Here is a 57,671-nt window from a genome sequence, read left to right on the forward strand (position 1 = left end):
TTGCAGTTGCCAGACCGCAAGATGTTTTAACAAATCAAAAGGGGTTTTAATAACTGGCTTAAAGCTGAAAGCTTTCCGGAACCCCCAGCCTAGCTGGGGGTTTTCCATAGACAAAAAAAACCTGCGCATCCGCGCAGGTTGGTGCAAGAGACAGGTACGAAGAGCGTACCGAATAATCTCACCAATCAATACCTCTGGGATCTTGATTGTGGGCTTCGCGCGTCTGCATCGCCAGTCCGAAAACGCAAAGGAATAAACGGAAATGCAACGAGTTGTGTAAATTATCCGTTACTGTTACAGGTTCAGGCGAAACAAAAAAAACCTGCGCATCTCTACGCAGGTTGGTGTAATTCGTGTGATCAACAATGACGTTGATTCCACCTATCAATACCTCTGGGATCACCACTCTATCAACCTGACTCGCTGGCCTGCCAGCAGACAATCGCAACAGCGCTTCGCAAACTGTAACGAAAGATTTGTATTGTCACTTTACAGACGCATTTCTCCCGTGCAGGTCACATTTGTCCGACACGGCGGGGCAAGAGGCTTGAACAGACGTTCATTTTCCGTAAAACTGGCGTAATGTAAGCGTTTACCCACTATAGGTATTATCATGGCGACCATAAAAGATGTAGCCCGACTGGCCGGTGTTTCAGTCGCCACCGTTTCTCGCGTTATTAACGATTCGCCAAAAGCCAGCGAAGCGTCCCGGCTGGCGGTGACCAGCGCAATGGAGTCCCTGAGCTATCACCCTAACGCCAACGCGCGCGCGCTGGCACAGCAGGCAACGGAAACCCTCGGTCTGGTGGTCGGCGACGTTTCCGATCCTTTTTTCGGCGCGATGGTGAAAGCCGTTGAACAGGTGGCGTATCACACCGGCAATTTTTTACTGATTGGCAACGGGTATCATAACGAACAAAAAGAGCGTCAGGCTATTGAACAGTTGATTCGTCATCGTTGCGCAGCGTTAGTGGTACACGCCAAAATGATTCCGGATGCGGACCTGGCCTCATTAATGAAGCAAATCCCCGGCATGGTGCTGATTAACCGCATTTTACCGGGGTTAGAACATCGCTGTGTCGCGCTGGATGACCGTTACGGGGCATGGCTGGCGACCCGGCATCTGATCCAGCAAGGTCATACGCGTATTGGGTATATCTGTTCCAATCACACTATCTCTGATGCCGAAGATCGCCTGAGGGGCTATTACGATGCGCTGGCGGAAAGCCATATCCCGGCTAACGATCGGCTGGTGACGTTCGGCGAACCGGATGAAAGCGGCGGCGAGCAGGCGATGACTGAGTTATTAGGTCGCGGCAGACATTTTACCGCGGTGGCCTGCTATAACGACTCGATGGCGGCCGGCGCGATGGGAGTATTAAATGATAATGGCGTGGGGGTGCCGGGCGAAGTATCGCTCATCGGTTTTGATGATGTACTGGTCTCACGCTATGTGCGTCCCCGACTGACCACCATTCGGTATCCGATCGTCACCATGGCGACACAGGCGGCGGAGCTGGCCTTAGCGCTGGCAGGGAAATGCCCTACGCCAGAAGTAACTCATGTATTTAGTCCGACACTGGTACGCCGACATTCGGTGTCCACGCCGACGGATACCGGGCACCTGTCGACAACCGATTAATCAGGGTAGCATGATGGCGACAATGCTGGATGTTTCCCGCCATGCGGGCGTATCAAAGGCCACCGTCTCACGAGTGCTGAATGGGACGGGGCAGGTAAAAGAAAGCACGCGCCAGAAAGTGTTTACGGCGATGCAGGCTCTGGACTATCGCCCCAACCTGCTGGCACGCTCGCTGGCAAATCGCACCAGCAACAGCATCGGTCTGGTCGTCTCTACGTTTGACGGCTTCTATTTTGGCAGTTTGTTGCGCCGGGCGTCGCGCCAGGCGGAGTTTCATAACAAGCAGTTGATCGTCACCGATGGTCACGATACGCCGGAACGAGAGCAGAAAGCCGTACAAATGTTGGCCGACAGACAGTGCGACGCTATTATTCTTTACACTCGCTATATGGATGAGCCGACGATTTTGTCGTTGATTGACGCCACGGAAATGCCGCTGGTGATTATTAATCGCAACATCACTCAGGCCCACGATCGCGCTATTTTCTTCGAGCAGGAGACGGCGGCATTCCAGGCGGTGGAATACCTGATTACGCAGGGCCATCGCGATATCGCCTGTATTACGCTGCCTGTTCATACTCCCACCGGCACATCACGCGTAGCGGGTTATCGAAAGGCGCTGGAAAAATATGGCATTCCCTGGCAACCGGCAAAAGTGAAATACGGCGATTACACGCTGACGCGCGGCTATGACGCCTGCCGGGAATTACTGGAGGAAGGCGTCACGTTTAGCGCGCTATTCGCCTGTAATGATGACACGGCGCTGGGCGCGGCAAAAGCGCTGCGCCAGGCCGGATTACGCATCCCGCAGGATGTGTCGCTGTTTGGTTTTGACGATGCGCCGGGCGCAACCTGGCTTGAGCCGGGGCTTTCAACAGTCTATTTACCCATCGAGGATATGATAGCCACCGCAATTGATCAGGCCGTTCGTCTGGCGAACAGCGAGCCGGTCGCCCCGATCCCGCCCTTTACCGGCACGCTGATTCTGCGCGAGTCCGTCGCCGCGGGCCCGTTTTTTCAACGTCCGGTCTAATGATGCGCTTCAGAGCATCTCCAGCGCTAACAGCTCTTCAATGGTTTGACGACGGCGGATCAGCCGCGCCTGTCCATTGTCAAACAGTACTTCCGGCAGGAGCGGGCGGCTGTTGTAATTCGATGACATAGACGCGCCGTACGCGCCGGTATCGTGCAATACGAGGTAATCGCCGGGGATGACCGCAGGTAAGGCGCGTGTTTCAACCATTCCCCCTTCCTGCTGCGTAAAAACATCGCCTGATTCGCATAGCGGCCCGGCGACCACCGTCTCGACCCACGGGCCATTTTCAAGCGCGCGACCATCCGCCGCCAGCGCCGAAATACGGTGATAGCTACCGTACATCGCCGGGCGCATCAGATCGTTAAAACCAGCGTCGACCAGCACGAAATGGCGGCTTCCCATCTGTTTTACGCTACGCACCTGCGTTACCAGCACGCCCGATTGCGCCACCAGATAACGTCCGGGTTCGATCTCAAGTTTGACCGCATGTCCCAGATGGCGGGCGATTTGCTCGCGCGCCGCGTTCCACAGACCATAGTAATGGCGCGTATCAACGGGCTCTTCTCCCTCATGATAAGGTATCGAGAGTCCGCCGCCTGCCGAAATCGCCTCCACATCCTGACCACATTCCAGCACCTGGCGTACCATCGCGCCGCAAACCTGCTCCAGATGGCCATAATCGACGCCGGAACCAATGTGCATATGGATACCGACAAGTTTCAGTCGGTATTTCTGCATTACCGCCAGCGCCGCCGGAAGATCGCTATGCCAGATGCCGTGTTTGCTGTTTTCGCCCCCGGTGTTGGTTTTCTGGCTGTGGCCGTGACCAAAGCCAGGATTCACGCGCAACCAGACGCGATGCCCAGGCGAAACCTGACCAAGCTGCGTCAGCATATCTACCGAGCCGGCATTGACCGGAATATGCAGTTCACTGACGCGCGCCAGCGTGGCGGCGTCAATCACATCGGCGGTAAAAACGATATCATCAGGGCACGTTTGCGGATCGTAGCCCGCCGCCAGCGCACGTTCGATCTCCCCCAATGAAACAGAATCCACCTTGACACCCTGCGCGCGCATTAAGCGCAGGATATGAATGTTCGAACAGGCTTTTTGCGCAAAACGCACGACGTCAAACTGCTGCAGGGCGGCTATCTGACGGCGAATAATGTGCGCGTCATAGACCCAGACCGGACAGCCGAATTCAGCAGGCAATCTGAGCAAATTTTCAGCGTTAAGGTCAGTTTCAGCGTGATAATGCGGCAATGACATAACAAACTCCGGAACAGGCTTTTTAACGATTACGCCATACCTTAGAAAGAATAAAAAATATCGTTTTATTGTCAGTCTATGCAAAAATGATATGGGATAAATGATTCAGGGAAACGTATGGCTGCCGTTAATTTACGTCACATTGAAATTTTTCATGCCGTAATGACCGCCGGAAATCTCACCGAAGCGGCGCGGCTGCTGCATACCTCGCAGCCTACCGTCAGTCGCGAGCTGGCGCGTTTTGAGAAAGTGCTGGGATTAACGCTGTTTGAGCGCACACGCGGGCGCTTACATCCGACGGTGCAAGGGCTACGCCTGTTCGAAGAGGTACAACGCTCCTGGTATGGGTTGGATCGCATCGTCAGCGCGGCGGAAAGTCTGCGCGAGTTCCGTCAGGGCGAACTCTCTATCGCCTGCCTGCCGGTCTTTTCACAATCCTTTTTGCCGCCGCTACTACCGCCTTTTTTGGCGCGTTATCCGGATGTCAGCCTGAATATTGTGCCGCAGGAGTCGCCGTTGCTGGAAGAGTGGCTCTCCGCTCAGCGCCACGACTTAGGGCTGACGGAGACGCTTCATGCCCCGGCAGGAACAACCCGCACCGAGTTACTAACGCTGAATGAAGTGTGCGTACTGCCCTGCGACCATCCGCTTGCCGCCAAAACGGTACTGACGCCAGACGATTTTCAGGGGGAAAACTTTATCAGCCTCTCCCGCCTGGACAGCTATCGACAGTTGTTGGATACGTTATTTGCCGAACATCAGGTGAAGCGCAGAATGGTGGTGGAAACGCATAGCGCGGCCTCCGTCTGCGCGATGGTGCGCGCCGGGGCGGGCGTTTCGATCGTTAACCCGCTGACCGCGCTGGACTATGCCGCCAGCGGCGTCACCGTCCGCCGCTTCAGCATTGACGTGCCCTTTACCGTCAGCCTGATTCGCCCGCTACACCGCCCCGCCTCCGCGCTGGTTGACGCCTTCAGTAAGCATTTACAAACGCATCTTTCGCGCCTGGTCGAACCGCTGGAGGTTATTCTGGGGCCGATGACGAAAGCATAAAGCTCACGGCATCTGCGGCATGAATTGCCGTAGTATCGAAAACCGGTAGCGCGCTTTGCGTCTGGGGAACAAGCAAACCTATTTCAGTACAGCCAAAAATAACGCCCTGCGCGCCTTGCGCAGCCAGTTGTTCGATAACCTGTAAATAATAGTGGCGCGACGCGTCAGTGAATATCCCCTGACAGAGCTCGTCAAAAATCACCTGATTGATACGCGCCCGATCGTCCGCCTCCGGCACGATGGTCTCAATCGCAAATTGCTGTTCCAGCCGCCCGCGATAAAAATCCTGCTCCATCGTATAGCGAGTCCCTAATAGCGCCACGCGATGCAACCCCTGACGGGCGATGGCTCGCCCGGTAGCATCCGCGATGTGTAGGAAAGGCAGAGAACAACGAGATTCAATAATGTGCGCGATTTTATGCATGGTGTTGGTACACAGCACAATACCTTCTGCGCCCGCCTGCTGTAACCCCTGCGCGGCCTGCGCCAGGATATCGCCCGCTTTATCCCATTCGCCGCGGCGTTGACATACTTCAATATCGTGGAAATCTACGCTATGCAGCAGTAAGCTCGCCGAGTGCAGGCCTCCCAGCTGCTGTTTAATGCCTTCATTGATTAAACGGTAATAAGGGATAGTCGATTCCCAGCTCATCCCCCCCAACAGCCCGATCGTTTTCACTGCGCTCTCCTTTTTGTAAAGCATTATGGCAGTGAAACAAACTTACACATCCGTTTCCAGTCTATTTTTCATCATGCCGGATAACAGGCGTCATCCGGCATGGGAGGGGGGATTACACGCCAATATTTCTTAGCTTCTCGCCCGCCATTAGCTTGCGTTCGATGTGCTCCAGGGTGACATTTTTGGTTTCCGGAATCAGCCAGAAAGTGATGCCGATAAAAGCGATATTCAGCGCGGTGTAGAGCCAGAATGTACCTGCCGCGCCAATGCTGTCCAACAGTGTCAGGAATGTCGCGCCGATGATCATGTTCGATACCCAGTTTGTCGTGGTTGAACAGGTAATGCCAAAATCACGACATTTCAGCGGCTGGATTTCCGAACACAGTATCCACACCACCGGAGCGGCGCTCATCGCGTAACCGGCGATACACATCATCGTCATCCCAACGGAAAGCCAGGAGAGACCGCTTGATGCCGTACCGTTATCAAACTGCATCAGGCAGTAGCCCAACACCAATGTCCCTAACGCCATTACGCTGAAACCGATTTTTAACGCCGGTTTACGCCCGGCCTTATCGACCGTAAAGACGGCGATAAAAGTCGCGAACATAAAGGTCAGTCCGACCACCAGCGTAGCGATCATTTGCTGTTCCGTGGTGGTAAAGCCGGCCATTTTAAAAATGCGCGGCGCATAGTACATAATGATGTTCATGCCGGTGAACTGCTGCATTGCCTGTAGCAACATACCGAGGAACACGGCGCGGCGAACATTACGGTTAGCTTTAAATAATGCCCATCCGCCCTGCTTGAGTTTGAGGCTTTCCCGAATCTCATTCAGTTCATCACGGGCTTTTTCCGAGGTATCGCGCAGCATACGCAGCACCTCTTCCGCTTCGATATGGCGACCTTTTTGCGCCAGCCAGCGCGGACTATTCGGCAGGAATACCACCAGAATAATGAGCAACACCGCAGGCAGCGCCAGCACGCCCAACATCGCGCGCCAGTTGCCGCTGTAGCTGAATGCCGTATCGGATAAAAAAGCCAGCACAATGCCTAACGTCACCATCAGTTGATACATACTGATCATTTTACCGCGAACATTTTCGCTAGCCATTTCAGAGAGATAAAGCGGCGCGGTATAGGACGCAATCCCTACTGCTACGCCCAGTATCACGCGGGCGCCAATCAATACTTCCACGCTGGAAGCAAACGCCGACCCCAGCGAGCCGAGCACGAACAAAATCGCGCCAGCCATCAGGCTATACTTACGCCCCAGCCGAAATGAAAGCCAGCCGTTAAATAATGCGCCAATTGCCGCGCCAAGCATCATACTGCTGACGACCCATTCCTGCAGCCGGCTGGTCAGTACGAAATGGTCGGTAATAAAAGGCAGCGCCCCAGCGATAACGCCGATATCCAGACCAAATAACAGTCCCGCTACCGCTGCAGAAACCGAAACAAACATATTCATACGTCGTGTGTCGCGAAGCGAACGCGGCGTTAAAGCAGAGTCATTAATAGAGACCATATTTTCCTGCCACCACAGAGTAAGACATAGCCTGAAAGTACGGGATACTCTTCCTCAAGTGTCAGGCTGGAAACGGCATAAATATGGATTAAATGGCTACGCTATAGCGATATGTGATGGATATTACACTTTTTAAATTTAACGCCGTTGCCGGGTATTTTTTCAAACCACCAATATTTCAATAAGTTAAACCATTTATCATAGCTATTATTTAACAATATATGGATTAAGTTAAACCCACAATATGGACTATGCTAATGAGATCATAAAAAAACCCTGTACGAGGACAGGGCTTTATCAGTTTTTTCGGCCAAAGAGTCGATTTTCCCAGAAACGCATTTGTCAGTAGCGGATTAACGCGCCAGCCAACCGCCATCTACCGCTATGGTATAGCCGTTAATATAATCAGCGGCGCTGGATGCCAGGAAGACTACCGGCCCCATTAAATCGCCCGGTAGCCCCCAACGTCCAGCCGGAATACGGTCGAGAATTTCGGCGCTACGTTGTGCATCAGCGCGCAATTGCTGGGTATTATTCGTGGACATATAGCCCGGCGCGATGGCGTTTACATTGATATTGTGTTTCGCCCACTCGTTCGCCATCAGACGCGTTATTCCCATTACGCCGCTTTTCGACGCGGTATAAGACGGAACACGAATGCCGCCCTGGAAGGAAAGCATAGACGCGATATTAATAATTTTGCCGCCGTTGCCCTGGGCAATAAAATATTTTGCCGCCGCCTGAGACATAAAGAACACGCTCTTGATGTTCAGGTTCATGACGTCATCCCAGTCTTTTTCCGTGAAATCAATCGCATCTTCACGACGGATCAAACCCGCGTTATTCACCAGAATATCAATATGACCGTATTCCGCCACCGCCCGTTCCAGTAGCGCCGGAATACCATCGATTTGACGCAGATCGGCTGTCAGGCTTAAAAAACGTCGTCCCAGAGCGGTGACGCGCGCAATAGTTTCCGTCGGTTCAACAATGTTAATACCGACAATGTCACAGCCCGCTTCCGCCAGCCCTAACGCCATCCCCTGTCCCAATCCGGTATCGCACCCCGTCACAACCGCGACTTTACCTTCAAGAGAAAATGCATTCAAAATCATTGTTAATCCTTATTTTTGTCATGCCTGTCACACAGGCGTTATCACCGGTCGCGACTAGCGCAGATCTTGTACCGCAACGTGATCCATGTCATCGAAGACCTGATTTTCTCCCACCATGCCCCAAATAAACGTATAGGCTTTGGTGCCAACGCCGGAATGTATTGACCAGCTTGGGGAAATAACCGCCTGTTCATTACGCATCACAATATGACGGGTTTCCTGAGGCTGCCCCATCATATGGAAAACGCAACTGTCCTCTTCCATATTGAAATAGAGGTAAACTTCCATACGGCGCTCATGGGTATGGCATGGCATGGTGTTCCATAGATTGCCGGGCGCCAGTTCGGTGAGTCCCATACTGAGCTGACAGGTTTCCAGTACATCCGGTACGAAGTATTTATTGATGGTGCGACGGTTACTGGTGAGGTTATCGCCTAAGGTGACGGGCGCAACGTCGGCAGGCGACACTTTTTTCGTCGGATAAGCGGTGTGCGCTGGCGCGCAGTTGTAATAAAACTTCGCCGGTCTGCTCGCCTCATTGCTGACGAAGACCAGCTCTTTCGCCCCTTTACCAATATACAGAGCATCACGATGACCAATGTCATGGCGCTGCCCGTCAACGATAATGGCGCCCGCGCCGCCAATATTAATGACGCCCAGCTCGCGGCGGTCCAGTAATCGGGAAACGCCAAGCTGTTTACCTACTTCTCCGCCGATTTCAACGGGATGGCTGACGGGCATAATGCCGCCGACAATAATACGGTCGATATGGCTGTAGACCATCGTATATTCATCAGCGACAAAAATATTTTCTATTAAAAACTCGCGTCGCAGCGCCTGGGTGTCCAGCGTTTTAGCGTGCTCGCTATGGATACTTTGCCTTACGTCCACTTTTCCCTCCAATGATAAATCGATCGCAACGGCATAAAATCAAAACACTGTTTTGATTTATTTAACGGCATCATAGTCGCCTGGATAAAGGTTTTCAACAATAAATAAAACAACGTTTCATTTTTATGTCTGGTTATTTTTAAAACTGCTGTAGCGATCACGATCGGCGCTAAAACTTACGCATTTGTCTGATTTTCAGACATGCGCGCCAGATGCTGTATGCGGTTACCCAGATAAAAATTGGAGCTTGTTTTAGAACGAGGTCTGATGTGCGAATTGAATTAAAAGCGGTACGCGTCTGCAATGCCCGCCGCGGCAAGAAGTTCTGCGCTATAACGAAAAAGGGGGGTCTGTCACTGGCTTTGCCCTCGTGATAGAGGGCTTTTTATGACGGAATACTGAAGCAGGAAAAGGGTGGCTGGCGTAGGATCAGTCGCGTTCAATGGTTAAAGCAACGCCCTGGCCGCCACCGATACACAGCGTCGCCAGACCTTTTCGCGCGTCGCGTTTAACCATTTCGTGCACCAGTGAAACCAGAATTCGACAACCGGAAGCGCCAATGGGATGCCCCAGCGCAATCGCGCCGCCATTAACGTTTACCCGTCGCTCATCCCATTCCAGCATTTTTCCTACCGACAACGCCTGGGCGGCAAACGCTTCGTTGGCTTCGATAAGGTCGACCTCCGTCAGTTGCCAGCCGGCACGCTCCAGACAGCGCCGGGTAGCATATACCGGCGCAATCCCCATTAGCGCAGGATCGACGCCGACGCTGGCAAACGCGCGGATGCGCGCCAGCACCGGCAGCCCCAGCGCCTGGGCTTTCGTCTCGCTCATCATCATCACCGCGGCGGCGCCATCGTTGATTGAAGAGGCATTACCCGCCGTCACCGAACCTAAACTATCAAACGCCGGATGCAGCAGGGCTAACCCCTCCGCACTGGCGTCGGCCCGCGGTTGTTCATCCGTATCGACAATTGCGGTCTGCCCATTACGTTGCGTGACGATGGGGACAATCTCATCTTTAAAACGTCCGGTATCAATCGCGGCCCTGGCTTTTTGTTGCGAACTGAGCGCATAAGCATCCTGTAACTCGCGGCTGATGCCATATTCCCGCGCCAGGTTTTCTGCCGTCACGCCAATGTGATAATCGTTGAAGGCATCCCATAAGCCATCATGTACCAGACTATCCACCAGATTGTCGGCATCAGGCAACGCGCCGGTACGGCTGTCATTGAGGACATGCGGCGCACGGCTCATATTCTCCTGCCCGCCCGCAATAACAATGTCCGCTTCGCCGCACTGAATAGCCTGCGTCGCCAGGTGCAACGCTTTTAAACCGGAACCACAAACGTCATTAATGGTAATAGCGGAAACGGTAGTCGGCAGCCCTCCTTTGATGGCTGACTGGCGCGCCGGATTCTGCCCGGCGCCAGCCGTCAGTACCTGACCGAGGATGACCTCATCGATAGCATTAGCGTCCACGCCGGTGCGCTCAATTAACGCTTTTACGACCATACTCCCCAGCTCGACGGCGGAATGACGGGCCAGCGTTCCCTGAAAACAGCCGATGGGTGTCCGTAAAGCCCCCACTATCACAACCTCTTTCATTACCACCTCAGCGCAAAATGACACCGCCATAGTAGAGCATTGTTAAAATTAGTTATCTTGATTGTTTAAAAAAAGTGAGTTTTATCACAAAGGAAATGACGCTGATTTGACGGTGGCGCAGCTTATTTCTGCTGTAAATGGTAGCGAAGCCAGTTCCCCGCCGTTCCGGGCGGCGTCTTCTTGTTCCACAACAAATCAATAGCAATCGCCCTCGGCCAGCCAGGAACATCCAGCTGCGCCAGCGGTTTTTCCGCCGCAAACTCTTCCACCAGCGCGCAGGGCAATACGCACCAGCCAAATCCCTGAACCGCCATGCTCAACAGCAATAAATAGTTTGGCGCTGACCAGGCCGGGCCGCGCGTAATGTTGGCGTTAGAGTCAAGGTAGGTATTCAGACGCAGCTCGCGCCAGGTATGCAGTTGCTCCCATTGCAGGTTCGTCTGCGACGCCAACGGATGCGTGGTCGCCACATAAACCCCCATCCAGCTTTGAACAAGCAGACGCGTCGCGCCAATGTCTGTGGGATAGTTATCACGCGCTTCAATCAGGCCTATCTGGGCGCGCCCTTTTTGCAGCAGGTCGATGACATCATCATTTTCTCCGATCAAACATTCAAACTCGGTATGCGGGAATTGACGATCAAACTGCGCCATTAACTCTTCCAGACTGTCAGGGTGCAGGGTATCAGAGAGGACGAACGTGAGCCTTGTCTCCGTCTCGCCGGATAACGTCAGCGCCACCTCATCCAGACGGTCGCTCGCCGATAAAATAGCCTGAACATAGCTAAGCACCCGTTTTCCTTCTTCGGTCAGAACGGGCTGGCGCGATGATCGATCAAATAATGAAAATCCCAGATCCGCCTCCAGATGCGCAATGGCGGTACTAATGGTGGACTGGCTTTTACGCAGGCGGCGCGCCGCCGCAGAAAACGAGCCGCAAGAGACGGCCTCAACAAATGCCATTAACGCTTCAGGTGAGTAACGCATAACCTATCTACTTTATCGATGGATTTTATCTTTTAGGTATCATATTAAACGATAAAATAGCGGAAATTTCTTTAATTTGATTAAGAGTAAGGTTTTTTCATTTATGCAACATGACGCCATACAACGTCGCTCGCTGCCGGAGCGTATTTTCCATGCTGTCTGTTTTGAAGGTATTGCGACTGCGATACTGGCGCCAACGACCGCCTGGCTAATGCAGCGCTCGGTGCTGGAGATGGGCGGCCTGACGATATTGCTGGCAACGACGGCCATGATCTGGAATATCATTTATAACGCTCTGTTTGATCGACTGTGGCCTGCGCATCAGGTGAGACGAACCGCCAAAGTGCGCGCACTCCATGCGTTAGGATTTGAAAGTGGGTTTATTGTCATTGGCGTGAGTATTGTCGCCTGGGTACTGAATGTCAGCCTGCTACAAGCATTCACCCTGGAAATTGGTTTCTTCCTGTTCTTTTTGCCGTACACGATGCTGTACAACTGGGCATACGATGTTTTACGCCAACGAATAGTGACCCGCCGCCAACAGCGCGTTAGTGCATGATATTGCTCTTTTTTGCCGGGATCGCAACGCTCCCGGCCCTCCTCCTCCACGACATCCATCTGCTTAAAACGCCCCCAACTGACGCTATTTATGGTAAATTGCGCTTCTTTTTGTGTGTTTTATAGTTGATAAATTCAAATAATGTCTAAAATTTGGTCAAAAGATGAGACTCTCTGGAGTTTTGCATTATACGGAACGGCTGTAGGCGCAGGCACTCTTTTCCTTCCCATCCAGTTGGGATCGGCAGGCGCAATCGTGCTATTTATTACCGCGCTGGTCGCCTGGCCTCTAACATACTGGCCGCATAAGGCGCTGTGTCAGTTTATTCTTTCCTCAAAGACTTCTGCAGGTGAGGGAATTACTGGCGCCGTTACTCATTATTACGGCAAGAAAATCGGCAGTATTATTACCACGCTTTATTTCATTGCGTTTTTTGTCGTGGTATTAATTTATGCTGTGGCGATTACCAATTCCCTGACAGAGCAATTAGCGAAGCATATTCAGATAGATATTCGCATCCGGATGGCAGTTAGCTTCGGCGTAGTACTTATCCTGAATATGATTTTCTTAATGGGAAGACATGCCACTCTTCGCGTAATGGGCTTTTTAGTCTTTCCACTTATCGCTTACTTCTTGTTCCTTTCGCTCTACTTAACCGGAAGCTGGCAACCCTCGTTACTGACCGGGCAGATGTCTTTGGATAGTCACACGTTGCACCAGGTATGGATTTCTATTCCGGTGATGGTTTTTGCTTTTAGCCATACGCCCATTATTTCGACGTTTGCCATCGACAGACGGGAAAATTTTGGCGATCAGGCCATGGATAAATGCAAAAAGATCATGAAGGTCGCCTACCTGATTATCTGCCTGAGTGTGCTGTTCTTTGTCTTTAGCTGCCTGCTCTCCATTCCGCCGTCATACATTGAAGACGCGCGCAACGAAGGCGTTACCATCCTTTCCGCGCTCTCGATGATGCCCAATGCGCCGGCCTGGCTCTCTATTTCCGGTATTATCGTTGCCGTCGTGGCCATGTCGAAATCTTTCCTCGGCACCTATTTCGGCGTCATCGAGGGCGCAACCGAAATGGTAAGAACCACCCTACAGCAGGTTGGCGTGAAAAAAAGCCGGGCGTTCAATCGCGCGCTGTCTATCATGCTGGTTTCCGGGATTACGTTTATTATTTGCTGTATTAACCCGAATGCCATCTCTATGATTTATGCCATTAGCGGCCCGCTCATTGCGATGATTCTGTTTATTATGCCCACGTTGTCAACGTACCTGATACCGGCATTGAAACCCTACCGTTCAATAGGTAATTTCATTACGTTGGTCGTCGGTTTACTTTGCGTATCGGTGATGTTTTTCGGCTAAAGTAAAAGATAGCCGGGATATAACTCCCGGCTATTTTATATAAGAATCCAGCACCTTTAATATTACGTCCAGATCTTCTTCACGTCTGGCTTCATCACTCTGATGAACGATATGCTCGGTCAGATGCCCTTTAATCACCTCGCGCATTAAGCCATTTACCGCGCCGCGAATCGCCGCGATCTGTTGTAACACGGCCGCGCATTCATGCGGTTCATCCAGCATTTTTTTTAGCGCTATCACCTGCCCCTGAATCTTGCTGGTTCTGGCTTTAAGCTTTTGTTTGTCCCGGATGGTATGTGACATTACAACACCTCACTAACATTAACGAATACAAATTATAGCATTACGATGCTACTGGGGGGTAGTATTCCATACTGGGGGGGAGTAGAATGACGCCCACATAAAACAACTAAGAATCATTCTCATGGGTGAATTTTCGACACTTCTTCAGCAAGGAAACGGCTGGTTCTTCATTCCCAGCGCCATTTTATTAGGTATTTTGCACGGGCTTGAACCAGGGCACTCCAAAACCATGATGGCGGCTTTTATCATTGCCATTAAAGGTACGGTTAAACAGGCTGTCATGCTCGGTCTGGCAGCAACGCTTTCTCATACCGCGATCGTCTGGTTAATCGCGCTGGGTGGGATGTATCTTAGCCGGGCATTCACCGCACAATCAGTGGAACCATGGCTGCAGTTAATTTCTGCGATCATTATTCTGAGCACCGCGTGCTGGATGTTCTGGCGGACATGACGAGGCGAGCAGCAGTGGCTGGCGGGAAACCACCATCACGACCACCATCACGACCACCATTACGACCATGACCATGACCATGACCATGACCATGACCATGACCATGACCATGACCATGACCATGACCATCATGGTCACATACATCCGGAAGGCGCAACGTCAAAAGCGTATCAGGATGCCCATGAACGCGCCCATGCTGCCGATATTCAACGCCGTTTTGATGGTCAAACAGTGAATAATGGACAGATCCTGCTGTTCGGCCTGACCGGAGGGCTTATCCCCTGTCCGGCTGCGATCACCGTTTTACTGATTTGTATCCAGCTTAAAGCGTTTACGCTGGGTGCCACGATGGTGCTGAGCTTTAGTCTTGGCCTGGCATTAACGCTGGTGACGGTAGGCGTTGGCGCGGCGATAAGCGTTCAACAGGCAGCAAAGCGCTGGAGTGGTTTTTCGACGCTTGCCCGGCGGGCGCCCTATTTTTCGAGCATTCTGATTGGTCTGGTCGGCGTGTATATGGGAATTCATGGCTATACCGGGATCATGCAGTAAATATGTAACGCTTCTGCTCAGGCCGTATCATTCACTTCGGGTTTCATTCCAGAAGCGTTTTTACTTATCAAACGGTATGAAAGGCCATACATTCAGCGTCCCGCCTGAATTCTGTATTTTACTCCACTACACCACAGGCAAAACATACCCCACCGCCACCGGGTTTAGCCGGTGTGTCAGTGTTTCTGGATAGGGTCGCCGGAGGCGGGTTATTGCGGAGCGATAAACGGAGTTCGCTGCAGTGATTTACAAAACCGGGTACCAAACAGCAGTTCCCGTAATCGGTTCCGCATTCCCAGCTTCACCAGTAACCGGTATTTGTCCTGCCAGATTTGCTTCTCCTGCGTGTTCAGCCTTCCACACAGCGCTGATAACCTTCCCCGTCCACGGTAAACTTCCTGAAGCAAGCGTAACTGGGCCAGGCTCACTCCGCATGCCAGTATCTCCCGGTGCATCAACTGGTCCATATAGTTCATCAACCGCTTCGGATTGTTAAATATCGGTGGCACTTCCAGAAAGCCCGTCACCGGATCCGGAGATAACAAAAAGGCGTCCAGCCCTCCTGTCCTGCGCAGGCGTGCGCCCCCGGCCCACTGTTCATCCCGCCGCCACCGAATAAGTATCTCCGCCAGTTCCTGCTCCAGCAGCGCCGGGATGCCGCCGTATACCTTCAGTACCACCCGGTCGCTGAAAAACAGCTCATCGCTGATAATCATAACCGGGTAGTCCGGCAGTATCTGCCTCAGGGAATAGAACAAAAAGAGATGTTCACGGGGACGCAGACACAGTATCAGTATGGCCTCCGGTTTCCGACGTAATTGCTGCAACAGAACAGGCAGCCTGTATGCGGTTTCACAGTTGCAGCCCGGCAGAAATCTCCGGACCAGGTGTGCCACGGCGATCGTCACCGGCCAGCAGTCACCGTAAACGATAATCTGCCGGGCCGGTATCCGGTTATGTTCTGTCATCCTCATCCTCCCTCTTTTTCAGGATCTTTCCCGCATTTCTGTTACTGCACAGCCGGTTCCACAGTTCATTTGCCATCGACCTGTCACCATTACCGACCCGGCGTTTTGATACCGGCGGCGGTCCGGCTTTTTCACGGCGCGTGGACGGGGTGGGACTGTCAAGAACCCGGATAACATAAATCTCATAGCGTCGTGCTTTATTGGGCAGGGTCTGGTGACGGCAGATGCTGACCACCCGCGATGTTTTGCTTCGCAGATAGGCAATCAGGTAGCTGGCCCGTCTGGCCGTGATGTGAAACGCCTCTGCTATCTGGTTACGCTGAACCCAGTTCTGCTGCAACAGGCACCAGTGTGCCACGATGATATACAGGGGCTCGCCGGCATACTGGCGGACACTTACCGGAATAAAACAGGCATCATGGTTGGTCTGTCCGGGATAATGAATATCGTTACCTGGGATAAGGTACTGCTTTTTTGCGTGTGTATTATCAGGGCACATAAAACCTCTCCATAACTGGGTAAATAATTTTCCGGAGGTGAAGAACAGCTCTTAAATAGTATTTATTATTAATGTGGGTTTATTCGGGATTAGTTCCCCGATAACTCAGTCAGCTCTTTTATTTTTATTATCTGTCACCCCCGATTAGTTATAGGTAACAGTAACGAGTATTGCAGCAGAAAACTTTCCTGTCTTTACACTTCCCCCCAGGGTCGGGGTTATTACTGCAGTATATACCTTCGACACATTACCGGTGACAGTTCCTGTAATAGTAATATCCCCCAGTACTTCTTGTTTATCAAAAGTAATCTCTTTTCCTTTATCATCTTTTATTGAAAGCCGGAGTCCATTAGGCTGACCTTTGTTGGGGCCATCCAGACTGACAAGATTCAGAGTTTGCCCGGTATCCTGTGTCAGCGCACCTTTCCCGAAGGTGATGGCCAGCGGGATCGCGAATTCCTGTCCCATAGCCGGTCGTAAAACCTGCCTGGCGATCACTGTAAAATTTGCCTGTCTGGTCTGTGAAGGTTCATAAGTCGTATAAATATGCCCAAAGTTGACCTGTAATGGAACAATGTCAACTTTACCCAATCCGTTTCTGAGAATTCTCACATTAAAACCAGATAAAACAAATCCGTTTTGTCTCAAAGAATAAGGAAAAGGTACAATATTTAAAACATTACTTATCCCCGTAAAAGCTGTAACTGCACTACTCTCTGAATATGCTTTTGTATATAAGAAATCCAGTGTTATCCTTACTTTTCGCTCTGTAGTTCCAACAGGTAGTTTTGTGCCAAACTCTTTTCGTAACTCATTTCCTGACTGAGTGCTCTTTATTTCATCCCAGGAGAACGAAACAACATTTGAAACATTTTCTGTTTCTTTAACGGACATTCTGAATCCAAGTCCCATCGCATCTAGTGTCTGGGTAAATTTACTGAAGTAGCCCTGATTAAATACCAGCTGTGGAAATTGCGTGCCATATCCCATTGAACATTTGAAAACTGCATCCTGATTGATTGAATAGATAACCGAATCCGGGCCAGGTTTAAAATCATCGGTTGTCAAATTTATACTTCTTAAATTAATATTCTGACCAGAAGTGACTACACATTCATTTATACCTGGCTCAACCGCATACACTTTAGTCACACATAAAGAACACAACATCATCACCAGCACGGTCAGTTTTGTTTTCAGATTAAAAATCCATTCTGTCATGATGTCACCCCTGCGTCCTTAAACGCGCAGTTCAGGGCATCACAGGTGTAGCGGTTCATCTGCAGTCCACCATAATCATCTATATACCCCACCCACAGCGTCCGGGTTTCTGCCGGCAGAACAGCCTTTAAGGGCAGGCTCCCCAGGGGCGGCACCATCACGCCCTCGCGGAAACCGCTGAGCCTGTGGCTGCGGTCTGCTCCCAGCCACGCCACAGTGATGTAGTACGGCGTCGGGTTTCTGAGGGTCAGATGTCCCGCATTCCGCTCAGCAGTCAGCTTTCTTTCCGGCTGGTCACTGCTGCTTCTGATAATGGCTTTCGGACGGTAAAACAGTTTCAGCTGGCTCTGCATGGCCAGTTGCAGGACGTTGTCGTCTTCTGACTTCGGGGGAACGCCCCGCACGTTAAACCAGAACAGCGTTTCCCTGTCCTGAGGGAGCTTGTCTGTCAGCCCGCGAACCTGGGTGATACGGACCTGGGATTTCTGTCCGGCATCAATACGCTGCAGCGGTGGCAGCGCTATCAGCGCATCCGTTCTCACCCCGTCAGCGTCCGTCACCCAGGACTGCGCCAGGAACGGCGTGGTTTTGTCATCGTTATTCAGCGTGATGGCCACCGTTTTCTGCGGTGCATCCATGATAATACGGGTCCGGTCGACATTGACGGCTGCCGGGCTGTACTGGCTCCATGCTGCCGCCAGTGCGAGTAAAATCACACGGCTTCTTCTGCTGTTTTTCACCTGTTTTCTCCGTTAGTCCTGCTCTGTGACAGGGATATTTTTATCTGCAGGGCAGTAACAGCGGCCCCCGACTGAGTGTCACCGTTTCCGGCAGGGTGAGTCTGCACTGCACCCGGCCATCCCAGGGCACGTTCAGGGTCCGGCGGTCTTCCCCGCTGAGTCCGGTCAGGTAGGCCAGACCGTCATCCCCGACCATCCCCGCGGTTCTGCCGGTTTTTCCGGACACCACCAGGGCGCCAAACGGTGGACTGGCGCCATCAGCCAGCCGGATATGACCGAGCACCTGCTCCCCCTGGCTGGCGTCAATCTTCCGGTAGCCCACCGCGCCCTCCGTCAGCACCTGGCTGATGACGGAGCTGCTAACGTCCACGTCCTCTGGCAGGGCGGCCACATCAACCGAAATATCGCTGCGCCGATAGCTGCTGCCGGCGCTCACCACGCCCACCCCGAAGCGGTTGGTCACCCCGCTGTTGCCGTTCACCGGTACACCGGCCACGTCTCCGGTATCTATCATCATGCGAGGCTCATTCCCGGCCATCGACTGGCTGAAGGCGGCGCCGTGGGCGGTGGCGGTCACCGAGCCGTACCAGCTCAGGCCCAGGCTGCGGTACTGTCCGGGCTGCAGGGTGGCGTCCGCTGCCGCCTGGCCCCACGGCAGACGGCTCTGCACGCTGCCGCTGAAGCTGCTGTTACTGCCGGTGTCATAGCGGTTATGACCGGCGCTGATGTTCCATGTGGTGTCCGGGTTATGGAAATCGCTGTAATTCACGGTCTGCTGCAGGCCGCCCTGGTTATCCTTCTGCACGCTGTAGCTCACCTGGCGGCTGTCGCCCCACGGGATACTGATGGTGGCGTAGACCTGATTCTGGCTGCCCCCGCCGGTGTACTGGTTACGGGCAAACGACACCGAGGCCGAGAGCCCCTGAAGCTCGCCGAGACTGAACACTTTGTTGAAGCTGAGCATGTAGTTATTGTTGGACTGCGCATTCCAGTAATTGAGCCGGCTTACCGAGAGGGCCGCGCTCATGTTGAGTACCGGAACGGACTGGCTATAAGTCACGGTGTAGCTCTGTTTTTCATGCCATGCATCGCCGCCGTCGGTGGCCCGACGCTGCAGGTACTCCGGCATGGACAGAAAATGGCGGTCCGAGAAGCGGTATCCGACGAACGCCAGGGTACTGCCGGTTTTATCAAACGTTTTGGCATAGTTGATACGGTAGCTGTAACCGGACTGCTTCTGCCCGTGCGGCAACCGCGCATCTGAGCGGGTGACGTCCGCAGACAGAGCGCCCAGCAGCCCCATATTCTGGCCGATCCCGAGCGCCGCGGACTGGTAGTCGCCGGTGGAGGCAATGAGGCCGCCATACAGCGACGTGTTGTTAAATGCTCCCCAGGTGGCCTCCCCGAGCAGAAAGTCAGGGCTGGCCGTGCTGTTGTTATGCGTACCGCCGTACAGCGGACGTCCGGCGGCCACCTTATAGCGAACCTGTCCCTGGCGTGCCATAAAGGGGACGCTAGCCGTGTTGACCTGCCAGGTCCGGACGCTGCCGTCGCTTTCCCGGACGCTGACATCCAGGTTGCCGCTGATATTCTGGCTCAGGTCGGGAAGCTCAAAAGGCCCCGGTGACACCCGGGTCTGGTACAGAATGCGACCATTCTGGCTGACGGTGACCTGTGCATTACTGTTCGCAATGCCGCTAATTTTCGGGGCATACCCCTGAAGAGAGGGCGGCAGCATGCGCTCATCGCTGGCCAAAGTGAGCCCAGCAAAGCGGAAGGAGTCAAAAATAGCGGAGCTGAGGTACGTCTGTCCGAGCGTCAGTTTTGAGCGCAGTGCTGGCAGGGCACGGAACAGATACGTCTGCGGCAGATAAAAATCGGACTGTGATGCGCCCTGCCCACTGTCAAAACGGCTGTACTGGTAATCGCTCCGCAACCGCCAGGCGCCGAGATTAAACCCGGCGGTGCCGTAGAGGCTGTAGCTGGTAGAGGTTTCCCCCTGCTGCGGCATATAGCGGTTGACCATCAGGCTGTAATCAAGCAGGCCAGCGGTGACGCCGTCGCTCCAGCGTGAAGGGGGCACCCAGTCCGGGTCCTGATAACGCATCCAGGCCTGGGGAATAATGAAGGTCAGACGCTGATTTTCAGCGCTGTACCGTACCTGACTGTCAGCGGAGCGCAGCTCAAGGCATTGCCCGTCCGGGATACCGGTAACGGGTTTCAGGCCATGAATAATCTTATCCTTAAGACCCAGCATGGCCACCATGTCTGTTGTCACACAGATGACGACCGCATCGCGTCCGGCAACCGGTACAACCCTGACTGGATACTGTTCCCGTACCGGCTGGTCATTGAGCCAGATATCGAGAATATAGTTACCGGGCGCCACATACCCCTCGCGGCTGAAGGCCGTGAGGTCCACGTTAGACAGGTTCCCGCTGTCCAGCAGGCTGGCATTGAACTCCGTGGCCTGCGACTTCAGGACGGAAAATGTCAGGGTAATCAGAATGGCAAGCCGGGTAATTTTCATGGCATGGCGCTTTCGTGTTGTCGTCCGTGTAACAGACAGCCCGCAGGCATGGTCAGATATAAAAGCCGTCCGAACCCCTCCGTGGACGGCTTCTCCCTGTCGTTATTTACCGCGTAAAATCACAGGTATTTCAGAGTGTAGGTGACAGATGCGGTGAAGTCACCGGGCGTGACGCCATTATCCAGTGCTATTAGCCGGGCATAGAAGTTGAGTTCGTTGTTTCCGGCCTGCAGTTGCTGAGCGTCGTCCTCCGGCATCTGGGTGTTGGGCTCGATAATTGCGGTGTTGTCACTCTTCAGTAGCTGGACACCAACATGCTGTGCGCTGCCGCTGGTGGTGTAAGCCTTTTTCGCGACATTGGCTCCGCCAGAGAAAGAGACGGTCACTTTGGACATTTTCCCTGCGGAGCCAGCTGTGTCCGGGATATTCGGATCGAAAGCACAGTTCTGCAGATGAATGGTGAACGGTTTTGAGTCCGTGGTTGCATCGGCGGTATTCAGTTTACGGTAAGAAATCTGTCCAAATGGAACGGTGATCGCATCGTCGCCCGGTGCGATATCACAGGGGGAGTTGGTGATGGTACCAGTAAAGGTAATTTTACCTGAGCCGAACGGGCCTGCTGTTGGTGGATCGACTGCATATACAGAAGCGCCATACATCATACCGGCAGCCGCCATGGCAAGTATTATTTTATTACGCATAGATAATATGTCCTTTGGGTGAATGAGAATTATTTTGCAAAGGCTGAAAACAAATCTGAGGGTATTAATGAAAGCGTTCAGAAAAGATTCGCATGAATAATAAACGCCGGGTGTTAAACGAAGCACCTGAACTTTCCATCGAAAAATATTGATTTCAGCTAATGCCTAATCAGTTGTAAGAAAATTCTTATTCAAATTAAAACAATAAAAATAGATCGATACGATCGATGATTATGATCGTAATTTAAGAATAATCATCAAAGAAATACTTTTAAATGTAATTATAAGCGAATGAACACCTAACAGACAGATATTCTCAGCGGACATGAAATATTTTGTAATATGTTATCGGGAATGTATGTTTTGCTTTTCCATTACAATGGATATTTACAACACATAATACTAATCATATATAACAATGAAATTACTTGTAGCATAAAAAACTAGATATAGCGCAAGTAGAAGGGATTTAATTCCAAAGAATTAACTTAATAAATCATTATGAACCATCATAAGCGGAAGGGATAAAAAATAATAAATGAAATGATATTCTTCTGTATTTGTGATGGACATCACAATAGATATAAATGCAGGTACCCTGATATTCCTGAACTTCACGGATGAATTTTAAAAACAATGCCGACAGCAAAGAACAAACTGGTAATGGCTGTCAGACATAATGCTGCCTGCTGTAATATATACAGCAGGCTGGGGGATATTAATGCGCGGCGTCGTGCTGCACGGGGTGCGTGGGTGATTCCTGAACTGACTGAGAGTCTACAACTATGCCATCCTGAGCTGATTTCAGTAACAGACCTGCCTGATAGTATTTTCCTTCGTTCATCAAGGAAAGCGCTGTAGTCACATCCTTACGGGTTTGCTGAAGAGGAATGAGTTCCTGATTTTCAATAACACTGACGCCTGCTAGTTTCAGGGCCTCTATAGTCCCTTTTTTATCTCCTTCTTTCATTTTCTGGTTTGCTTTATTAATAGCATCATTTTTCTGGCCCGCAGGGAGATAATCTTCGGCTACCGTAATCGATGAATTTATCCGAATATAGTGGTCTCCTTCAACTGGGGCTTTTTTATCTGATTTGACATACAGATTCCAGTCAGTGCTGTCATCGTTCAGGAGTTTTTCTGCTTGCGCAGCCAGTTGTTCCGCCTTTTGGGTGCGACCATTAAACAACTCGAATCGCGACATTCCGATATCACGCATGGCCTGCCAGGCCTGTCCGGATATCTTGTCATTATTCAGAGTAACGTTATCAGTCATGTTTGTTGCGGCCATAAGATTTCCTGAAAACAGGATAACCATCAGCGCAACGCCTGGCATAATATGGCTTTTCATAATCCATCATCTCCACAAAGTAACATTTTTTATCGGATTATCCTATTCAGAACCGGTAACCCACGCCAAGATTAAAACCATTGCTATTAAGGCTTCCGCTGTTATGGGTAGCATCAAAATCCGCTCCCTCATAACCCAGAGTTATAGCGACATTACTGACCGGGGTATAAGCCACGCCAGCAGAATAACCATATCCGACCTTACTATCAGACTCATTTATCCCGTGATCACGCTGATGCAATAATACGGGGCCCACTTGACTATACAGACTTAACTGGTTATTTATTTTCCATGAGGGGCCTGCAAGCAGGGAGTAATAACGGGTTGTTACACGACCATTACTGCTTTCATCGGAATAGCGCTGGCTTCCATTTAGCCAGGCAAATGAGGTTGTCAGCCCCCAGTCCGGTGACATTTCATAGTTGTTTGCCAGCCGAACCCCACGCAACGTCCCGGCGTGATTAGTATGGGACTGGGCGTATCCAAGTGAAAATGTACTGGCATTATCGTCTGCCCATACCGGACTGGCTGCAGCAGACAGCAGAACAATACCGGCACTTCCGGCTAATAGCATTTTGTTCATCTTCTTCTCTCCGGTTATTTTTACCTGATGCCTTACTGGCATGTATTAAGTTAAAATCTTTCCGTGATAACAAACTATAAATAAATCTTTTAAATTATGAGCACTGTTACGCCAGCAAATACCTTTATCTCCGGCTATCGGGAGGCTATTCACGAAAATATATCCAGGCCAGAAACAGTATTTAATAATAAATAAACTGAAAAATAAAAACTGACAAAAATAGAAGTTCACTGATATATACCAAAAATAATTTGAGTTGCTGAAAGGCGGCAAGGGAGTGAGTCCCAAGGAGCATAGATAACTATGTGACTGGGGTGAGCGACAAATCTGCCGGGAGCAGATTTGAACGTCGCGTGCGACGGCCCGTCAGGGCGAGGCCCATGGATGGGCCGAGTAATCCGTAGCCAACACATAAACAACTTGAAGTATGAAGGGTATATAACGGGAAAGAAGCCATATCGGCCTGGTAAATCAACGTCTGTGATTTAAGTTGCAGGAAACGGCTATGGAGAGGGGATGCGGCAGTTATCGGGCAGTAACGGCATTGTTCAGTGAGTATCCAGGAAACAAAAAAAGAAGGGAGCGGTACTCCCTTCGTAACCATGTCAGAATACGACATTTTGGTACTCTTTTATTTATTATCTGGCCGTAAAAGTTATGCTGTTGGCAGATATCTCCAGTCAACATAAAAAAATACCACCAGCTAAAAATGTGATGCAAACCACCATTAAGCAGGTAACCAAATTGACTGTGCCACTACAATCCGGAAAAGAGTTTGAATCCGGGGATAACATCTGATGCAGAAATTAGCACCAGTCTTCGATTCGGATACCCGGAATGCGTTCAAACTCGCGGAGATTGTTTGTGACGACGACCAGTCCGCGGCTACGGGCATGGCCAGCAATCATCTGGTCATAAGACCCGACAGGTGTTCCCTTGCGGGCCAGTTCGGTACGGATTTGACCGGTATGTATCGCTGCCTGTGTATCGTAATCCAGAACCTCAAGGCGGGAGATAAATCCCTCCACGACTGCAAAATTACGCTCCGGTGCCAGGCTTTTTTCAGCACCGTAAATCAGCTCCATTAAGGTGATGGAGCTGATACACATTCGGGATGTATTGAGGTTGAAGCGTTCTCTGATGTGTTCGGGCTTATTTTTGATGGTGAAAATACAAGTATTGGTATCAAGCATGAATTTCAGCATCAGAATCCTTCCCGTTCCTGTACTGCGGGTTGTTCTCTGGTGCTCATAAAATCAGTACTGGCGCCTTCGCCATCGAACCAGCTGTCCCAGGATTCTCCGACTGGAGTAATGATTCTGCTTCTACCAACCGCAATGATTTCGACATGTTTCACATCCTCCGGAAAGGATATCGATTTAGGCAATCTGACTGCCTGGGTCCGGTTACTAAAAAAAAGTGTTGTGTGCATAACTGCCCCCTTTCTGGATATACAACGCGTATATCCATTATGAGTAGAGGCGATGTATATGTCAAAGAGATATACAGGAAAAAATAATCCAGTCACATGACGCGCACTCCGCAGGGCATCCTTGTCCGACTCCGGCATTTCTGAATACATCCAATGAAGGAAATACCATGCAAACAATGCATAAAAAACATATGTGCCCATGGCTTCTGCCCGGTTTGCTCGGTCTGGCTCGGTGTGCGCCAGTACCGCATACTTACGCAGCCATCATTGAGGCAGGATTTTATCCGGAAGGTACAGATCTCCAGCTTGTTCTTAAGATAATTGAGACCGCGCGACAGGAAATCCGTCTGATGGACTATTCCTTCACCTCTTGGGAGGTGGTCCGGTTCGAACATTCAGTGAGTACAAAATTCTCCATGTCAAAGTGATCGTCAGCGACGACCGCCACACCGAGGTGGACGCGTCAGAATCGCTGATCGGACACGTCGCAATCTACACTCTGACTTATAAGCCAGCCTGAAGGGGCATGTTGGCTTTGACGATCAGGCAAAAAACAACGGCGAATAAAGTCGTATGATGATCTTCACATTTATCATCATCAGCGTTCATATTACTCAACCTGTAATCAACCTCTGGCGTTTTTCTGTATCCATCACAACCATTTCCGGTAAAGGTAAAAAAGGGATTTGAACCTTTCCGGAGATGATAATGAAGGTAAATGCATGGACAATTTTGCTTATGTCGGCGCATCTGACGGCCTGTGCCGTCCCTGGCACAGAAAAATATCAGACCAGCATGGACAGCGTTACGGCAGAAAAAATAAGCCGGATTATCCAGTCGGATGTCATTCCTTATAAAGGCGAAAACCATGGAGAAGTTATCAGCCGCGTATCGTCTGCTTTTCTCGGAACACCTTATCAGGCGGATACGCTCATCGGTGGGCCCGGCATCCCCGAAGTCCTTGTAGCGAATTTCAACGGCGTGGACTGCTTTACCCTGGCTGATTACGTTGAAGCCCTGGCCCGCAGCGATAATCAGAAATCGTTTCTGCATAATCTTGCCAGGACTCGCTACGCCGCGGGCAAAGTTGCTTATCTCAGCCGCCGGCACTTCTTCTCTGACTGGTTCGCCGCAGCACCGCGTAATGCACGGGATGTAACGCCGGATATCAGCCCTGATTATGTCGTTGTTGACAAGCAGCTTAACCATAAACCTGATGGCGGCGAGTACATTCCTGGTCTGGGCATCCATCCTCGTAAAATAAATTACATTCCCGGAAGAGCCATCAACCAGCAGGTCATGAACCACCTAAAAAACGGGGATTATATCGGTGTCTACTCCCCGCTTGACGGGCTGGACGTTTCACATGTGGGTATCGTAGTTCGCCATGATGAACAGGTGTGGTTCAGGAACGCCTCCTCATTGGCCGCAAACAGAAAAGTGGTGGACACACCGTTTATGGAATACATGCATTCCAGACTGGGCATCGTTGTGCTGCGGGCTGAATGATAAAGTCATTACCGGAGTCGCCAGCTGATAATAGCCGTCCGACATAGGTATTGAAACCCTGTGTACTGTGGGGCCGACACGGAAAATTGCTGTAAATTCGTGGATTTAGTAAATACTAGAAGATATTTGTCTGGAGCGGGCGAAGGGAATCGAGGTATCGAAGATAATCAGCCGCTAACCATTTGCTTCCTAAAGGATGATGAATCCTTGTGGTTACAGTTATGGTTACACATTAATTTATCTCTGGTCAAGTCCTCTCGTGACTCTGGTCAAGTCCTCTCGTGACTCTGGAACGAGTAACCGAAGTCCTAACTTTAAGACAGTGGCCCCAATCGTCCAGACTTGAAAGGGGCCAAGGGGGGAGAGGCACCGACCTTTGTCTATTAGATACCTACAGAGATTTTTGTGAGATTTTTTAATACAAGGTCATAACCTACCGCCACCAGCCCCCACCGACCGCAAAGTGAAGACCTGTAAGCACCAGAGCAATAGCTATTGCGGGCATACTGCTGATTGTTATTATCTATCACTCCCTGTAGAGCATCTGGCAGACCAAGTGGACACAGAGGACGAGCTCAAACAACTCCTGTAAGCTCATGGATGTACTCCTTATGTTCACTCAGGGTTTATAGTTACTCTGGGGTAGTAAACCGAATAACATGTATCAACGGGAAAGAGGCGTCTTTCTCAACGTCAAACTCACCTGCTTTCACCTTAACGGAACCAGTAGCCAACACATCGACCACACTGATTAACTCAAGGTCATACCCAGCAGTGTTACTATTTCGGGTCACTTTGACATCTACCGTCTTAGCGTCTTTAGTTGACCTGAAAGAGATAGAAGCGAACCGCTTAGGCAGGAGATAGACACCTGTATCATCGCCCGCATAGCTGCATACAGTGCAGCCCAATAGCTCACTAATATCCTCATGACCTGCGCGTTGAGCGGCTCGGTCCAAGATTGCCTCAAGTCTCTCAGGGACCAATACAGCGTAATCGCTCAGTGTATTTCCCAACTCGACCGGAAGATTCAACGCTAATGTATCCAGAAGATCTTCAGCTTGATCAGACGGTTTACCACTTAGTGGGGCTGCCTCAATGATTTGAAGGTCTGGCGTATCTTTCAGGACATCGACCACAGCGGCGAACATCTGGCGGCTGTATTGAACCTGCATATCACCTACAGTCTGGATTAATGCCCCCTCGGTCCAACCGCCCATCATATCGAAGTCAGATACATGAGTAGCAGCAGAACACAGGATGCCCGTCTTATTGGTCTCAGGGTTCAACACTGGGGTGACAGTTACGCTTGCCCCTTTGATGGCTGTGGTAGACGGAGCATCCTTAGCTGGATTAAACGCGCCATTATGCTTAAAGCGGACGGTGCGATTCTGGAGAGCCTGACGGCGAATAGGCGTAGGGTCAGTGCCGTATGGGCGAAACTCACAAGGGAAGACATTCTCCATTACAGCAGTGCGGAAGTCTCCATCATTGAAGGTCTCATCCAAAGAGTCCTCCAGCGCCTGAACAAAATCATGTGAATCATTCCCGAAGGCCATCGGACGGCCTGAGCGGTCCGTAAAGCCTACGTTGAGAACTTGGGCGTCTTGACCATTGGTCATCTGAACATAGTCAGTGCGTGAGATGTCAGTGCCCCATATAGACCCCTTAATGATTTGACCGTCTTTATCTCGCTGAGGCTGACGCAGAGAAGCCAGTGAGGATGCTTTGTTAATTTGATTTGTAATAGACACGATGAATATCTCCTTATTGTATGAATGCACTACGTAAAAAGTAACTGGTGACACCATTGGTCTTATCTCAGAATCCAAGCAGCGCCACCGAAAGTTATCAGTTACAGCCCGAAAGCGGCCCCTTTATTGCCGAAGCGTTTAATCAATGCTTCCTCTCGGGCTTTACGTTCAGCGACCGCCTTAGCAATCTCTTCTGGTGTCGCATGAATAGCAGCCATACGTTCTTGATGTGCCTTAGCTTCTTTACGTCGGCGTTCAGCCTCTTGGCGCTCCTGTGCGTTGCTTTGAGCCCACCAGCGGGAATACTTGCCGTAATCACCTGCATCAAGACCAGCGGCGTGAATATCGTTAAGAATACGATTTGAGTTCGCCATGTCAGAGCCTGTACTGTTCAGCATGGTTGTAACGACAATTTCGGTGAAATACTTAGTGGATAGCTCCTGACCGAATACCAGTACAGTTTCTTTGTCAGCGCTCAGTGCGATATCCAGTTTGCGATAAGAAATAGACATGTTTGTTTCTCCTTTGAAAAGATGTTTTAAAAGGATTAAACTCATCGGTCTTCCATAGGTATTCCTACGGCGTCTCCCCGTATCTTGGTCAGTTCAAAAGGTGGTGCTAGCTGTGCTAGTGGGTTAATTACATGAAATCTCTTGGGGTCAGCCCTGCGTCAACCGCCATGAGACAGAGGGCAGCTTTAGAGTAATACGGGCGGTTTTCCTTGGCAGGCAGACCCAGAGTAGCTATCAGTGCCTTGGGGGGTACCACCATCAGGCGTAACGCCTTACGGCCTTCTGGTGTCCTTGGGTCAATCTTGATTGTGTCATTTGTGTTATTAGTCATGAATTACCTCCCCTCCAGCTTTGCTACTGCCTGTATGTGTTGCTGTTTAGCAGCGTCGCTTCCATGAACCGCTATGACCTTTCTGTGCATCTTGAGTACGTTTTCAGGTCGGCTGAAGAACTCCAGCCCCTTAGCGTTAAACCGAATGTTTATACCGTTTGGGTTGAATCGATGGTCAGTAGGTTTGATAATTCGAAAGTACTCCACATAGTTTGGATTGACTGACCACTCGCCACTGCTTGAATGTACTCGGAACAGCTTGCGCTCTTTCTTAAGGATGGTCATCAGTTTCTGAGCGGGTAGACCATTGGCCTTGCAGTAATCGCCCCAAGTCACGCCTCGACGATTAGCTGACTGAATGGCTGCTCGTTTCTTCTGGTCTTCCAGTTGAAGAACTCGACGTTCTAACGTCTGAATATGGTCGTAACACTTGGCGCGTAGGTGAACAGAATAGCCAGCGACCAGAATAAAAGTATGCTTACGGTCGAGACGGTACAGAGGCTGCTGTTTCCCCTGCGCATTTAGATAGACATCTTCAATCACCCCTATAGGACTGCTCAGTTTTGAGCAGTGCTCAGTTTTGAGTGCGTTAAGCTCCTCAACCATATTGCGAATATCACGAAGGACATTTCGGTGCTCCTTGCCTGTCAGCTCAGCAATTTCAACTGAGGTCATGGACACAAGCTGGTCGAGGTTAATGATGCTGATTTCTTGTTGAGACATAGCTTGATTTCCTTTTTGTTTGCACCCTGAAGTCGCACCCCCACTGACCTACTCAAAGTCCCCAAGCGAAGGGAGACCAGCAGGACAACAGGATGCAAACAGAATGACTTTGAGATTGAATGAATGAATGACGATGATTGTGTCGTAGCTGTGCGGAGCTACTGTATGGTGAAGCGCGAGAGGTGGAACTTTGAGAGACACGTGGTGAGTGGTTCGGAGTGTGTCTCCTATTAGTAAGTCGTATTGATTCGTATTGATTCGTATTGATTTACTACTGGGAGGGTCTCTCAAGGGTCTCTGAGCCACGCTAGGCATCAGGCCATACGAAACTACATGGCATCCTAAAGAATGGAGTACAGGACCATACAGGGCCATACAGTTAGCTTCTGGGGTAATGCCTTGAGGAGACCTATAGGTTTGGTGATTGATTGTTATAAATATCATCACCTCTTAAGGTATTCCCTTAGAGTTAATCTTTAATTGTGTCTTTAAGTAAACTATAAGTTAATACTATAAGTTAATCTTTAATTGTGTCTTTAAGTTAACTTTAAGTTAAGCCCCTGTAGGGTAGAGACCATATTTAATATGATGTCTATTGCTATTCACTTATCGACTGACCCAGAGCACACAGGAAGCATTCACTTTAAGTAGAACGCTTGGTGTCTGTAATTGGTCATCCCGCCCCTGAAAGGATGCGATAAGTTACGGTTAGAGTTAGAGTTAGAGCTACCTGTAGTAGTAGTAGCAAGTGTCCCAGAAGAGAGAGAAAGAGAGAAAACTTTTTGTGTCCCTTCTCCCTATAGTGAGTCGTATTAGAAATCCTTGACAAGTAGTGAAAACTGTGAGTCAAAAACATGACCACACAGGCCTGTAGCAATATGGTCATCGACTATGGTCAGCCTCAAGGCAAATCTCCCCGGGGGGGGACAGCTTGGTTACCCCACAATCTCCTTATAAACATCAGCCATCACATTGACCAGCCTATCAACCTCAACCTCTTTAGCATAACGGTCGTAAGTAATAGACCCTGAACTATGCCCCATGATCGCCTGTGCATACGCCAACTCGACCCCATGTTGTTTTAACTGGGTCGCAACTGTATGTCTAAACGAGTGAAACGCTAAGCCGCTACGATCTGCGAGGACTTTAGGCAACAACGTCCGATTAAACCATTTACTCACCTGCTCACCGTAACCGTTCTTCATGAGGCGAAGACCATCGAACACCATAGCGTCATCACCATCAGCGCCTCTACGGGTCTCAACCAACCTCATAAAGTCAGCCAATATAAAACCATAGGCCCCATCGACCAGAGGCACACAGCGGTCACTATGAGCGTTCTTGATGCTCTTACCGGGTAGACTACTATCGTCTTCATTGATATGAATATAAACGGTTCCCGCCTCAGTGGTCCTGACGTCTTTGACCTGTAGTTGGGCTATTTCATTGAGTCTCGCCCCAGTGATAGCAGCCAAGGCGGTAACATAATAATGATACGGCTTACCAGAAGGTCTCTGTGAGTAAACTTGGGCGGCAGCCAGTAGTTGTCCTACCTGCTCCGTAGAGAAAGCATTACGCGCCTCAGAGGCTTTACGCTGGGGAACCTTAAGCTCTAGCCCTTCTGTCATATTCTTTTTAATCAGGTCATTACGCACGGCCCACTTGAAAACAGCCGCCATCTTAATGAGATATTTATTATTGATGGTAACAATATCCAGACAATCGGTTTTATCCTCACGACCTAGCAGGTCAACCAACGGAACATCTTTGAAACGCTGCTTACGATTCTTCGGCAATTGCTGGAGGATATCCCGAACCCTAAGCATATCCGCACGAGCTAACACATTGGCGTCAGCATTGAGGCCCAGATAATCAAAAACCTCGATTAACGCAGCATGAGAAGCTTTGTTTTCTCGTAATGTTGCTGGCTTCCAGTTCTGGGCGTTTTCCTGCTCGTACTGCTCAAAGAGAGAAGCAACGGTTACGCAGTGTTTGCCTTCAGTAATGCTTGTTTTTTGGGGAGCACTAACAGATAGAGTTGCAGAGGCTTGGTCATTAGCACCAGCAGCAGCATCAAATCCATCTATATAATCTATAAGTGGCTGGCTATCTCCCGCTTCAATGCGCTTCATGCAGGCCTTGAGTACATTAAGAGCCTCATTAATATAGCGATGCTGGTCAATAGTCAGTGGCTCGCTATGGACAAGATTCTCTCCCACTTCCCCATACTGGTCACGGTATAGATCTCTCATATCTGGCTCGAAGAGGTCTGAACGACCTGTAGACAACTCCCACTCTGCGATGTCCCTCAGGTGTTCCCTCATTTCCTCATAGGAGGCGTTGGGTCTGTCTGCATGGATTGCCCTAAGTGCTGCCTTGATATGCCGTGAGTAAGCCATAGCTGTACGTCTATCCTTAGTCCGTAGTGATACTGACGCTATTTTATAACGGCTATGGGAAGGATGTGAAACGGTCAGGCGATCTGTGGACTTCATCCTGAGGCGGATATAAAAGACGCCATTGCGCTGATAAAGATAGGTTTTTGAGTTGAGCATGTACTGAGATCTTAAGTCTGCTCACTATTTCAACAAATTTAGTTACAGTGTTGGTTACAGTGAGTAAAACTAGCGGAAGGCTTAAAGCCGTATCCCTTAGGATTCAGTAGGTTGGAGTACTTTAAGAAAGGTCATGGAGCGGGCGAAGGGAATCGAACCCTCGTATAGAGCTTGGGAAGCTCTCGTTCTACCATTGAACTACGCCCGCTTTGAGATGCGTAAGGCATTATAAACCTTACGCTCTGGTTGGCAAGAGACTTACTGGCTGACTGGCGATTAATTCGCCGTCAGCACTTCGGTTTACTCCCCTGCGGCGGCAGATAACGCAGCGGATCGATGGCCGTCGCCCGGTAGCGAATCTGGAAGTGTAGTCTTACGGATGCGGCATCCGTGCTGCCCATCGTAGCGATTTTTTGCCCCGCTTTAACGCTTTGTCCATTATTAACCAGCATGGTGTCATTATGAGCGTAAGCCGTAATGTAATCTTCATTGTGCTTAATCATGATGAGATTGCCGTAACCGCGCAGCTGGTTCCCGACATAGACAACTTTACCCGCTCCCGCCGCATAAACAGGCGTTCCGCGCGCGCCCGCAATATCGATCCCCTTATTTCCGCCCTCCGCGGTGGAATAAGGTAAAATCACTTTACCGTTAGCAGGCCATACCCAACAACGCTGCCCCACCGGCGGCCAGGAGGATTTTGGCACCGAAGATGACGGTCTGACCGCAGCAGTTTTTGTTGCTGTTTTATTGCTGGTTTTGCGTGTTGAACTGCTACTCTTTGCGCTGCCGCGCACTTTAATTCGCTGCCCCACCTCAATAGTATAAGGCGGAGAAATGCCATTCAGTCGGGCCAGTTCTTTCACGCTGGTTCCCGTAGCGCGCGATATACGATACAACGTATCGCCGCGCTTAACGGTATAGACGGAGCCGGAATACGTTCCTGAGCCGGAATTACTGGAACACCCCGCCAGCAGCAGCCCTGTGCATAACAGCACCGCAATACCCAGGCTATTTTTGTTCAGGCGTCCTGCGCTCAAAACCATTCCTCACTCTATTGACAGACGCCTTATGATAGCAGCCAAATGCCGTATGCCCAATCCATTGACGCCGGAAAGGGTCCGTGTGGATGATGATGCCGCGAATATCCGATATGCCAGCATAATATCGAATCACGGCACAATAGCGCTCGTCTGCGTTCTGTCAGGGCCTGTTTTGGTAATGCCTTTCTTTCTGTTATGCGCTACGCTGATCGTCTGAGTATATGGCCTGGCCATGCTGCCGGGTCATTTTAATTTTCAGGAGCTTTCATGACTGAGGAACATGTCGTTTTATTGGATGAGCAGGATAAGCCTTCCGGCACACTGGAAAAGTATGCGGCTCATACGCTTAATACGCCTTTGCATCTGGCTTTCTCCTGCTGGCTATTTAACGAAGATGGCCAATTGCTGGTAACACGACGGTCGCTGAGCAAGAAAGCCTGGCCAGGCGTGTGGACGAATTCGGTTTGCGGTCATCCGCAACAAGGCGAAACCACCGAAGAGGCGATCATCCGCCGTTGTCGGTTCGAACTCGGCGTGGAAATTACCGATCTCACCCCCGTCTATCCGCACTTCAGCTATCGGGCGACAGATCCAAACGGTATTGTGGAAAATGAAGTCTGTCCGGTATTTGCCGCGCGGGCAACCAGTGTGTTACAGGTTAACAGCGAAGAGGTGATGGACTATCAGTGGAGCGAATTTAAAAGCGTATGGCAAAGCCTTCTCGCTACGCCGTGGGCATTTAGCCCGTGGATGGTCATGCAAGCGTCAGACGAACAAGCGCGTAAACGACTGCTCAATTACTGCCAGCGTTAAAGATTGCCTGATGGCGCTACGTCTGAACGAAGAGATGCCGGATGGCGGCTAATGCCCCATCCGGCAATTTACATCTTATTTCACCGGACGCATCGCCGGGAACAGAATAACGTCGCGAATCGTGTGGCTGTTAGTAAACAGCATCACCATACGGTCGATACCAATTCCCAGACCCGCTGTCGGCGGTAAACCGTGTTCCAGCGCCGTCACGTAGTCTTCGTCGTAGAACATGGCTTCGTCGTCGCCCGCCGCTTTTGCATTAACCTGATCCAGGAAACGCTGCGCCTGGTCTTCCGCATCGTTCAACTCGCTAAAGCCATTGCCGATTTCACGACCGCCGATAAAGAACTCGAAGCGGTCAGTGATTTCCGGGTTCACATCATTACGACGCGCCAGCGGAGACACTTCAGCCGGATATTCGGTGATGAAGGTCGGCTGAATCAGATGCGCTTCAGCGACTTCGTCAAAGATCTCGGTGACGATACGGCCCAGACCCCAGCTCTTCTCGACGTGAATGCCGATGCTTTCAGCAATCGCCTTCGCGGAGTCGAAGTTGTCCAGATCAGCCATATCCGTTTCCGGACGATATTTCTTGATCGCTTCATGCATGGTCAGTTTTTCGAACGGCTTACCGAAGTCAAACACTTCATCACCGTATGGAACCTGGGTGGTGCCCAGAACATCCTGCGCCAGCGTACGGAACAGAGACTCAGTCAGCTCGATCAGGTCTTTGTAGTCCGCATACGCCATATAGAGTTCCATCATGGTGAACTCAGGATTATGGCGCACGGAGATGCCTTCGTTACGGAAGTTACGGTTAATTTCGAATACGCGTTCGAAGCCGCCAACCACCAGACGCTTCAGGTACAGTTCTGGCGCGATACGCAGGTACATGTCCAGATCCAGCGCGTTGTGATGGGTGATAAACGGACGGGCAGACGCGCCGCCTGGGATCACCTGCATCATCGGCGTTTCGACTTCCATAAAGCCGCGAGCAACCATAAACTGGCGAATACCGGCCAGGATCTTCGAACGGGTTTTGAAGGTATTACGGGATTCATCGTTAGAGATGAGATCCAGATAACGCTGGCGATAGCGCGCTTCCTGGTCCTGCAGGCCGTGGAATTTATCCGGCAACGGACGCAGCGCTTTCGTCAGCAGGCGCAGTTCGGTGCAGTGGATAGACAGCTCGCCGGTTTTGGTTTTGAACAGCTTACCTTTCGCGCCGAGGATATCGCCAAGATCCCACTTCTTGAACTGCTCGTTGTAAACGCCTTCCGGCAGATCATCGCGCGCCACATACAGCTGAATGCGGCCGCCTACGTCTTGCAGGGTAACAAAAGAGGCTTTACCCATAATACGGCGAGTCATCATACGGCCCGCGACGGACACTTCAATATTCAGCGCTTCCAGTTCTTCAGCTTCTTTCGCGTCAAACTCTGCGTGCAGTTGGTCTGAGGTACGGTCACGACGGAAATCGTTCGGGAACGGGATACCCTGCTCACGCAGTGCAGCCAGCTTCTCGCGACGTGCCTTCATTTCATTGTTAAGATCGACTACCTCGTCAGCGCCCTGTGCGTTTTGTTCAGACATGTTGATTCCTCATAGCCCTGCTTTCAAACTTGCTTCGATAAATTGATCCAGACTACCGTCCAGTACCGCCTGTGTATTGCGGGTTTCCACCCCAGTACGCAGGTCTTTAATGCGGGAATCGTCCAGGACATAGGAACGAATCTGGCTTCCCCAGCCGATATCAGACTTAGTGTCTTCCATCGCCTGTTTTTCAGCGTTCTTTTTCTGCATCTCCAGTTCATAAAGCTTCGCTTTCATCTGCTTCATGGCCTGGTCTTTGTTTTTGTGCTGCGAACGGTCGTTCTGGCACTGCGTCACGATCCCGGTGGGAATATGGGTGATACGCACTGCGGATTCCGTACGGTTAACGTGCTGACCGCCTGCGCCAGACGCGCGATAGACGTCGATACGCAGATCCGCCGGGTTAATGTCGATATCGATATCGTCGTCCACTTCCGGATACACAAACGCGGAGCTAAACGAGGTATGACGGCGACCGCCGGAGTCGAACGGGCTTTTACGCACCAGACGATGTACGCCGGTTTCAGTGCGCAGCCAGCCATAGGCATATTCGCCGGAGATTTTGATAGTCGCGGACTTAATGCCGGCGACTTCCCCTTCCGACTCTTCAATGACTTCCGTCTTGAAGCCGCGCGCTTCCGCCCAACGCAGATACATACGCAGCAACATGCTGGCCCAGTCCTGTGCTTCAGTACCACCGGAACCGGCCTGAATATCGAGATAGCAATCGGCGCTATCGTACTCGCCGGAGAACATCCGGCGGAATTCCAACTGCGCCAGCTTCTCTTCCAGCGTATTCAGTTCCGCGACGGCTTCGTTAAACGTCTCTTCGTCGTCAGCTTCTACCGCTAGTTCCAGCAGCCCGGAAACGTCGTCCAGCCCCTGAGTCATTTGATCAAGCGTATCGACAATCGCTTCGAGCGATGAACGTTCTTTTCCCAGCGCCTGCGCGCGCTCAGGTTCGTTCCAGACATCCGGCTGTTCCAGCTCGGCGTTTACTTCTTCCAGACGCTCTTTCTTAGCATCGTAGTCAAAGATACCCCCTAAGAACGTTGGTGCGTTCCGTGAGGTCCTGAATGCGGTTATTCACCGGGTTAATTTCAAACATGGTCTGATTTCTTTTATTTGACTTGTCAAAATGCGGTTATAAGGGTGAAATATTAGCGGATTTCGCCCCTTAATTACAGCGAAAGTGTTGTTAAATCGCCCCGATCATAGCGGCCAAATATCATCGATAATAATCTGTAAACTACGGTTGCCGCGAAACTCGTTAATGTCCAGTTTATAAGCCAGTTCTACCTCCCGCACGCCGTTATCCGGCCAACAGGTCGTATCAATATTAAATGCGATGCCATCCAACAGCGGGCCGCCGCCGACAGGCTCCACCATCACCTTGAGGTGGCGCTCGCCCACCAGACGCTGTTGTAGCAGACGGAAACGACCATCGAATAACGGTTCCGGGAACATTTGCCCCCACGGTCCGGCATCCCGCAACAGTTGCGCCACTTCCATAGACATCTCCGCCGCGCTTAATGGACCATCGGAGATCACCTCGCCTTGCAACAGGGCAGGATCGAGCCATTCCGTCACCAGCTCGCCAAAACGTTGCTGAAACTGCTCGAATTTATGCTCTTCCAGCGACAATCCCGCCGCCATCGCATGACCGCCGAACTTGATCATCAGATCAGGGTAAAGCGTATCCAGCCTTTCCAGCGCATCGCGCATATGCAACCCCTGAATCGAACGGCCTGAGCCTTTTAGCGTGCCGTCGCCCGCAGGTGCAAAGGCGATCACCGGGCGGTGAAAACGCTCTTTAATGCGCGACGCCAGAATTCCGACCACGCCCTGATGCCATTCAGGATGATACATCGCCAGACCGCCCGGAAGCGTTTCACTACTGCGCTCAAGCTTTTCGCACAGGATAAGCGCTTCCGCCTGCATCCCCTGCTCTATTTCTTTGCGCGTCTGGTTAAGCGCATCCAGCTCGCTGGCCAGAACACGCGCTTCGCCGAGGTTGTCGCACAACAGTAACGCCACGCCAACGGACATATCATCCAGCCTGCCGGCGGCATTCAGACGAGGCCCCAACGCGAAGCCTAAATCACTGGCGGCAAGCTGCTGCGGATCGCGATTCGATATCTCCAGCAACGCTTTAATTCCCGGACGGCATTTCCCGGCACGAATACGACTTAGCCCTTGCCAGGTCAGAATACGGTTGTTGGCGTCCAGCGGCACAACGTCTGCTACCGTTCCCAACGCCACTAAATCCAGCAGCTCCGCCAGATTCGGCGGCGCGATGCCGCGCTCGTCGAACCATCCTTTGTCGCGCAAAAATGTTCGCAACGCCAGCATCAGGTAAAACGCCACGCCGACGCCCGCCAGCGACTTAGACGGGAATTCGCAGTCGCGCAGATTGGGATTAATAATCGCTTCGGCATCCGGCAACGTGTCGCCAGGCAGGTGGTGATCGGTCACGATCACCGGAATCCTCAACGTCTTTGCATGCGCTACGCCAGCGTGGGATGAAATGCCGTTGTCTACGGTGACGATAAGCTGTGCGCCGCGCGCCTTCGCCTGATCGACCACTTCCGGGCTTAAACCGTAGCCGTCCTCAAAGCGATTAGGCACCAGATAACTGATGTTGTCACATCCCAACGCACGCATTCCCAATACGCTTAGCGCAGTACTGGTCGCGCCGTCGGCGTCAAAATCGCCAACAACAATAATGCGGGTACCTTCGCGAAAGGCGTTGTAGAGGATCTCCACCGCGTTATCTATGCCGCTAAGCTGTTGCCAGGGCAGCATTCCTTTCACGCTGCGCTCCAGTTCGCGGGCGCTACGAACGCCCCGGCTGGCATATAGACGTCGTAGTAATGGAGGAAGATCGGCGGGGAGTTCCGCCGTCTCATCAGCCTCGCGCCGACGAAGTTGTCTCTGTTGTTTCACGCGTATTATTTACCACTGGTCTGTTTTTGATGCTCATCAAGAAACGCTTTCATCTCTTTCGGTCCCTGATAGCCAGGCACCACATAGCCGTTACTCAATACAATGGCTGGCGTACCGCTAACGCCCAACTGCACGCCCAACGCATAATGATCAGCAATGTTCACGTCACAGCTTGCCGGTTTCACGCCCTTACCTGCCATGGCGTCATCAAACGCTTTGTTTTTGTCTTTGGCGCACCAGATAGATTTCATATCCTGCTCCGCCTGGCTTTCCAGCCCCTGGCGCGGAAAAGCCAGATAACGTACCGTGATCCCCAGCGCGTTATAATCTTTCATCTCTTCATGTAGCTTATGACAATAGCCGCAGGTGATATCGGTAAAAACAGTAATGACATGTTTCTCATCCGGCGCTTTATAGACGATCATCTCTTTTTCCAGCGCATTTAGCTGGCTCATCAGCAGTTTGTTCGTCACATTTACCGGATGCGCGCCGCTCACGTCATACATCGGCCCTTGAATAATATGTTTGCCGTCGTCAGTGACGTACAGTACGCCGCTGTGAGTGAGGACGGTTTTCATCCCTGCCACTGGCGAGGCCTGAATTTCCGTACTCTGAACGCCCAGCTTAGCCAGCGACTGACGGATAGCCGCATCATCCGCATGGGCCACGCCTGAAAACGCCGCCGCCAGTAAAGTGAACATCATAAAACGCTTTTTCATAAACTATCCTTTCCTGTCAGCACTCATGCCCGCGGATGGTGCTGTTGATGAAGTTGACGCAAACGCTCCGTTGCGACATGCGTATAAATTTGTGTCGTCGAAAGATCGCTATGCCCAAGTAGCATTTGTACAACGCGCAAGTCGGCGCCGTGATTCAGCAAATGCGTGGCGAAAGCGTGACGTAAAACATGCGGCGATAGTTTTTCGCTATCAATTCCAGCCAGTACCGCATAATGTTTAATACGGTGCCAGAAGGTCTGTCGCGTCATCTGCTGCGCACGCTGACTGGGGAATAATACGTCAATCGATACGCCATTGAGTAACCAGGGACGCCCATGCTCCAGATACGTTTCCAGCCAATATACCGCCTCTTCGCCTAACGGCACCAACCGCTCTTTATTGCCTTTACCGATAACCCGCACCACGCCCTGCCGCAGACTGATATCGCTCATTGTCAGCCCCACCAGTTCCGACACGCGCAAACCGGTGGCATACAGCACTTCCAACATAGCTTTATCGCGCAACTCCAAAGGTTGATCAATAAGCGGCGCCTGCAAGAGCCGTTCAACCTGCGCCTCGCTAAGGTCTTTCGGTAAACGCTGCGGAAGCTTAGGCGAGGCCAACTGTGCGCTCGGATCATCCTCACGATACTTTTCACGGTACAGATGCTGGAAAAAGCGCCGCATAGCGCTTAACAGGCGTGCGGAGCTGGTCGCTTTGTATCCGCCCTCCACCCGTTCAGCCAATAGCGTTTGTAAATCATCAGCCTGCGCCGTCGCAAGCGTTTTTCCGCGATGATGCAACCACGCAACGACCATCGATAAATCGCGACGATACGCGCTTAATGTATTTTCCGCCAGATTTCGTTCCAGCCACAGGGCATCCAGAAACTGCTCAATACGCGCTAAATCCTGTTCCATTCGCGCTCCCTACTTCACGCTTACTTTTGGTGCATTATGCCTCATTGTGCCGTGAATGCAGCGATTCTGTTACACTACCCGCAACGCTATAGCAGAATCGAGATGTAACGTAATGAACATGGGTCTTTTTTACGGTTCCAGCACGTGCTACACCGAGATGGCCGCAGAGAAAATTCGCGATATCCTCGGCCCGGAGCTGGTGACATTACATAACCTCAAGGATGACGCCCCCGCCTTAATGGAGCAGTACGACGTGCTCATTTTAGGCATCCCCACCTGGGATTTTGGCGAAATTCAGGAGGACTGGGAAGCCGTCTGGGAGCAACTGGACGATCTCAATCTGGAAGGCAAAATCGTTGCGCTTTACGGTATGGGCGACCAACTCGGCTACGGCGAGTGGTTCCTGGATGCGCTGGGTATGTTGCATGACAAACTTGCCCTCAAAGGCGTTAAATTTGTCGGCTACTGGCCCACAGAAGGCTACGAATTTACCAGCAATAAACCGGTCATTGCGGATGGGCAACTGTTTGTCGGCCTGGCGCTGGATGAAACGAACCAGTACGATCTCAGCGATGAGCGTATACAGACCTGGTGTGAACAAATTCTCGGCGAAATGGCCGAACACTACGCCTGAAGCCTTACTCGCTGTATTTCCCTCTCGACGGAACCGCGTTTGCGTCGTTCCGTCAGTGTTGGCGCTATATCGGCTGCTGTAACAGTATCCGACGCAACTCACGCCATTCCGCTTCTTCCATGCTATCCGCCGCCAGCCATAAATGCTGATGACGTCCAGACTCTGCGCGTAAACGCAACACCATCCCGCTCTTCAGTAACCAGGGAGGACGCAAGAGCGTCCAGTCCTGTCCCTGCCAGCGTAAGCGCCCGTCCATGAGTAGCTTGATCTCTCCCTGGCAGGTATTAATCCTGCGCTGGCTACGTACACAGTCAAACACGACCAGCGACAGTAGTATCATCCATAACGGGGTATAACTCAGCGGCCAGGGCATCAATAAAATCACCGCGGCAACCAGCCCATGAAGGAGCAATGAGATCCACTGAGCGCGCCATGAGACGCGTAAATCAGATTGCCACAGGACCACGTTCCCGATTCCGTGTCTGAATGAGTCGGACCATCTGTTCCAGTTCAGCGTCAGCCGGTTTACCGTGATTCATTAACCAGTTAAATAAATCCGGGTCATCACTCTGCAACAAACGGACAAAAATACGCTTTTCTTCATCACTTAAACTATCGTACTCATGTTCAAAAAACGGCATGATGGAAATATCAAGTTCGCGCATACCGCGACGACATGCCCAGTGAATACGTGCTTTATTGTGAATATCCATGTTCTTCCTGCCTCGCGAAAATGAAGTACCGGGCTATTGTAACGTGTTTTTGGCGTTGTTTTACGGGAATCTCAGTAATCTGGAACGCGATCGCGAAATAGAAGGCTGGGAATCAATATGTTCATCCGTTTTGGATACCACCTCGCAAAACGATCAATCCGCTTTCAATGGGCTATTTAAAGCACTTGCAATGACCGATGGCTCTTTTACCATTAACCATTATTGTTGCAGCTAACCAGGACATTATTTATGGCTTTTATCTCCTTTCCACCACGTCATCCCTCATCGTCAGCCCGCCTGCCGCTGACGCTGATCGCGCTTGACGACTGGGCGCTGTCGTCCATTACCGGCGTAGACAGTGAAAAGTATATTCAGGGCCAGGTCACCGCTGACGTAAGCCAGATGACTGAACAGCAACACCTTCTCGCCGCCCACTGCGATGCTAAAGGTAAGATGTGGAGCACTCTGCGACTGTTCCGTGAGCGCGACGGTTTCGCCTGGATTGAACGCCGTAGCGTGCGTGAAGCGCAATTAACGGAGCTGAAAAAGTACGCCGTATTTTCCAAAGTAGTCATCGCGCCGGATGACGAACGCGTATTGCTTGGCGTGGCCGGTTTTCAGGCCCGCGCGGCGCTGGCTAATGTCTTTAGCGAACTGCCCAATAGTGAAAATCAGGTGGTCAGAGACGGCGCCTCCACGCTGCTATGGTTTGAACATCCTGCGGAACGATTCCTGCTTGTCACCGATGTCGCGACGGCCAACATGTTAACGGAGAAGTTGCATGGCGAAGCCGAACTGAATAACAGTCAACAGTGGCTGGCGTTGGATATTGAAGCAGGCATTCCGGTGATTGACGCGGCGAACAGCGGTCAGTTTATCCCCCAGGCGACTAACCTACAGGCGCTGGGCGGCATCAGCTTCAAGAAAGGCTGCTACACCGGACAGGAGATGGTCGCACGGGCAAAATTCCGCGGCGCCAATAAACGCGCGCTTTGGTTGCTGGCGGGCAAAGCCAGCCGGGTACCGGAAGCAGGAGAAGATCTGGAGCTACAGATGGGCGAGAACTGGCGTCGTACCGGCGCTATTCTGGCGGCGACACAGTTGGACGATGGTCAGTTACTGGTTCAGGCCGTCATGAATAACGATTTAGAAGCCGAAAGCGTCTTCCGCGTTCGCGACGATGCCAACACCCTGCATATCGTCCCGCTGCCTTACTCGTTGGAAGAGTGATATCACGTTAAAAGTCGGATAGCCTGATAGCGCAACGCCATCAGGCTCGCACGTGCTGCTCTCGTAGGCCGGATAAGGTACGACAGCGCCGCCATCCGGCACGGGCATCCGGGAATTACGCCTGTCCCACATACAAATAGATGGCCAGGAAGTGGCACACGCTGCCGCCCAGCACAAAGCCATGCCAGATGGCGTGGTTATAAGGTATGCGTTTGCAAACATAGAAAATTACGCCCAGCGAGTAAACGACGCCACCTACCGCCAGCAGCGTCACGCCGCCTATCGCCAGCTTAATCGCCAACTGATAAACCACTATCAGCGACAGCCAGCCCATTGCCAGATACGTAACCAGTGAAAGCACTTTAAATCGGTGCGCAATCGTCAACTTGAAGAGGATACCGAATAGCGCCAGGCTCCAGATCACAATCATTAGTCCGCGCGCCAGCGGCGAATCCAGACCTACCAGCAGAAATGGCGTATAGGTTCCGGCAATGAGCAGATAGATAGCGCAGTGATCAAATTTCTTTAACCAGATTTTTGCCCGCTGATGAGGAATGGCATGATAAAGCGTTGAGGCAAGAAAAAGCAGGATCATGCTCCCGCCATATAAACTGTAGCTGGCGATAGCCGTCATACCCGCATTCGCCTCTACCGCCTGAACCAACAACAGCACCAGGCCGACAATACCAAATACCAATCCAATGCCGTGGCTAATACTGTTGGCGATTTCCTCAGCCAGCGAATATCCCTGCGTCATTAATGGTTTTTGCACCATAACTTACTCCGGAGAAACGTTCATAACGATGAACTGCACCTCTAGCGTAACTGAGAATGGTTCCAGTGAACACATGTTAGCTAAAATAAATTCGCAAAATTAAATTTTGTTTATTATTCAACAAATTAACTACAAAAACTCAACTAACACGCGTTCATATTTATCAAAGGCATTTAAAATCAATCACATAAAATTGCGTCTGGTTGGGATAGATTTCAGCAATGACCCGTTTCAGCTCATCAAGCGACATATTTTCCTGTTGCGCATGTTTTTCGTTCAACGTATCCAGCGTCACAGTTGACGTTCCTGTCACTTCGATTGTGCAAAAATAGCCATCATCTTCGAACCGCCCCACGCGTAGAGCATCGCCTGCTTTAAAGTGGGACTCGGAGGCATCACGAATAGTGATGGTTTTACGCCCTGCCAGAATGTCATTCTGGAAACGTTGAAAGAAAGTAATGTCATTTGGCTGCATGTGGTTATCCCCCTGAATATGGCCCCTTGAAGTGGATGTTACGATCTGAATGTGTTCTTGCCCCGACACGCGAGCATCCTGGAATTTTGCGTACGCTTTACATGCCACTTGGTGCAGAATGAATGATAACAGACTAAATAAATTGAGATTATGCAACAATGAGAAAACTCACCCTGCCAAAAGATTTTTTATGGGGCGGCGCGGTTGCCGCACACCAGGTTGAAGGCGGCTGGAATAAAGACGGTAAAGGCCCCAGCATCTGCGACGTGCTAACCAGCGGCGCACACGGCGTGCCACGCGAAATCACCCAGAATGTCGTTGCTGGCAAATACTATCCGAACCACGAGGCGGTGGATTTTTACGGACATTACAAAGAAGACATCCGTCTTTTCGCCGAAATGGGGTTCAAATGCTTCCGTACTTCTATTGCCTGGACGCGTATCTTCCCGAATGGCGACGAATCCCAGCCAAACGAGGCCGGTCTGAAATTCTACGACGACATGTTTGATGAGTTACTCAAATACAACATCGAACCGGTCATCACCCTTTCTCACTTTGAAATGCCATTACATCTGGTACAGCACTACGGCGGCTGGACCAATCGTAAAGTGGTTGATTTCTTTGTCCGTTTTGCTGAAGTCGTGTTTGAACGCTACAAACATAAGGTCAAATACTGGATGACCTTCAACGAAATTAACAACCAGCGAAACTGGCGCGCGCCGCTGTTTGGCTACTGCTGTTCCGGCGTGGTGTATACCGAGCATGAGAATCCAGAAGAAACCATGTATCAGGTCTTACATCATCAGTTTGTCGCCAGCACGCTGGCGGTAAAAGCGGCACGTCGTATTAATCCACAGATGAAAGTTGGCTGTATGCTGGCGATGGTCGCGCTGTATCCTTTCTCCTGTAAACCAGAAGATGTGATGTTTGCTCAGGAATCGATGCGTGAACGCTACGTCTTTACCGATGTGCAGCTGCGCGGCTATTACCCGTCCTATGTGTTGAACGAGTGGGAGCGCCGCGGATTTAACATCAAAATGGAAGATGGCGATCTTGAAGTGCTGCGCGAAGGCACCTGCGATTATCTTGGTTTCAGTTATTACATGACCAACGCGGTCAAAGCCGAAGGCGGTAGCGGCGATGCGATTTCCGGTTTTGAAGGCAGCGTACCGAACCCCTATGTTAAAGCATCTGACTGGGGCTGGCAGATTGACCCGGTGGGTCTGCGCTATTCATTGTGTGAACTGTACGAACGCTATCAAAAGCCGCTATTTATTGTCGAAAACGGTTTTGGTGCTTACGACAAAGTAGAAGAAGATGGCAGCATCAACGACGACTATCGCATTGACTACCTGCGCGCCCATATTGAAGAGATGAAAAAAGCGGTGACTTACGATGGTGTCGACCTGATGGGCTACACGCCGTGGGGCTGCATCGACTGCGTGTCGTTCACCACCGGTCAGTACAGCAAGCGCTACGGCTTAATCTACGTGAACAAGCACGATGACGGTACGGGCGATATGTCGCGTTCGCGTAAGAAGAGCTTCAACTGGTACAAAGAGGTGATTGCCAGCAACGGCGAGAAGCTTTAACTCCTGCACGTTACCCGCCAGTCGGCGGGTAACACTTTGAACGAGTCTTACCAGGTCTTACCTATTTTAAATTCCCAGCGTACATCTTCCATTTTGGTTGGCGACTTCGCTTCCTGCATTACCGGGAAGAAGGCTCCGGCACCAAACCATAATTTCAGTGAATCGACGGCAATATTAAATGACGGACCAACAACCCATTCGGTAGTTCCAGAATGGTTATTAATTACGCTGCCATTAGACAGTTTTTTCGTTCCAGAGGCATTATTGCTGTAGGCACTTTCCAGACCAAGATCCAGCGGTAAATCGCTAAACATATACCGCACCTGGGTATTCCACTGGAATTCGTTACCTCGTTTCACGTCCTGGTTACCGCGCTCAAATGGTCCCTGATATACAAAACCCATATCCCCTTTAATGTTAGGAGTAAATAATTTTGTTAAAGTGAGTGTTACTCTTCCTCCCCAGGCGCTATTCCCAGGCAAATGATTATCTCCATCTTGCCCGGTGGGTAGTAATACTGCCCCACCTACCGTAACCCAAAACGGATCACCTCTTCGCTGGCTCATTAAAGCATAATTGACCCCCACCGATTGGTCGCTCATTCCCTCTATGTGCTCAGGAGACAGATTGTCTCGTTTGTTATTGATATAGGAACCCACAGTTGATAATTCCAGTCTGTCGGTCAAACCGTAACGAATCTTCAATAACCATATCTGGGAGTAAACATCCGGACTTCCGTGCCCCTCGATTTGATGATCTTTATCGCGAAATGAGCTATTCACGGCGGTTAATAACTTTCCTTCCGGCAATACTGAACCACCAGAAATAGCGGTATTAACTGGTGCACCTAATAGATTACTGGGATTATTTTCTCCGTTAGCTGCCATTGCATTCATTAATAGAAAATATGTCATTAATGGCAGAAATATAAATCGTTTCATTATTCCCTCCAGGTATAAAAAACAAAGCGCTAAGTTAATAAATATTTACGTTATTTATGCTTATTTTTAATTTATAATTTAAATTAATAGCTTGATGAATTTAATATACGGAAATTTTTGTAACTATATTGAGAGGTAAATAACGATTCCGAAGAGAAACTATTTGTAACTATATGTAAATATGCTGTGTTGTTTTGATTAAATAACAGCAAGGTAAAAATGATGCACAATGAATCATTAGGCTCTAAAAAACCGGTAATTTAATTCTGGCTAATACACTGATACAAACGCCAGGTTGCCTGACAGGAGCCAACGATTTACTGTAATATATTGAATTAGTAACACTTTGTAGCCTGAATAAGGCACTCACACTGCATCCGACATAAACAAAACGCACTTTATTAACAAGCTGAAAAGGCGCCGAAGCGCCTTTAGAAAACAGTCGAATCAGTAAATTACTGGTAGTCGCTAATCGGTACGCAGGAGCAGAACAGGTTACGGTCGCCATAAACATCATCCAGACGTTTCACCGTCGGCCAGTATTTGTCTGCCACGCCTGCCGGGAATACGGCAACTTCACGGCTGTACGGATGCGCCCACTCGGCGACCAGTTCGCTCTGAATGTGCGGCGCGTTCACCAGCGGGTTATCTTCCAGCGGCCAGACACCGGCTTTCACCTGGTCAATCTCTGCGCGGATAGCCAGCATCGCATCGATAAAGCGATCCAGCTCAGCCTTACCTTCAGATTCCGTCGGCTCTACCATCAGCGTGCCCGCCACCGGGAACGACATGGTTGGCGCATGGAAACCATAGTCGATCAGACGCTTGGCAATATCCAGCTCGCTGATGCCGGTTTCTTCTTTCAATGGGCGAATATCAAGAATACATTCGTGCGCCACTCGGCCATCGCGACCGGTATACAGTACCGGGTACGCGTCTTTCAGACGGCTGGCAATGTAGTTAGCGTTAAGAATCGCGACCTGACTTGCCTGCTTCAGGCCTTCTGCGCCCATCATGCGGATGTACATCCAACTAATCGGCAAAATGGAGGCGCTGCCGAACGGCGCCGCAGACACCGCGCCCTGACGGGTGAGCATCCCTTCAATTTGCACCACGCTATGACCCGGTACGAATGGCGCCAGATGCGCTTTCACGCCGATCGGTCCCATGCCTGGGCCACCGCCGCCGTGCGGAATGCAGAAAGTTTTATGCAGGTTAAGATGCGAAACGTCCGCGCCAATAAAGCCCGGTGAGGTAATGCCGACCTGAGCGTTCATGTTCGCGCCGTCAAGGTAAACCTGACCGCCGAACTGGTGCACAACTTCACACACTTCACGGATCGTTTCTTCATAGACGCCGTGGGTGGACGGATAGGTCACCATGATGCAAGAGAGGTTCGCAGCATGTTGTTCTGCTTTGGCCCGCAGATCGTCCAGGTCGATGTTGCCGTTCTTATCACACGCCACAACCACCACCTGCATTCCTGCCATATGTGCAGAAGCAGGGTTAGTGCCGTGAGCAGAGGCCGGAATCAGGCAGATATCGCGATGCCCTTCGTTGCGGCTTCCGTGATAATGACGAATCGCCAGCAGCCCCGCGTACTCCCCCTGCGCGCCGGAGTTCGGCTGCATACAGACGGCGTCGTACCCGGTGAGTTTCACCAGCCAGTCAGAAAGCTGGCTAATCATCTGATGATATCCTTCGGCCTGCTCCGGCGGGCAGAACGGGTGCAGTTCAGCGAATTCCGGCCAGGTGATAGGGATCATCTCGGCGGCGGCGTTCAGCTTCATGGTGCAGGAACCCAGCGGGATCATCGCCTGGTTCAGCGCCAGATCTTTACGCTCCAGCGAGTGCATATAGCGCATCATCTCGGTTTCGCTGTGGTAGCGGTTAAATACCGGATGCGTCAGAATCGCATCGTCACGCAGCATACCTTGCTGAATGGAACGGCTATCAAGCGCCACGTCTTTATCCAGTGTTTCAATGTTCAGACCGTGGCTGTCGCCCAGCAAAACATTGAACAACTGCGCCACATTCTCACGGGTGGTGGTTTCATCAAGGGTAATACCCACCGCGTTATGAATATCGCTGCGCAGATTGATCTCTGCCGCTTCCGCACGCGCCAGTACCGCAGCTTTATCAGCTACTTCCACACACAGCGTGTCAAAGTAGTGCGCATGACGCAGCTTTAAGCCTTTCTGTTGCAGACCGGCCGCCAGAATATCGGTCAGGCGGTGGATACGATTCGCAATGCGTTTCAGGCCAACCGGTCCATGATAAACGGCATACAGACTGGCGATGTTAGCCAGCAGTACCTGCGAGGTACAAATGTTGGAGTTCGCTTTCTCACGGCGGATATGCTGCTCGCGAGTCTGCATCGCCATGCGCAGTGCGGTATTGCCCGCCGCATCTTTTGAGACGCCGATAATACGGCCTGGCATGGAGCGTTTAAATTCGTCTTTGGCGGCAAAGAACGCCGCGTGCGGGCCACCGTAACCCATCGGTACGCCAAAACGTTGCGCAGAGCCGAAAACAATATCCGCGCCCTGTTTGCCCGGCGCGGTAAGCAGCACCAACGCCATAAAATCGGCGGCGACGCTGACAATCACCTTACGGGCTTTGAGTTCGCTAATCAGCGTGCCGTAGTCGTGAATTTCGCCCGTGGTGCCTACCTGTTGTAACAGCACGCCAAATACGTCCTGATGATCCAGCACTTTGTCCGCGTCATCGACAATCACGTCAAAGCCAAAGGTTTTGGCGCGTGTACGTACCACGTCCAGCGTTTGCGGATGGACGTCAGCCGCCACAAAGAAACGGTTGGCATTTTTCAGTTTGCTGACGCGCTTTGCCATCGCCATTGCTTCGGCGGCAGCGGTGGCTTCGTCAAGAAGAGAAGCCGAAGCCATATCCAGTCCGGTCAGATCCAGCGTCACCTGTTGGAAGTTGAGCAGCGCTTCCAGGCGCCCCTGAGAGACTTCCGGCTGATAAGGAGTGTAGGCGGTATACCAGCCTGGATTTTCCAGCATGTTGCGCAGGATAACCGGCGGTAGCTGCACGGCGGTGTAGCCCATGCCAATGTAGGACGTGAAGCGCTTGTTACGCCCGGCGATGGCTTTTAATTCCGCCAGTGCGGCATATTCGGTTGCCGCCTCGCCAACCTGCGGCGGAGTCGCGAGCTGAATGTCTTTCGGCACAATCTGACCTGTCAGCGCGTTTAACGACTCGGCGCCAACCGCATTCAGCATCTCTTGCTGCTGCGCGGCGTCCGGTCCGATGTGGCGTTCAATGAAAGCGCCGCGGTTTTCAAGCTGGCTTAGCGTCTGTGTCATGGGCGATGGTTCCTGAAACGTGCAGTGAATCGTAGGTGTCTCTAACTCAATTGCCCGGTGGCGCTGACGCTTACCGGGCCTACGCGTGCGAAAACGAATACGCAAAATCATTCGCGTTGCAGTGAGTAGGCCGGATAAGCATTAGCGCCATCCGGCACAACATTATTCGTCTTCTAACAATGCCTCATACGCGGTGGCATCCAGCAGCGATTCAAGCTCGCTTTCATCGCTGGCTTTGATTTTAAAGATCCAGCCACCGGCATACGGTTCGCTGTTCACCAGCTCCGGGGAGTCGCTCAGCGCATCGTTTACCGCCACGATCTCGCCGCTTACCGGCGCATAAATGTCGGACGCCGCTTTTACGGACTCCGCCACGGCGCAGTCGTCGCCCGCGCTTACGGTCGCGCCGACTTCCGGCAGATCAACAAAAACCATATCGCCCAACAGCTCCTGAGCGTGTTCAGTAATGCCAACGGTGTAAGTGCCATCCGCTTCTTTACGCAGCCATTCGTGTTCTTTGCTGTATTTCAGTTCTGCGGGTACGTTGCTCATCAATTAATCTCCAAAAAAGGATGAATCACGCGACGGCTTTGCCGTTACGCACAAAAACAGGTTTAGTCACTTTTACCGGCATTTCACGGTTACGAATTTGTACAATCGCCGTCTCGCCGATGCCCGCCGGAACGCGCGCCAGCGCAATGCTGTAGCCCAACGTTGGGGAAAACGTCCCGCTGGTGATAATGCCTTCTTGCTGATTGCCCTGCGCATCGGTAAAACGCACCGGCAGTTCATTACGCAATACGCCTTTCTCGGTCATCACCAGACCGACAAGCTGCTCATGGCCTTTTTCACGCTGCATCTCCAGCGCCTCACGGCCAATAAAGTCGCGGTCAGCAGGTTCCCAGGCGATAGTCCATCCCATATTAGCCGCCAGCGGAGAGATACCTTCATCCATCTCCTGACCGTACAGGTTCATGCCTGCTTCCAGACGCAGCGTGTCGCGCGCGCCAAGACCGCACGGCTTCACGCCCGCCTCCACCAGCGCACGCCAGAAATCCGCCGCTTTTTCATTCGGCATGGCGATTTCATAGCCCGCTTCGCCGGTATAACCGGTGGTGGCGATAAACAGATCGCCCGCCTGAACGCCGAAGAACGGCTTCATACCTTCTACTGCATGGCGCTGTTGGTCAGTAAACAGAGTCGCCGCTTTTTCCTGCGCATTCGGCCCCTGTACCGCAATCAGCGACAGGTCGTCACGAACGGTGATGTCGATGGCATAAGGTTCAGCGTGTTGGGTAATCCAGGAGAGGTCTTTTTCGCGGGTGGCGGAGTTAACAACGAGACGGAAGAAATCTTCAGTGAAGTAGTAGACAATCAGGTCATCTATCACACCGCCCGATGCGTTAAGCATACCGGAGTAGAGGGCTTTACCCGTCTTCGTTAGCTTCGCGACGTCGTTTGCCAGCAGATAACGTAGAAACTCTCGTGTACGGCTACCATGAAGATCGACAATGGTCATATGCGATACATCAAACATCCCGGCATCGGTGCGCACAGCGTGGTGTTCATCAAGCTGAGAGCCGTAATGCAGGGGCATCATCCAGCCATGAAAATCGACCATGCGGGCGCCGCATAGCGTGTGTTGTTCGTACAAAGGCGTCTGTTGGGCCATCTTTTCCTCGTTGAATTAGCGGGGGCTAACAACCATTTTCATGGGAAATCTTCGCCACGAAACCTGGCATCGACGCCCTTTTTCCTGCGCCGACGCAAACGTTCTCTTGCTCCTGAACTTACCACCGAACCAGGCGCTAAACCATAAGGCTGAATTTACCATCACATTAGCTTATGACTAAAAAACGCTAAAATCCCATCAGCACAAAAAACCACTATTACGCTAAATAACTTCCATAAAAATGAAGCTGATACGATTTATCACAACATAAATTAATATTAAATGCGGAAAAAATGTCGAAAATCGCGTTCTCCAAAAATAGTGGCATTAGAAAATATAATGCGAAATAAGCGGTGAAATTAGATTATTTCAAACGAGGAAAGCCCCCCGGCGCGATAGCCGGGAAAGCAAAGTGTGACGGGTTTCAAACTCTTGCTGGCGTGCAGTCAGACGCTTAACGAAGCCATTGCGGAAGGTCGTTTAGCCCCATTGCCTGGCGAAGCAGTTGGGGTTTGACGCCGGGGAGCGTGTCCGCCAGTTTCAGTCCGATGTCGCGCAGCAATTTTTTTGCCGGGTTTTCGCCGGCAAACAGGTCACGAAAACCTTGCATCCCGGCAAGCATCATCGCCGCGCTATGTTTACGGCTACGCTCATAACGACGGAGATAAAGATGTTGGCCAATGTCTTTGCCCTGGCGCTGAAGCCGGCACAGATCGTCCACCAGTTCGGCCGCGTCCATAAAACCGAGGTTGACGCCTTGCCCTGCCAGCGGATGGATGGTGTGCGCGGCATCGCCGACCAACGCCAGACGATGCGCGGCAAACTGGCGAGCATAGCGGCCCGTCAGCGGAAAAACCTGCCGTTCGCTTTCCAGGCGGCATAAGCCCAGCCGATTATCGAAGGCGATAGTCAACGCCTGGTTAAACGCCTCGTCGCCGCTCTGTTGCATACGCTCCGCATCCTGCGGAGAAAGCGACCAGACAATGGAACACAGATGCGGATCGCTTAACGGCAAAAACGCCAGAATACCTTCACCATGAAACACCTGGCGAGCAACCGCGCCGTGCGGCTCTTCGGTGCGGATAGTCGCTACCAGCGCATGGTGACGGTAGTCCCAGAAAGTTAAGGGAATATCCGCTTTGTTACGCAGCCAGGAGTTGGCGCCATCCGCGGCAATCACCAGACGCGCGGTTAACATCGCGCCGTCTTTTAAAGTCAGGAAGGCGTCATTCTCTCCCCAGGCAACCTGCTGTAACTCCGCTGGCGCCATTAAGGTGATATCCGCCGCTTGCTGCGCTTTTTGCCACAGTGCATAGTGAATGACGCTGTTTTCAACAATATGCCCCAGATGGCTATATCCCATGCTTGCGTCATCAAACGTAATACGGCCAAAGCTGTCTTTATCCCAGACTTCCATACCGTGGTAGCAACTTGCCCGTCGCGCCACAATGTTTGACCATACGCCAAGACGGGTAAGCAGTTTTTCGCTGGCGGCATTAATCGCCGACACCCGAAGCTGAGGCGGCGCATCGTTCGCCAACTGCTGGGGAACAACGTGATCCAGTACCGCAACGCGCAAACCGCTCCCCTGCAAGCCGCAGGCGACAGCCAGTCCCACCATGCCTCCGCCAACTATTGCTACATCAACACTTTGCACTATTTACTCCTGGAAACCGGAACAATCAAAACCGTAGGCCGGATAAGGCGTTTACGCCGCCATCCGGCATTTTTACGAACACGATGCCGGATGGCGGCGTAAACGCCTTATCCGGCCTACAGATCTGCTTAACGCGCAACCCAACCTAAGGTTCGCTGTGCCAGCGCATCGCGCGCAGGTGGTAATAATTCCATCGCCATTAAACCGATATTGCGCCCAATAACCAGCGGCGCCCAACGATTTGCAAACAGATGGACCAGACCGTTCGTTACGCCAATCGTCGTATCCCGGTCAACCTGACGACGCTGCTGATAGCGCGATAACACGTGCCAGGCGCCAATATCCTCGCCCGCGTCCTGTGCCGCGACCAGCGTTTCCGCCAGGCTCATGACATCGCGCAGACCGAGATTAAACCCTTGTCCGGCGATAGGATGCAACGTCTGCGCCGCATTGCCGACCACGACAGTCCGGTGAGTAAACACTTTCGCCGCCGTAGTCAGGGCAAGCGGATACGCGCTGCGCTTACCCGCCTGAGTAATTCGCCCCAGCCGCCAGCCGAACGCGGCCTGCAACGCATGACAGAACTGCGCGTCGGACCAGCTCAGCACCTCATCGCGCTGGTCGAGCGGGTGACACCAAACCAGCGAACATCGGCCATGCGACATCGGCAACATCGCCAGCGGGCCATTGGGGGTAAAACGTTCAAAGGCGCGTCCCTGGTGCGGGATAGCGGTCGCGACATTCGCTATCACCGCTAACTGTTCGTAAGGCTCCTGATGCCAGTCAACGCCGCAGGCTGATGCCAGCGCGGAGTGGGTACCGTTAGCCGCCACCAGCACGCTGCCAGCTATCACATTGCCGTTTTCCAGAGTGACGTTAACCTGCTGTTGGGTACGCGACACGCTGGCTACGCGCTCCGGGCAGTGCAGCGTAACGCCTGGCGCTTTACGCAAGAGCGCAAACAGACGCAGCCCGATATCATGCAGCTCCGCAACGTGACCCAACGCTGCCAGGCTGTAATCCTGCGCGTCTAGAGTCACAAATCCGGCATGACCGCGATCGCTGACGTGTACGGTGTTGATTGCCGTTGCGCAATCGGAAATCGCCTGCCAGACGCCAATTCGCGCCAGTTGCTGGCAAGTGCCCGCCGCCAGCGCAATCGCTCTGGCGTCAAAGCCGGGATGACCGTCGGCTTCAGGCGCTTTCGCTTCAATCAGGTGTACCGGCAACGTCCCATGACTGAACTGAGAGATGGCCAGCGCCAGCGTTGCGCCTGCCATGCCGCCGCCAACGATAATGACGCTCATTGCTGCCGCGCCGCCGCCATTAATGCCTCAATGTCATCCGCCTTCTTCACAACGCCAGCGGTCAGGTTTTCATTACCGGTTTCGGTAATGACAATGTCATCTTCAATTCGAACGCCAATGCCGCGATACGCTTCCGGCACGTCGGCATCCGGCGCGATATAGAGGCCTGGCTCTACGGTCAGCACCATGCCCGGCTCCAGGATGCGGGAGCGATCCGGCCCATAAACGCCGACATCATGAACATCCAGCCCCAGCCAGTGGCTCAAGCCATGCATAAAGAAAGGACGATGCGCATTCTCGGCAATCAGTTGATCAACCTCTCCTTGCAAAATCCCCAACTTCACCAGCCCGGTTATCATGATGCGCACTACTTCGCCGGTCACCTGCTGAATAGAGGTACCAGGACGGAACAGTCGCAGGCTGGTCTCCAGCGATTCCAGAACGATGTCATAAATTTCACGCTGAGCTGGCGTAAATTTCCCGTTCACCGGGAAAGTACGCGTGATGTCGCCCGCGTAACCTTTATATTCACAGCCCGCGTCGATAAGCACTAAATCGCCGTCGCGCATTTCACTTTCGTTTTCAGTGTAATGCAGGATACAGCCATTTTCGCCGCTGCCGACAATGGTGTTATAGGAGGGATAGCGCGCGCCATGGCGATTAAATTCGTGGTGAATTTCACCCTCCAGCTGATACTCAAACATCCCCGGACGGCATTTTTCCATCGCGCGGATATGCGCCAGAGCGCTAATTTCCCCGGCGCGGCGCAGGACAGCAATCTCTTCCGGCGATTTGAACAGGCGCATCTCATGGACGATCGGTCGCCAGTCAGTCATGGTGGCCGGCGCGGTCAGATTCTGGCGGGAGCCTTTACGCAGCTTCTCCAGCGCAGCCAGAACAATCTCGTCGGCATACGCATATTCGCCCTGCGCGTGGTACACCACATCCAGACCATTAAGCAACTGAAAGAGTTGCTGGTTGATTTCGCTAAACGCCAGCGCCCGGTCAACGCCCAGTTTTTCCGGCGCGGCATCCTGTCCTAAACGGCGACCAAACCAGATTTCCGCCGTCAGGTCGCGAACGCGGTTGAACAAAACGCTGTGGTTGTGGGTGTCATCACTCTTAATCAGTACCAGCACGGCTTCCGGTTCGTTAAAACCGGTGAAATACCAGAAGTCGCTACTCTGGCGATACGGATATTCACTGTCTGCGCTGCGCGTCGCCTCCGGCGCGGCAAAGATCAGCGCGGCGCTGCCGGGCTGCATTTGCGCCAGTAATGCCTGGCGACGGCGTTGGTATTCCTGCTGAGTCATGACATGGCCTCCATTTCGTTTTTTCTTAGTGTAGCGTCGGTTTACGCACTTCCGGCGCGGTCGGCTGTTGGCGCGTGAAAGTGTCATGACATAACAGCGCCGCAACACGGACATATTCGATGATCTCTTCGAGCGACATCTCCAGCTCTTCCTGATCTTCGCTCTCATCATAACCAAGCTGCGCAATATTACGCAGGTCGTCAATCGCTTCACCCGTTTCGCCGGTGACTTTATCAAGTTTAGGCTGCGTTACGCCGAGGCCAAGCAAAAAGTGGTTAACCCACCCGGCTAATGCATCTGCGCGATCGAATACGCTGACATCGTCGCCTTCAGGCAGATAAAGCTGAAAAAGAAAGCCGTCGTCTTCCAGCGCGTCGCTGGTCGCCGCGTGCATTTTGCGCAGCGCCTGAGCAAGCTCATGCCCGAAGGCCAGACCTTCGTTCGTCAGGTCATGCAACAGCGGCTGCCATGAGCTGTCGTTGTTGCCGCCGCAAATCATCCCGCTGATTAAACCATGCATTTCAGCCGGGGTCAGACCGGCCCCTTGTTGATTCAAAAACCGGTTCATTTCGTCGTAACCAGGCATTTCGTTCTGTATAGACATAAGCATTCGTCATCAAAGGGAGGATATTCATGATATGCTACCACTTTGGACCCTGGTGAACCAGAAAAGGGCTTGTATCTTCACACCAGGGTAGCTATAGTGTCGCCCCTTCGCGGACCCTGGGTCTGGAGACGAAGGCAGCGCAGTCAATCAGCAGGAAGGTGGCATGTCTGCACAACCCGTCGATATCCAAATATTTGGCCGTTCACTGCGAGTGAATTGCCCGCCTGACCAAAGGGATGCGTTGAATCAGGCTGCGGACGATCTGAATCAGCGGTTGCAAGATCTGAAAGTTCGTACTAGAGTCACAAATACTGAGCAGTTGGTTTTCATTGCCGCATTGAATATCAGCTATGAGTTAACTCAGGAAAAAGCGAAGACCCGCGATTACGCGGCGAGCATGGAACAACGTATTCGGATGCTACAACAGACCATCGAACAGGCGTTGCTTGATCAAGGTCGCATAACCGAAAAAACGGGCCAAAACTTTGAATAACACTTTTCGCTTTACTATGGTAAAGTGATTGTGAAAACAGTATTTCTCTGAGATGTTTGCAAGCGGGCCAGTCCCCTGAGCCGATATTTCATACCACAAGAATGTGGCGCTCCGCGGTTGGTGAGCATGCTCGGTTCGTCCGAGAAGCCTTAAAACTGTGACGACACATTCACCTTGAACCAAGGGTTCAAGGGTTACAGCCTGCGGCGGCATCTCGGAGATTCCCCTTCTGACTGGCGACAGCCATGACGCAACTTCCCGAACTCTCTTTATCACGACAAGAAATCCGCCGAATGATTCGGCAACGTCGCCGTGCGCTGACGCCAGAGCAGCAACGCCGCTTTGGTCAACAGGCCGCCGCCCGAATGCTCAGCTTTCCTCCCGTCGTGATGGCGCACACTGTCGCCGTGTTTCTCTCCTTTGATGGCGAACTCGACACCCAGCCGCTGA

Annotated in this window: 55 protein-coding genes, 1 tRNA gene, 1 other RNA gene and 1 pseudogene (1 of these 58 running past the window's edge); 15 read left to right on the forward strand and 43 right to left on the reverse strand. The window is 51.6% G+C overall.

Features of this window, described 5'->3' with window-relative positions:
* Window positions 1-178 precede the first annotated feature (178 nt).
* The gene (locus AAYN39_RS11400) at window positions 179-406 is read right to left on the reverse strand and encodes a hypothetical protein (RefSeq protein WP_071525129.1); all 228 of its coding nucleotides are present in this window, start codon (window positions 404-406) and stop codon (window positions 179-181) included.
* A 207-nt stretch (window positions 407-613) separates the two neighbouring features.
* Between AAYN39_RS11400 and galR the strand changes: the two genes are divergently transcribed.
* On the forward strand, window positions 614-1,642 hold the full coding sequence (galR, locus tag AAYN39_RS11405; protein WP_000201028.1) for an HTH-type transcriptional regulator GalR: 1,029 nt from the start codon (window positions 614-616) through the stop codon (window positions 1,640-1,642).
* Between the two features lie 10 nt (window positions 1,643-1,652).
* The gene (locus AAYN39_RS11410; RefSeq protein ID WP_000968342.1) at window positions 1,653-2,675 is read left to right on the forward strand and encodes a LacI family DNA-binding transcriptional regulator; all 1,023 of its coding nucleotides are present in this window, start codon (window positions 1,653-1,655) and stop codon (window positions 2,673-2,675) included.
* A 9-nt stretch (window positions 2,676-2,684) separates the two neighbouring features.
* Here the strand turns inward: AAYN39_RS11410 and lysA are convergent, their stop codons facing one another.
* The gene (lysA, locus tag AAYN39_RS11415; protein ID WP_000056585.1) at window positions 2,685-3,947 is read right to left on the reverse strand and encodes a diaminopimelate decarboxylase; all 1,263 of its coding nucleotides are present in this window, start codon (window positions 3,945-3,947) and stop codon (window positions 2,685-2,687) included.
* 117 nt (window positions 3,948-4,064) lie between these two features.
* On the opposite strand from lysA, the gene AAYN39_RS11420 reads away from it, so the two are divergent.
* A complete protein-coding gene (locus AAYN39_RS11420) occupies window positions 4,065-5,000 on the forward strand; it encodes a LysR family transcriptional regulator (protein WP_000741798.1) in 936 nt (311 codons plus the stop codon).
* Here AAYN39_RS11420 and AAYN39_RS11425 read toward each other — a convergent pair.
* The 6 genes from AAYN39_RS11425 to AAYN39_RS11450 all read right to left on the reverse strand — a co-directional run bounded on the left by AAYN39_RS11425 (window position 4,972) and on the right by AAYN39_RS11450 (window position 11,807).
* Window positions 4,972-5,679, reverse strand: a complete 708-nt coding sequence (locus AAYN39_RS11425; protein WP_000848628.1) for an aspartate/glutamate racemase — start codon at window positions 5,677-5,679, stop codon at window positions 4,972-4,974. The genes AAYN39_RS11420 and AAYN39_RS11425 overlap by 29 nt on opposite strands.
* Window positions 5,680-5,791: 112 nt before the next feature.
* Window positions 5,792-7,207, reverse strand: a complete 1,416-nt coding sequence (gene araE / locus AAYN39_RS11430; protein WP_000253635.1) for an arabinose-proton symporter AraE — start codon at window positions 7,205-7,207, stop codon at window positions 5,792-5,794.
* A 353-nt stretch (window positions 7,208-7,560) separates the two neighbouring features.
* Complete coding sequence (gene kduD / locus AAYN39_RS11435; protein ID WP_000602495.1) at window positions 7,561-8,322, reverse strand: 2-dehydro-3-deoxy-D-gluconate 5-dehydrogenase KduD; 762 nt, start codon at window positions 8,320-8,322, stop codon at window positions 7,561-7,563.
* Between the two features lie 54 nt (window positions 8,323-8,376).
* Window positions 8,377-9,213, reverse strand: coding sequence for a 5-dehydro-4-deoxy-D-glucuronate isomerase (gene kduI, locus AAYN39_RS11440; protein ID WP_000383270.1), 837 nt, complete (start codon window positions 9,211-9,213; stop codon window positions 8,377-8,379).
* Between the two features lie 429 nt (window positions 9,214-9,642).
* Window positions 9,643-10,821: an acetyl-CoA C-acetyltransferase gene (locus tag AAYN39_RS11445; RefSeq protein WP_000665983.1), complete on the reverse strand. Its 1,179-nt coding sequence runs from the start codon at window positions 10,819-10,821 to the stop codon at window positions 9,643-9,645.
* Window positions 10,822-10,943: 122 nt separating this feature from the next.
* The gene (locus tag AAYN39_RS11450) at window positions 10,944-11,807 is read right to left on the reverse strand and encodes a LysR family transcriptional regulator (protein WP_001270764.1); all 864 of its coding nucleotides are present in this window, start codon (window positions 11,805-11,807) and stop codon (window positions 10,944-10,946) included.
* A 103-nt stretch (window positions 11,808-11,910) separates the two neighbouring features.
* Between AAYN39_RS11450 and AAYN39_RS11455 the strand changes: the two genes are divergently transcribed.
* Complete coding sequence (locus tag AAYN39_RS11455; RefSeq protein ID WP_001519547.1) at window positions 11,911-12,366, forward strand: multidrug/biocide efflux PACE transporter; 456 nt, start codon at window positions 11,911-11,913, stop codon at window positions 12,364-12,366.
* A gap of 141 nt (window positions 12,367-12,507) precedes the next feature.
* Window positions 12,508-13,737, forward strand: a complete 1,230-nt coding sequence (locus AAYN39_RS11460; protein WP_000036836.1) for an amino acid permease — start codon at window positions 12,508-12,510, stop codon at window positions 13,735-13,737.
* Between the two features lie 30 nt (window positions 13,738-13,767).
* Here the strand turns inward: AAYN39_RS11460 and rcnR are convergent, their stop codons facing one another.
* Window positions 13,768-14,040: a Ni(II)/Co(II)-binding transcriptional repressor RcnR gene (gene rcnR / locus AAYN39_RS11465; RefSeq protein ID WP_000019953.1), complete on the reverse strand. Its 273-nt coding sequence runs from the start codon at window positions 14,038-14,040 to the stop codon at window positions 13,768-13,770.
* A gap of 121 nt (window positions 14,041-14,161) precedes the next feature.
* Here rcnR and AAYN39_RS11470 point away from each other — a divergent pair.
* Window positions 14,162-15,040, forward strand: a pseudogene (locus AAYN39_RS11470) (nickel/cobalt efflux protein RcnA).
* 209 nt (window positions 15,041-15,249) lie between these two features.
* Here AAYN39_RS11470 and AAYN39_RS11475 read toward each other — a convergent pair.
* From AAYN39_RS11475 to vapB, 10 genes are all read right to left on the reverse strand, one after another.
* Window positions 15,250-16,008 carry a transcriptional regulator gene (locus tag AAYN39_RS11475; protein ID WP_000134788.1) on the reverse strand — a complete coding sequence of 253 codons (759 nt, stop codon included), beginning with the start codon at window positions 16,006-16,008 and terminating at the stop codon, window positions 15,250-15,252.
* Window positions 15,995-16,507: a CaiF/GrlA family transcriptional regulator gene (locus AAYN39_RS11480; RefSeq protein WP_000336256.1), complete on the reverse strand. Its 513-nt coding sequence runs from the start codon at window positions 16,505-16,507 to the stop codon at window positions 15,995-15,997. The genes AAYN39_RS11475 and AAYN39_RS11480 overlap by 14 nt, the downstream gene beginning before the upstream one ends.
* 144 nt (window positions 16,508-16,651) lie before the next feature.
* The gene (locus AAYN39_RS11485) at window positions 16,652-17,728 is read right to left on the reverse strand and encodes a hypothetical protein (RefSeq protein ID WP_000141334.1); all 1,077 of its coding nucleotides are present in this window, start codon (window positions 17,726-17,728) and stop codon (window positions 16,652-16,654) included.
* On the reverse strand, window positions 17,725-18,468 hold the full coding sequence (stdC, locus tag AAYN39_RS11490; protein ID WP_000798497.1) for a fimbrial biogenesis chaperone StdC: 744 nt from the start codon (window positions 18,466-18,468) through the stop codon (window positions 17,725-17,727). The genes AAYN39_RS11485 and stdC overlap by 4 nt, the downstream gene beginning before the upstream one ends.
* A gap of 40 nt (window positions 18,469-18,508) precedes the next feature.
* Window positions 18,509-20,998, reverse strand: coding sequence for a fimbrial outer membrane usher protein StdB (stdB, locus tag AAYN39_RS11495; protein ID WP_000705516.1), 2,490 nt, complete (start codon window positions 20,996-20,998; stop codon window positions 18,509-18,511).
* Between the two features lie 119 nt (window positions 20,999-21,117).
* On the reverse strand, window positions 21,118-21,699 hold the full coding sequence (locus AAYN39_RS11500; RefSeq protein ID WP_001244646.1) for a fimbrial protein: 582 nt from the start codon (window positions 21,697-21,699) through the stop codon (window positions 21,118-21,120).
* Between the two features lie 718 nt (window positions 21,700-22,417).
* Complete coding sequence (locus AAYN39_RS11505) at window positions 22,418-23,050, reverse strand: YfdX family protein (RefSeq protein ID WP_000835268.1); 633 nt, start codon at window positions 23,048-23,050, stop codon at window positions 22,418-22,420.
* A 46-nt stretch (window positions 23,051-23,096) separates the two neighbouring features.
* The gene (locus AAYN39_RS11510) at window positions 23,097-23,633 is read right to left on the reverse strand and encodes an STM3031 family outer membrane protein (RefSeq protein WP_001038500.1); all 537 of its coding nucleotides are present in this window, start codon (window positions 23,631-23,633) and stop codon (window positions 23,097-23,099) included.
* Window positions 23,634-24,439: 806 nt separating this feature from the next.
* Entirely contained in the window at window positions 24,440-24,838 is a 399-nt protein-coding gene (vapC, locus tag AAYN39_RS11515) for a tRNA(fMet)-specific endonuclease VapC (RefSeq protein WP_000911334.1), read from the reverse strand.
* Window positions 24,838-25,065: a toxin-antitoxin system antitoxin VapB gene (gene vapB, locus AAYN39_RS11520; RefSeq protein ID WP_000557549.1), complete on the reverse strand. Its 228-nt coding sequence runs from the start codon at window positions 25,063-25,065 to the stop codon at window positions 24,838-24,840. Before vapB ends, vapC begins: the two co-directional genes overlap by 1 nt.
* Before the next feature lie 176 nt (window positions 25,066-25,241).
* Here vapB and AAYN39_RS11525 point away from each other — a divergent pair, with 176 nt between their 5' ends.
* Both AAYN39_RS11525 and AAYN39_RS11530 read left to right on the forward strand, forming a co-directional pair.
* Window positions 25,242-25,493, forward strand: a complete 252-nt coding sequence (locus tag AAYN39_RS11525; RefSeq protein ID WP_001540858.1) for a hypothetical protein — start codon at window positions 25,242-25,244, stop codon at window positions 25,491-25,493.
* A gap of 274 nt (window positions 25,494-25,767) precedes the next feature.
* Window positions 25,768-26,574, forward strand: coding sequence for a DUF1460 domain-containing protein (locus AAYN39_RS11530; protein ID WP_077905073.1), 807 nt, complete (start codon window positions 25,768-25,770; stop codon window positions 26,572-26,574).
* A 632-nt stretch (window positions 26,575-27,206) separates the two neighbouring features.
* Here AAYN39_RS11530 and AAYN39_RS11535 read toward each other — a convergent pair.
* The 7 genes from AAYN39_RS11535 to actS all read right to left on the reverse strand — a co-directional run bounded on the left by AAYN39_RS11535 (window position 27,207) and on the right by actS (window position 33,495).
* Entirely contained in the window at window positions 27,207-28,328 is a 1,122-nt protein-coding gene (locus tag AAYN39_RS11535; RefSeq protein ID WP_000028980.1) for a hypothetical protein, read from the reverse strand.
* Window positions 28,329-28,429: 101 nt separating this feature from the next.
* Window positions 28,430-28,885, reverse strand: coding sequence for a hypothetical protein (locus AAYN39_RS11540; protein ID WP_223229661.1), 456 nt, complete (start codon window positions 28,883-28,885; stop codon window positions 28,430-28,432).
* A gap of 82 nt (window positions 28,886-28,967) precedes the next feature.
* Complete coding sequence (locus tag AAYN39_RS11545; protein WP_000184036.1) at window positions 28,968-29,171, reverse strand: hypothetical protein; 204 nt, start codon at window positions 29,169-29,171, stop codon at window positions 28,968-28,970.
* 3 nt (window positions 29,172-29,174) lie between these two features.
* Window positions 29,175-29,894: a Rha family transcriptional regulator gene (locus AAYN39_RS11550; RefSeq protein ID WP_000082599.1), complete on the reverse strand. Its 720-nt coding sequence runs from the start codon at window positions 29,892-29,894 to the stop codon at window positions 29,175-29,177.
* A gap of 935 nt (window positions 29,895-30,829) precedes the next feature.
* Window positions 30,830-32,449, reverse strand: a complete 1,620-nt coding sequence (locus AAYN39_RS11555; RefSeq protein WP_014341476.1) for a site-specific integrase — start codon at window positions 32,447-32,449, stop codon at window positions 30,830-30,832.
* Window positions 32,450-32,583: 134 nt separating this feature from the next.
* Window positions 32,584-32,657: transfer RNA gene (locus tag AAYN39_RS11560), tRNA-Gly, on the reverse strand.
* Between the two features lie 79 nt (window positions 32,658-32,736).
* The gene (gene actS / locus AAYN39_RS11565; protein ID WP_000244328.1) at window positions 32,737-33,495 is read right to left on the reverse strand and encodes an amidase activator ActS; all 759 of its coding nucleotides are present in this window, start codon (window positions 33,493-33,495) and stop codon (window positions 32,737-32,739) included.
* Between the two features lie 264 nt (window positions 33,496-33,759).
* Between actS and idi the strand changes: the two genes are divergently transcribed.
* Window positions 33,760-34,305 (forward strand): isopentenyl-diphosphate Delta-isomerase, encoded by a 546-nt coding sequence (gene idi, locus AAYN39_RS11570; protein WP_000133998.1) that lies wholly within the window; start codon window positions 33,760-33,762, stop codon window positions 34,303-34,305.
* A 75-nt stretch (window positions 34,306-34,380) separates the two neighbouring features.
* Here idi and lysS read toward each other — a convergent pair whose 3' ends face one another.
* From lysS to xerD, 5 genes are all read right to left on the reverse strand, one after another.
* Window positions 34,381-35,898 (reverse strand): lysine--tRNA ligase, encoded by a 1,518-nt coding sequence (gene lysS, locus AAYN39_RS11575; protein ID WP_000003338.1) that lies wholly within the window; start codon window positions 35,896-35,898, stop codon window positions 34,381-34,383.
* A gap of 9 nt (window positions 35,899-35,907) precedes the next feature.
* A protein-coding gene (gene prfB / locus AAYN39_RS11580; RefSeq protein WP_010989230.1) for a peptide chain release factor 2 occupies window positions 35,908-37,006 on the reverse strand; the annotation gives its coding sequence in 2 pieces (ribosomal slippage) (window positions 35,908-36,930 and window positions 36,932-37,006; 1,098 coding nt in all).
* 104 nt (window positions 37,007-37,110) lie between these two features.
* Window positions 37,111-38,844: a single-stranded-DNA-specific exonuclease RecJ gene (gene recJ / locus AAYN39_RS11585; RefSeq protein ID WP_000813396.1), complete on the reverse strand. Its 1,734-nt coding sequence runs from the start codon at window positions 38,842-38,844 to the stop codon at window positions 37,111-37,113.
* Window positions 38,845-38,849: 5 nt separating this feature from the next.
* The gene (dsbC, locus tag AAYN39_RS11590; RefSeq protein ID WP_000745614.1) at window positions 38,850-39,563 is read right to left on the reverse strand and encodes a bifunctional protein-disulfide isomerase/oxidoreductase DsbC; all 714 of its coding nucleotides are present in this window, start codon (window positions 39,561-39,563) and stop codon (window positions 38,850-38,852) included.
* A 23-nt stretch (window positions 39,564-39,586) separates the two neighbouring features.
* Window positions 39,587-40,483 carry a site-specific tyrosine recombinase XerD gene (gene xerD, locus AAYN39_RS11595; protein ID WP_000434302.1) on the reverse strand — a complete coding sequence of 299 codons (897 nt, stop codon included), beginning with the start codon at window positions 40,481-40,483 and terminating at the stop codon, window positions 39,587-39,589.
* A 112-nt stretch (window positions 40,484-40,595) separates the two neighbouring features.
* On the opposite strand from xerD, the gene fldB reads away from it, so the two are divergent.
* Window positions 40,596-41,117 (forward strand): flavodoxin FldB, encoded by a 522-nt coding sequence (gene fldB, locus AAYN39_RS11600; RefSeq protein WP_001055885.1) that lies wholly within the window; start codon window positions 40,596-40,598, stop codon window positions 41,115-41,117.
* 64 nt (window positions 41,118-41,181) lie between these two features.
* Here the strand turns inward: fldB and AAYN39_RS11605 are convergent, their stop codons facing one another.
* Together AAYN39_RS11605 and sdhE are read right to left on the reverse strand one after the other, a co-directional pair.
* Window positions 41,182-41,583, reverse strand: coding sequence for a protein YgfX (locus AAYN39_RS11605; protein WP_000244762.1), 402 nt, complete (start codon window positions 41,581-41,583; stop codon window positions 41,182-41,184).
* Window positions 41,564-41,830 (reverse strand): FAD assembly factor SdhE, encoded by a 267-nt coding sequence (gene sdhE / locus AAYN39_RS11610; protein ID WP_000351186.1) that lies wholly within the window; start codon window positions 41,828-41,830, stop codon window positions 41,564-41,566. Before sdhE ends, AAYN39_RS11605 begins: the two co-directional genes overlap by 20 nt.
* Before the next feature lie 249 nt (window positions 41,831-42,079).
* Between sdhE and ygfZ the strand changes: the two genes are divergently transcribed.
* Window positions 42,080-43,060 carry a tRNA-modifying protein YgfZ gene (ygfZ, locus tag AAYN39_RS11615; protein WP_000874170.1) on the forward strand — a complete coding sequence of 327 codons (981 nt, stop codon included), beginning with the start codon at window positions 42,080-42,082 and terminating at the stop codon, window positions 43,058-43,060.
* A gap of 115 nt (window positions 43,061-43,175) precedes the next feature.
* On the opposite strand, the gene AAYN39_RS11620 is transcribed toward ygfZ, so the two are convergent.
* A complete protein-coding gene (locus AAYN39_RS11620; RefSeq protein ID WP_000250289.1) occupies window positions 43,176-43,835 on the reverse strand; it encodes a hemolysin III family protein in 660 nt (219 codons plus the stop codon).
* A gap of 163 nt (window positions 43,836-43,998) precedes the next feature.
* Window positions 43,999-44,310: a N(4)-acetylcytidine aminohydrolase gene (gene yqfB, locus AAYN39_RS11625; RefSeq protein WP_001182971.1), complete on the reverse strand. Its 312-nt coding sequence runs from the start codon at window positions 44,308-44,310 to the stop codon at window positions 43,999-44,001.
* Between the two features lie 158 nt (window positions 44,311-44,468).
* On the opposite strand from yqfB, the gene bglA reads away from it, so the two are divergent.
* A complete protein-coding gene (gene bglA / locus AAYN39_RS11630) occupies window positions 44,469-45,902 on the forward strand; it encodes a 6-phospho-beta-glucosidase BglA (RefSeq protein WP_001230148.1) in 1,434 nt (477 codons plus the stop codon).
* 47 nt (window positions 45,903-45,949) lie between these two features.
* On the opposite strand, the gene AAYN39_RS11635 is transcribed toward bglA, so the two are convergent.
* The 8 genes from AAYN39_RS11635 to AAYN39_RS11670 form a co-directional block, all read right to left on the reverse strand.
* Window positions 45,950-46,843: a transporter gene (locus AAYN39_RS11635; protein WP_000819377.1), complete on the reverse strand. Its 894-nt coding sequence runs from the start codon at window positions 46,841-46,843 to the stop codon at window positions 45,950-45,952.
* Between the two features lie 455 nt (window positions 46,844-47,298).
* Window positions 47,299-50,172 carry an aminomethyl-transferring glycine dehydrogenase gene (gene gcvP, locus AAYN39_RS11640; protein ID WP_000194962.1) on the reverse strand — a complete coding sequence of 958 codons (2,874 nt, stop codon included), beginning with the start codon at window positions 50,170-50,172 and terminating at the stop codon, window positions 47,299-47,301.
* A 162-nt stretch (window positions 50,173-50,334) separates the two neighbouring features.
* The gene (gcvH, locus tag AAYN39_RS11645; RefSeq protein WP_001295377.1) at window positions 50,335-50,724 is read right to left on the reverse strand and encodes a glycine cleavage system protein GcvH; all 390 of its coding nucleotides are present in this window, start codon (window positions 50,722-50,724) and stop codon (window positions 50,335-50,337) included.
* 25 nt (window positions 50,725-50,749) lie between these two features.
* On the reverse strand, window positions 50,750-51,844 hold the full coding sequence (gene gcvT / locus AAYN39_RS11650) for a glycine cleavage system aminomethyltransferase GcvT (protein WP_000068738.1): 1,095 nt from the start codon (window positions 51,842-51,844) through the stop codon (window positions 50,750-50,752).
* A 454-nt stretch (window positions 51,845-52,298) separates the two neighbouring features.
* On the reverse strand, window positions 52,299-53,501 hold the full coding sequence (gene ubiI / locus AAYN39_RS11655) for an FAD-dependent 2-octaprenylphenol hydroxylase (protein ID WP_001192154.1): 1,203 nt from the start codon (window positions 53,499-53,501) through the stop codon (window positions 52,299-52,301).
* A 128-nt stretch (window positions 53,502-53,629) separates the two neighbouring features.
* The gene (gene ubiH, locus AAYN39_RS11660) at window positions 53,630-54,808 is read right to left on the reverse strand and encodes a 2-octaprenyl-6-methoxyphenyl hydroxylase (protein ID WP_000111142.1); all 1,179 of its coding nucleotides are present in this window, start codon (window positions 54,806-54,808) and stop codon (window positions 53,630-53,632) included.
* The gene (gene pepP, locus AAYN39_RS11665) at window positions 54,805-56,121 is read right to left on the reverse strand and encodes a Xaa-Pro aminopeptidase (RefSeq protein WP_000193684.1); all 1,317 of its coding nucleotides are present in this window, start codon (window positions 56,119-56,121) and stop codon (window positions 54,805-54,807) included. Before pepP ends, ubiH begins: the two co-directional genes overlap by 4 nt.
* Window positions 56,122-56,146: 25 nt before the next feature.
* A complete protein-coding gene (locus AAYN39_RS11670; protein WP_000027229.1) occupies window positions 56,147-56,725 on the reverse strand; it encodes a YecA family protein in 579 nt (192 codons plus the stop codon).
* A gap of 166 nt (window positions 56,726-56,891) precedes the next feature.
* On the opposite strand from AAYN39_RS11670, the gene zapA reads away from it, so the two are divergent.
* The 3 genes from zapA to AAYN39_RS11685 form a co-directional block, all read left to right on the forward strand.
* A complete protein-coding gene (zapA, locus tag AAYN39_RS11675; protein WP_001276011.1) occupies window positions 56,892-57,221 on the forward strand; it encodes a cell division protein ZapA in 330 nt (109 codons plus the stop codon).
* A gap of 41 nt (window positions 57,222-57,262) precedes the next feature.
* Window positions 57,263-57,446: non-coding RNA, 6S RNA (gene ssrS, locus AAYN39_RS11680), on the forward strand.
* Between the two features lie 20 nt (window positions 57,447-57,466).
* Window positions 57,467-57,671: the 5' portion of a 5-formyltetrahydrofolate cyclo-ligase gene (locus tag AAYN39_RS11685; protein ID WP_014341478.1), read on the forward strand. Its footprint extends 392 nt past the window's final position; the window shows 205 of its 597 coding nt (coding positions 1-205); its start codon is at window positions 57,467-57,469; its stop codon lies beyond the right edge, outside the window.

The organism is Salmonella sp. K21076 (genome assembly GCF_039650795.1).
GTDB lineage: Bacteria > Pseudomonadota > Gammaproteobacteria > Enterobacterales > Enterobacteriaceae > Salmonella > Salmonella enterica.

Coding starts and splice junctions, on each gene's coding strand:
- AAYN39_RS11620 (WP_000250289.1), bottom strand. CDS start 43,835: ATGGTGCAAAAACCATTAATGACGCAGGGATATTCGCTGGCTGAGGAA.
- AAYN39_RS11455 (WP_001519547.1), top strand. CDS start 11,911: ATGCAACATGACGCCATACAACGTCGCTCGCTGCCGGAGCGTATTTTC.
- araE (WP_000253635.1), bottom strand. CDS start 7,207: ATGGTCTCTATTAATGACTCTGCTTTAACGCCGCGTTCGCTTCGCGAC.
- AAYN39_RS11545 (WP_000184036.1), bottom strand. CDS start 29,171: ATGACTAATAACACAAATGACACAATCAAGATTGACCCAAGGACACCA.
- zapA (WP_001276011.1), top strand. CDS start 56,892: ATGTCTGCACAACCCGTCGATATCCAAATATTTGGCCGTTCACTGCGA.
- AAYN39_RS11410 (WP_000968342.1), top strand. CDS start 1,653: ATGATGGCGACAATGCTGGATGTTTCCCGCCATGCGGGCGTATCAAAG.
- stdB (WP_000705516.1), bottom strand. CDS start 20,998: ATGAAAATTACCCGGCTTGCCATTCTGATTACCCTGACATTTTCCGTC.
- vapC (WP_000911334.1), bottom strand. CDS start 24,838: ATGCTGAAATTCATGCTTGATACCAATACTTGTATTTTCACCATCAAA.
- AAYN39_RS11480 (WP_000336256.1), bottom strand. CDS start 16,507: ATGTGCCCTGATAATACACACGCAAAAAAGCAGTACCTTATCCCAGGT.
- kduD (WP_000602495.1), bottom strand. CDS start 8,322: ATGATTTTGAATGCATTTTCTCTTGAAGGTAAAGTCGCGGTTGTGACG.
- AAYN39_RS11635 (WP_000819377.1), bottom strand. CDS start 46,843: ATGAAACGATTTATATTTCTGCCATTAATGACATATTTTCTATTAATG.
- AAYN39_RS11510 (WP_001038500.1), bottom strand. CDS start 23,633: ATGAACAAAATGCTATTAGCCGGAAGTGCCGGTATTGTTCTGCTGTCT.
- AAYN39_RS11525 (WP_001540858.1), top strand. CDS start 25,242: ATGCATAAAAAACATATGTGCCCATGGCTTCTGCCCGGTTTGCTCGGT.
- lysA (WP_000056585.1), bottom strand. CDS start 3,947: ATGTCATTGCCGCATTATCACGCTGAAACTGACCTTAACGCTGAAAAT.
- AAYN39_RS11505 (WP_000835268.1), bottom strand. CDS start 23,050: ATGAAAAGCCATATTATGCCAGGCGTTGCGCTGATGGTTATCCTGTTT.
- sdhE (WP_000351186.1), bottom strand. CDS start 41,830: ATGGATATTCACAATAAAGCACGTATTCACTGGGCATGTCGTCGCGGT.
- AAYN39_RS11555 (WP_014341476.1), bottom strand. CDS start 32,449: ATGCTCAACTCAAAAACCTATCTTTATCAGCGCAATGGCGTCTTTTAT.
- gcvT (WP_000068738.1), bottom strand. CDS start 51,844: ATGGCCCAACAGACGCCTTTGTACGAACAACACACGCTATGCGGCGCC.
- actS (WP_000244328.1), bottom strand. CDS start 33,495: ATGGTTTTGAGCGCAGGACGCCTGAACAAAAATAGCCTGGGTATTGCG.
- AAYN39_RS11500 (WP_001244646.1), bottom strand. CDS start 21,699: ATGCGTAATAAAATAATACTTGCCATGGCGGCTGCCGGTATGATGTAT.
- gcvH (WP_001295377.1), bottom strand. CDS start 50,724: ATGAGCAACGTACCCGCAGAACTGAAATACAGCAAAGAACACGAATGG.
- rcnR (WP_000019953.1), bottom strand. CDS start 14,040: ATGTCACATACCATCCGGGACAAACAAAAGCTTAAAGCCAGAACCAGC.
- lysS (WP_000003338.1), bottom strand. CDS start 35,898: ATGTCTGAACAAAACGCACAGGGCGCTGACGAGGTAGTCGATCTTAAC.
- ubiH (WP_000111142.1), bottom strand. CDS start 54,808: ATGAGCGTCATTATCGTTGGCGGCGGCATGGCAGGCGCAACGCTGGCG.
- AAYN39_RS11530 (WP_077905073.1), top strand. CDS start 25,768: ATGATAATGAAGGTAAATGCATGGACAATTTTGCTTATGTCGGCGCAT.
- AAYN39_RS11450 (WP_001270764.1), bottom strand. CDS start 11,807: ATGCGTTACTCACCTGAAGCGTTAATGGCATTTGTTGAGGCCGTCTCT.
- idi (WP_000133998.1), top strand. CDS start 33,760: ATGACTGAGGAACATGTCGTTTTATTGGATGAGCAGGATAAGCCTTCC.
- galR (WP_000201028.1), top strand. CDS start 614: ATGGCGACCATAAAAGATGTAGCCCGACTGGCCGGTGTTTCAGTCGCC.
- AAYN39_RS11540 (WP_223229661.1), bottom strand. CDS start 28,885: ATGAGTTTAATCCTTTTAAAACATCTTTTCAAAGGAGAAACAAACATG.
- AAYN39_RS11550 (WP_000082599.1), bottom strand. CDS start 29,894: ATGTCTCAACAAGAAATCAGCATCATTAACCTCGACCAGCTTGTGTCC.
- AAYN39_RS11670 (WP_000027229.1), bottom strand. CDS start 56,725: ATGTCTATACAGAACGAAATGCCTGGTTACGACGAAATGAACCGGTTT.
- gcvP (WP_000194962.1), bottom strand. CDS start 50,172: ATGACACAGACGCTAAGCCAGCTTGAAAACCGCGGCGCTTTCATTGAA.
- bglA (WP_001230148.1), top strand. CDS start 44,469: ATGAGAAAACTCACCCTGCCAAAAGATTTTTTATGGGGCGGCGCGGTT.
- AAYN39_RS11445 (WP_000665983.1), bottom strand. CDS start 10,821: ATGAAAGAGGTTGTGATAGTGGGGGCTTTACGGACACCCATCGGCTGT.
- AAYN39_RS11485 (WP_000141334.1), bottom strand. CDS start 17,728: ATGACAGAATGGATTTTTAATCTGAAAACAAAACTGACCGTGCTGGTG.
- AAYN39_RS11420 (WP_000741798.1), top strand. CDS start 4,065: ATGGCTGCCGTTAATTTACGTCACATTGAAATTTTTCATGCCGTAATG.
- pepP (WP_000193684.1), bottom strand. CDS start 56,121: ATGACTCAGCAGGAATACCAACGCCGTCGCCAGGCATTACTGGCGCAA.
- AAYN39_RS11460 (WP_000036836.1), top strand. CDS start 12,508: ATGTCTAAAATTTGGTCAAAAGATGAGACTCTCTGGAGTTTTGCATTA.
- yqfB (WP_001182971.1), bottom strand. CDS start 44,310: ATGCAGCCAAATGACATTACTTTCTTTCAACGTTTCCAGAATGACATT.
- xerD (WP_000434302.1), bottom strand. CDS start 40,483: ATGGAACAGGATTTAGCGCGTATTGAGCAGTTTCTGGATGCCCTGTGG.
- ygfZ (WP_000874170.1), top strand. CDS start 42,080: ATGGCTTTTATCTCCTTTCCACCACGTCATCCCTCATCGTCAGCCCGC.
- dsbC (WP_000745614.1), bottom strand. CDS start 39,563: ATGAAAAAGCGTTTTATGATGTTCACTTTACTGGCGGCGGCGTTTTCA.
- fldB (WP_001055885.1), top strand. CDS start 40,596: ATGAACATGGGTCTTTTTTACGGTTCCAGCACGTGCTACACCGAGATG.
- AAYN39_RS11475 (WP_000134788.1), bottom strand. CDS start 16,008: ATGACAGAACATAACCGGATACCGGCCCGGCAGATTATCGTTTACGGT.
- vapB (WP_000557549.1), bottom strand. CDS start 25,065: ATGCACACAACACTTTTTTTTAGTAACCGGACCCAGGCAGTCAGATTG.